57 protein-coding genes and 1 pseudogene (2 of these 58 running past the window's edge) are annotated in these 55,915 nt (G+C 73.5%); 45 read left to right on the forward strand and 13 right to left on the reverse strand.

Features of this window, described 5'->3' with window-relative positions; all coding sequences use genetic code 11:
- The 16 genes from murC to ACFYPR_RS11195 all read left to right on the forward strand — a co-directional run.
- Positions 1–782, forward strand: the 3' end of a protein-coding gene (gene murC, locus ACFYPR_RS11120; protein WP_387259628.1) for a UDP-N-acetylmuramate--L-alanine ligase. It extends 784 nt beyond the left edge of the window; the window shows 782 of its 1,566 coding nt (coding positions 785–1,566); the start codon falls outside the window, past its left edge; the stop codon is at positions 780–782.
- Positions 779–1,597, forward strand: coding sequence for a cell division protein FtsQ/DivIB (locus ACFYPR_RS11125; protein ID WP_387180010.1), 819 nt, complete (start codon positions 779–781; stop codon positions 1,595–1,597). Before murC ends, ACFYPR_RS11125 begins: the two co-directional genes overlap by 4 nt.
- A gap of 245 nt (positions 1,598–1,842) precedes the next feature.
- Positions 1,843–2,958 carry a cell division protein FtsZ gene (gene ftsZ / locus ACFYPR_RS11130; protein WP_234588050.1) on the forward strand — a complete coding sequence of 372 codons (1,116 nt, stop codon included), beginning with the start codon at positions 1,843–1,845 and terminating at the stop codon, positions 2,956–2,958.
- Between the two features lie 9 nt (positions 2,959–2,967).
- Positions 2,968–3,711 carry a YggS family pyridoxal phosphate-dependent enzyme gene (locus ACFYPR_RS11135; protein WP_354856137.1) on the forward strand — a complete coding sequence of 248 codons (744 nt, stop codon included), beginning with the start codon at positions 2,968–2,970 and terminating at the stop codon, positions 3,709–3,711.
- A gap of 189 nt (positions 3,712–3,900) precedes the next feature.
- Positions 3,901–4,596, forward strand: coding sequence for a cell division protein SepF (locus ACFYPR_RS11140; protein WP_354856138.1), 696 nt, complete (start codon positions 3,901–3,903; stop codon positions 4,594–4,596).
- A 30-nt stretch (positions 4,597–4,626) separates the two neighbouring features.
- Complete coding sequence (locus ACFYPR_RS11145) at positions 4,627–4,932, forward strand: YggT family protein (RefSeq protein WP_088949372.1); 306 nt, start codon at positions 4,627–4,629, stop codon at positions 4,930–4,932.
- 44 nt (positions 4,933–4,976) lie between these two features.
- Positions 4,977–5,783 (forward strand): DivIVA domain-containing protein, encoded by an 807-nt coding sequence (locus ACFYPR_RS11150; protein ID WP_007463015.1) that lies wholly within the window; start codon positions 4,977–4,979, stop codon positions 5,781–5,783.
- Positions 5,784–5,863: 80 nt separating this feature from the next.
- On the forward strand, positions 5,864–6,682 hold the full coding sequence (locus ACFYPR_RS11155; protein WP_387259631.1) for a hypothetical protein: 819 nt from the start codon (positions 5,864–5,866) through the stop codon (positions 6,680–6,682).
- Between the two features lie 5 nt (positions 6,683–6,687).
- Positions 6,688–6,999 carry a DUF167 domain-containing protein gene (locus ACFYPR_RS11160; RefSeq protein WP_354856140.1) on the forward strand — a complete coding sequence of 104 codons (312 nt, stop codon included), beginning with the start codon at positions 6,688–6,690 and terminating at the stop codon, positions 6,997–6,999.
- 22 nt (positions 7,000–7,021) lie between these two features.
- Entirely contained in the window at positions 7,022–8,521 is a 1,500-nt protein-coding gene (locus ACFYPR_RS11165; RefSeq protein ID WP_387259634.1) for a potassium/proton antiporter, read from the forward strand.
- Positions 8,522–8,743: 222 nt separating this feature from the next.
- A complete protein-coding gene (locus ACFYPR_RS11170) occupies positions 8,744–9,163 on the forward strand; it encodes a TraR/DksA C4-type zinc finger protein (protein ID WP_007463005.1) in 420 nt (139 codons plus the stop codon).
- Positions 9,164–9,228: 65 nt separating this feature from the next.
- Positions 9,229–9,843 (forward strand): signal peptidase II, encoded by a 615-nt coding sequence (gene lspA, locus ACFYPR_RS11175; RefSeq protein WP_354856142.1) that lies wholly within the window; start codon positions 9,229–9,231, stop codon positions 9,841–9,843.
- Positions 9,840–10,784, forward strand: a complete 945-nt coding sequence (locus ACFYPR_RS11180) for an RluA family pseudouridine synthase (protein ID WP_354856143.1) — start codon at positions 9,840–9,842, stop codon at positions 10,782–10,784. Before lspA ends, ACFYPR_RS11180 begins: the two co-directional genes overlap by 4 nt.
- Before the next feature lie 42 nt (positions 10,785–10,826).
- The gene (locus ACFYPR_RS11185) at positions 10,827–11,855 is read left to right on the forward strand and encodes a hypothetical protein (protein WP_387259637.1); all 1,029 of its coding nucleotides are present in this window, start codon (positions 10,827–10,829) and stop codon (positions 11,853–11,855) included.
- Between the two features lie 95 nt (positions 11,856–11,950).
- Entirely contained in the window at positions 11,951–13,657 is a 1,707-nt protein-coding gene (locus tag ACFYPR_RS11190) for an AAA family ATPase (protein ID WP_387180000.1), read from the forward strand.
- A gap of 56 nt (positions 13,658–13,713) precedes the next feature.
- Complete coding sequence (locus ACFYPR_RS11195) at positions 13,714–14,553, forward strand: DUF2567 domain-containing protein (protein WP_355067220.1); 840 nt, start codon at positions 13,714–13,716, stop codon at positions 14,551–14,553.
- Here ACFYPR_RS11195 and ACFYPR_RS11200 read toward each other — a convergent pair.
- On the reverse strand, positions 14,468–15,172 hold the full coding sequence (locus ACFYPR_RS11200) for an LON peptidase substrate-binding domain-containing protein (RefSeq protein ID WP_354856147.1): 705 nt from the start codon (positions 15,170–15,172) through the stop codon (positions 14,468–14,470). The two genes, ACFYPR_RS11195 and ACFYPR_RS11200, sit on opposite strands and share 86 nt — an antisense overlap.
- A gap of 106 nt (positions 15,173–15,278) precedes the next feature.
- Between ACFYPR_RS11200 and hisD the strand changes: the two genes are divergently transcribed.
- From hisD to hisF, 12 genes are all read left to right on the forward strand, one after another.
- Complete coding sequence (hisD, locus tag ACFYPR_RS11205) at positions 15,279–16,601, forward strand: histidinol dehydrogenase (protein ID WP_387179997.1); 1,323 nt, start codon at positions 15,279–15,281, stop codon at positions 16,599–16,601.
- Complete coding sequence (locus ACFYPR_RS11210) at positions 16,598–17,686, forward strand: histidinol-phosphate transaminase (protein WP_354856149.1); 1,089 nt, start codon at positions 16,598–16,600, stop codon at positions 17,684–17,686. Before hisD ends, ACFYPR_RS11210 begins: the two co-directional genes overlap by 4 nt.
- 37 nt (positions 17,687–17,723) lie before the next feature.
- Positions 17,724–18,335 (forward strand): imidazoleglycerol-phosphate dehydratase HisB, encoded by a 612-nt coding sequence (gene hisB, locus ACFYPR_RS11215; RefSeq protein WP_355067217.1) that lies wholly within the window; start codon positions 17,724–17,726, stop codon positions 18,333–18,335.
- Between the two features lie 58 nt (positions 18,336–18,393).
- A complete protein-coding gene (locus tag ACFYPR_RS11220; RefSeq protein WP_354856150.1) occupies positions 18,394–18,567 on the forward strand; it encodes a hypothetical protein in 174 nt (57 codons plus the stop codon).
- Positions 18,564–19,199, forward strand: coding sequence for an imidazole glycerol phosphate synthase subunit HisH (gene hisH, locus ACFYPR_RS11225; RefSeq protein WP_354856151.1), 636 nt, complete (start codon positions 18,564–18,566; stop codon positions 19,197–19,199). Before ACFYPR_RS11220 ends, hisH begins: the two co-directional genes overlap by 4 nt.
- 39 nt (positions 19,200–19,238) lie before the next feature.
- The gene (locus tag ACFYPR_RS11230) at positions 19,239–19,562 is read left to right on the forward strand and encodes a hypothetical protein (protein WP_354856152.1); all 324 of its coding nucleotides are present in this window, start codon (positions 19,239–19,241) and stop codon (positions 19,560–19,562) included.
- A gap of 14 nt (positions 19,563–19,576) precedes the next feature.
- The gene (priA, locus tag ACFYPR_RS11235) at positions 19,577–20,302 is read left to right on the forward strand and encodes a bifunctional 1-(5-phosphoribosyl)-5-((5-phosphoribosylamino)methylideneamino)imidazole-4-carboxamide isomerase/phosphoribosylanthranilate isomerase PriA (RefSeq protein WP_234588027.1); all 726 of its coding nucleotides are present in this window, start codon (positions 19,577–19,579) and stop codon (positions 20,300–20,302) included.
- Complete coding sequence (locus ACFYPR_RS11240) at positions 20,299–20,688, forward strand: RidA family protein (RefSeq protein WP_387259640.1); 390 nt, start codon at positions 20,299–20,301, stop codon at positions 20,686–20,688. The genes priA and ACFYPR_RS11240 overlap by 4 nt, the downstream gene beginning before the upstream one ends.
- A gap of 78 nt (positions 20,689–20,766) precedes the next feature.
- Complete coding sequence (locus ACFYPR_RS11245) at positions 20,767–21,213, forward strand: MarR family transcriptional regulator (protein ID WP_355067215.1); 447 nt, start codon at positions 20,767–20,769, stop codon at positions 21,211–21,213.
- A gap of 5 nt (positions 21,214–21,218) precedes the next feature.
- Positions 21,219–21,650 carry an organic hydroperoxide resistance protein gene (locus ACFYPR_RS11250; protein ID WP_355067214.1) on the forward strand — a complete coding sequence of 144 codons (432 nt, stop codon included), beginning with the start codon at positions 21,219–21,221 and terminating at the stop codon, positions 21,648–21,650.
- Positions 21,651–21,696: 46 nt separating this feature from the next.
- Positions 21,697–22,695: an NADP-dependent oxidoreductase gene (locus ACFYPR_RS11255; RefSeq protein ID WP_387259643.1), complete on the forward strand. Its 999-nt coding sequence runs from the start codon at positions 21,697–21,699 to the stop codon at positions 22,693–22,695.
- Positions 22,696–22,771: 76 nt separating this feature from the next.
- The gene (gene hisF / locus ACFYPR_RS11260) at positions 22,772–23,539 is read left to right on the forward strand and encodes an imidazole glycerol phosphate synthase subunit HisF (RefSeq protein ID WP_354856158.1); all 768 of its coding nucleotides are present in this window, start codon (positions 22,772–22,774) and stop codon (positions 23,537–23,539) included.
- 184 nt (positions 23,540–23,723) lie between these two features.
- Here hisF and ACFYPR_RS11265 read toward each other — a convergent pair whose 3' ends face one another.
- Positions 23,724–23,972: a hypothetical protein gene (locus ACFYPR_RS11265; protein ID WP_355067213.1), complete on the reverse strand. Its 249-nt coding sequence runs from the start codon at positions 23,970–23,972 to the stop codon at positions 23,724–23,726.
- Between the two features lie 175 nt (positions 23,973–24,147).
- Between ACFYPR_RS11265 and ACFYPR_RS11270 the strand changes: the two genes are divergently transcribed.
- Both ACFYPR_RS11270 and ACFYPR_RS11275 read left to right on the forward strand, forming a co-directional pair.
- The gene (locus ACFYPR_RS11270) at positions 24,148–25,365 is read left to right on the forward strand and encodes a multiprotein-bridging factor 1 family protein (RefSeq protein ID WP_387259647.1); all 1,218 of its coding nucleotides are present in this window, start codon (positions 24,148–24,150) and stop codon (positions 25,363–25,365) included.
- 11 nt (positions 25,366–25,376) lie between these two features.
- Positions 25,377–25,919: a GNAT family N-acetyltransferase gene (locus ACFYPR_RS11275; RefSeq protein WP_354856161.1), complete on the forward strand. Its 543-nt coding sequence runs from the start codon at positions 25,377–25,379 to the stop codon at positions 25,917–25,919.
- 101 nt (positions 25,920–26,020) lie between these two features.
- Here the strand turns inward: ACFYPR_RS11275 and ACFYPR_RS11280 are convergent, their stop codons facing one another.
- Together ACFYPR_RS11280 and ACFYPR_RS11285 are read right to left on the reverse strand one after the other, a co-directional pair.
- Complete coding sequence (locus ACFYPR_RS11280; protein ID WP_354856162.1) at positions 26,021–26,482, reverse strand: hypothetical protein; 462 nt, start codon at positions 26,480–26,482, stop codon at positions 26,021–26,023.
- A 101-nt stretch (positions 26,483–26,583) separates the two neighbouring features.
- Positions 26,584–27,267 (reverse strand): hypothetical protein, encoded by a 684-nt coding sequence (locus ACFYPR_RS11285; protein ID WP_354856163.1) that lies wholly within the window; start codon positions 27,265–27,267, stop codon positions 26,584–26,586.
- A gap of 59 nt (positions 27,268–27,326) precedes the next feature.
- Between ACFYPR_RS11285 and ACFYPR_RS11290 the strand changes: the two genes are divergently transcribed.
- Positions 27,327–28,784, forward strand: a complete 1,458-nt coding sequence (locus ACFYPR_RS11290; RefSeq protein ID WP_354856164.1) for a PLP-dependent aminotransferase family protein — start codon at positions 27,327–27,329, stop codon at positions 28,782–28,784.
- Between the two features lie 73 nt (positions 28,785–28,857).
- On the opposite strand, the gene ACFYPR_RS11295 is transcribed toward ACFYPR_RS11290, so the two are convergent.
- The 3 genes from ACFYPR_RS11295 to ACFYPR_RS11305 all read right to left on the reverse strand — a co-directional run bounded on the left by ACFYPR_RS11295 (position 28,858) and on the right by ACFYPR_RS11305 (position 32,533).
- Positions 28,858–30,684, reverse strand: a complete 1,827-nt coding sequence (locus tag ACFYPR_RS11295; protein WP_354856165.1) for a long-chain fatty acid--CoA ligase — start codon at positions 30,682–30,684, stop codon at positions 28,858–28,860.
- 139 nt (positions 30,685–30,823) lie between these two features.
- Positions 30,824–31,774, reverse strand: coding sequence for a terpene synthase (locus ACFYPR_RS11300; RefSeq protein WP_387259650.1), 951 nt, complete (start codon positions 31,772–31,774; stop codon positions 30,824–30,826).
- A 129-nt stretch (positions 31,775–31,903) separates the two neighbouring features.
- Positions 31,904–32,533, reverse strand: coding sequence for a TIGR03085 family metal-binding protein (locus ACFYPR_RS11305; RefSeq protein ID WP_387259652.1), 630 nt, complete (start codon positions 32,531–32,533; stop codon positions 31,904–31,906).
- 170 nt (positions 32,534–32,703) lie between these two features.
- Here ACFYPR_RS11305 and ACFYPR_RS11310 point away from each other — a divergent pair, with 170 nt between their 5' ends.
- The 3 genes from ACFYPR_RS11310 (at position 32,704) to ACFYPR_RS11320 (ending at position 37,264) form a co-directional block, all read left to right on the forward strand.
- On the forward strand, positions 32,704–34,587 hold the full coding sequence (locus ACFYPR_RS11310) for an ABC transporter ATP-binding protein (protein WP_355067209.1): 1,884 nt from the start codon (positions 32,704–32,706) through the stop codon (positions 34,585–34,587).
- A gap of 67 nt (positions 34,588–34,654) precedes the next feature.
- Positions 34,655–36,430 (forward strand): ABC transporter ATP-binding protein, encoded by a 1,776-nt coding sequence (locus tag ACFYPR_RS11315; protein WP_387259654.1) that lies wholly within the window; start codon positions 34,655–34,657, stop codon positions 36,428–36,430.
- Positions 36,431–36,514: 84 nt separating this feature from the next.
- Entirely contained in the window at positions 36,515–37,264 is a 750-nt protein-coding gene (locus ACFYPR_RS11320) for a DUF2470 domain-containing protein (RefSeq protein ID WP_387259657.1), read from the forward strand.
- A gap of 8 nt (positions 37,265–37,272) precedes the next feature.
- Here ACFYPR_RS11320 and ACFYPR_RS11325 read toward each other — a convergent pair whose 3' ends face one another.
- From ACFYPR_RS11325 to ACFYPR_RS11335, 3 genes are all read right to left on the reverse strand, one after another.
- Positions 37,273–37,869, reverse strand: coding sequence for a TetR family transcriptional regulator (locus tag ACFYPR_RS11325; RefSeq protein WP_354856170.1), 597 nt, complete (start codon positions 37,867–37,869; stop codon positions 37,273–37,275).
- Between the two features lie 83 nt (positions 37,870–37,952).
- A complete protein-coding gene (locus tag ACFYPR_RS11330) occupies positions 37,953–38,708 on the reverse strand; it encodes an ABC transporter permease (RefSeq protein WP_354856171.1) in 756 nt (251 codons plus the stop codon).
- The gene (locus ACFYPR_RS11335; protein ID WP_354856172.1) at positions 38,705–39,445 is read right to left on the reverse strand and encodes an ABC transporter ATP-binding protein; all 741 of its coding nucleotides are present in this window, start codon (positions 39,443–39,445) and stop codon (positions 38,705–38,707) included. Before ACFYPR_RS11335 ends, ACFYPR_RS11330 begins: the two co-directional genes overlap by 4 nt.
- A 555-nt stretch (positions 39,446–40,000) precedes the next feature.
- Here ACFYPR_RS11335 and ACFYPR_RS11340 point away from each other — a divergent pair.
- From ACFYPR_RS11340 to ACFYPR_RS11355, 4 genes and pseudogenes are all read left to right on the forward strand, one after another.
- Positions 40,001–40,324, forward strand: a pseudogene (locus ACFYPR_RS11340) (phosphoribosyl-AMP cyclohydrolase); the annotation flags it as partial.
- Between the two features lie 180 nt (positions 40,325–40,504).
- Positions 40,505–40,933, forward strand: coding sequence for a phosphoribosyl-AMP cyclohydrolase (gene hisI / locus ACFYPR_RS11345; RefSeq protein WP_355067229.1), 429 nt, complete (start codon positions 40,505–40,507; stop codon positions 40,931–40,933).
- A complete protein-coding gene (locus ACFYPR_RS11350; protein WP_355067207.1) occupies positions 40,930–42,483 on the forward strand; it encodes an anthranilate synthase component I in 1,554 nt (517 codons plus the stop codon). Before hisI ends, ACFYPR_RS11350 begins: the two co-directional genes overlap by 4 nt.
- Positions 42,484–42,538: 55 nt before the next feature.
- Complete coding sequence (locus ACFYPR_RS11355) at positions 42,539–43,105, forward strand: Trp biosynthesis-associated membrane protein (protein ID WP_387259660.1); 567 nt, start codon at positions 42,539–42,541, stop codon at positions 43,103–43,105.
- Here ACFYPR_RS11355 and ACFYPR_RS11360 read toward each other — a convergent pair whose 3' ends face one another.
- On the reverse strand, positions 43,106–43,375 hold the full coding sequence (locus ACFYPR_RS11360) for a hypothetical protein (protein WP_354856175.1): 270 nt from the start codon (positions 43,373–43,375) through the stop codon (positions 43,106–43,108).
- Between the two features lie 487 nt (positions 43,376–43,862).
- Here ACFYPR_RS11360 and trpC point away from each other — a divergent pair, with 487 nt between their 5' ends.
- The 3 genes from trpC to trpA are packed head-to-tail and all read left to right on the forward strand — an operon-like array spanning position 43,863 to position 46,747.
- Positions 43,863–44,666 carry an indole-3-glycerol phosphate synthase TrpC gene (gene trpC / locus ACFYPR_RS11365; RefSeq protein WP_039906616.1) on the forward strand — a complete coding sequence of 268 codons (804 nt, stop codon included), beginning with the start codon at positions 43,863–43,865 and terminating at the stop codon, positions 44,664–44,666.
- 37 nt (positions 44,667–44,703) lie between these two features.
- Positions 44,704–45,942, forward strand: a complete 1,239-nt coding sequence (gene trpB, locus ACFYPR_RS11370; RefSeq protein ID WP_354856176.1) for a tryptophan synthase subunit beta — start codon at positions 44,704–44,706, stop codon at positions 45,940–45,942.
- A gap of 1 nt (position 45,943) precedes the next feature.
- On the forward strand, positions 45,944–46,747 hold the full coding sequence (gene trpA, locus ACFYPR_RS11375; RefSeq protein WP_354856177.1) for a tryptophan synthase subunit alpha: 804 nt from the start codon (positions 45,944–45,946) through the stop codon (positions 46,745–46,747).
- A 293-nt stretch (positions 46,748–47,040) separates the two neighbouring features.
- Here trpA and ACFYPR_RS11380 read toward each other — a convergent pair whose 3' ends face one another.
- Positions 47,041–47,649, reverse strand: coding sequence for an NUDIX hydrolase (locus ACFYPR_RS11380; protein WP_387259663.1), 609 nt, complete (start codon positions 47,647–47,649; stop codon positions 47,041–47,043).
- Between the two features lie 101 nt (positions 47,650–47,750).
- On the opposite strand from ACFYPR_RS11380, the gene lgt reads away from it, so the two are divergent.
- A complete protein-coding gene (lgt, locus tag ACFYPR_RS11385) occupies positions 47,751–48,941 on the forward strand; it encodes a prolipoprotein diacylglyceryl transferase (protein WP_355067202.1) in 1,191 nt (396 codons plus the stop codon).
- A 15-nt stretch (positions 48,942–48,956) separates the two neighbouring features.
- Entirely contained in the window at positions 48,957–50,144 is a 1,188-nt protein-coding gene (locus ACFYPR_RS11390; RefSeq protein ID WP_234587996.1) for an FAD-dependent monooxygenase, read from the forward strand.
- Positions 50,145–50,210: 66 nt separating this feature from the next.
- On the opposite strand, the gene ACFYPR_RS11395 is transcribed toward ACFYPR_RS11390, so the two are convergent.
- Positions 50,211–51,047, reverse strand: a complete 837-nt coding sequence (locus tag ACFYPR_RS11395) for a GNAT family N-acetyltransferase (RefSeq protein WP_355135382.1) — start codon at positions 51,045–51,047, stop codon at positions 50,211–50,213.
- 174 nt (positions 51,048–51,221) lie between these two features.
- On the opposite strand from ACFYPR_RS11395, the gene gltB reads away from it, so the two are divergent.
- Positions 51,222–55,913 (forward strand): glutamate synthase large subunit, encoded by a 4,692-nt coding sequence (gltB, locus tag ACFYPR_RS11400; RefSeq protein ID WP_387259995.1) that lies wholly within the window; start codon positions 51,222–51,224, stop codon positions 55,911–55,913.
- Positions 55,906–55,915: the 5' portion of a glutamate synthase subunit beta gene (locus ACFYPR_RS11405; protein WP_387259666.1), read on the forward strand. Its footprint extends 1,526 nt past the window's final position; the window shows 10 of its 1,536 coding nt (coding positions 1–10); the start codon lies at positions 55,906–55,908; the stop codon falls past the right edge of the window. Before gltB ends, ACFYPR_RS11405 begins: the two co-directional genes overlap by 8 nt.

The raw sequence follows: 55,915 nt of genomic DNA on the forward strand, positions 1-55,915 counted from the left end.
TCGTCTCCTCCGCGCGGGGGGTGCGCTACCTGGCCGCGATCGACGGCCGGTCGCTGGGCGAGTTCCGGCTGCCGGTGCCGGGGCGGCACATGGGGCTCAACAGCGCCTCGGCGGTGCTGACCGCGTACCTGCTCAAGCTGCCGCTGGAGGCGGCGGAGGCGGCGCTGGCGGTCTTCCCCGGCGTGCGACGGCGCTTCGAGCGCAAGGGCGTCGCGGACGGCGTGCTGGTCTACGACGAGTACGCCTACCACCCCACGTCGATGACGCTGGCGATGCAGACGCTGCGCGAGGTGGCCGGCGACGGACGGTTGATCGTCGTCTTCGAGCCGTACCGGCTGTACCGCACCCGCGACAACCAGGCGGAGATCGCCGAGGCGCTGGCCATCGCCGACGAGGTGGTGCTGCTGGAGGTCTTCGGGCCGGGCGAGCTGCGCCAGCCCGGTGAGGGCTCGGCGGCGCTGATCGAGGCGGTGGCGCTGCCGGCCGAGCGGAAGGTGTTCGTCGACTCCTGGGATGCCGCGCCGGTCGAGGTGGTCCGCCGGGCCCGCCCGGGGGACGTGGTGGTGACCATGGGCGCTCCGCCGATCTCGCTGATGGGTGACGAGCTGCTGGCCGCCCTGGGCGCGCGTACCGCCGAGTCCGCGCCGGGGGCGACGGTCGACCCGGTGGCCACGACCCCGGCGATCGGCCAGCCGGTGCCCGGCGGGTCCACGGCCGGTGGCGACGGGGCGGCGCTCGGGGGCGCCGCCGCACCGGACGGCGCGGCCCCCACGGCCGGATGAGCCCCGGCCCCGCCCGAGGGCGGACCAGCGGCGCCGACGGCGGCGCCCCACGACGCGGTCCGGTCCGGCGTTGGCAGTTGGTCCGGGCCGGCAGCGACGCGGTGCCGGCGTCGACCCGCCGCTTCATGGCCCGGGCCCGGCAGCGCCGGATGCGGGCGGCGTTGCCGTGGGCGGTGGCCGCCGGGGTGCTGGCCCTGCTCGGGATGGTCGCCTGGACGGTCCTCGGTACCGGGCTGTTCGGGGTCCGCACGGTGACGGTCGAGGGCGCCAAGCTGGTCACGGACGTGCAGGTGCGCGACGCGGTGGGGGTGGCCGACGGGGTGCCACTGGCCCGGGTGGATCTGGCGGCCGCCGCGCGTCGGGTCGGCGCGTTGGCGCCGGTGGAGCGGGCCACGGTGTCGCGGGACTGGCCGGGCACGCTTGTGGTCCGGGTGACCGAGCGGACGGCGGTGGCGGTGGTGCCGCAGGCGGACACGTTCGCGCTTGTCGACCGCAGCGGCGTGGCGTTCCAGACGGTGGCCCGCCGCCCCGCCGGGCTGCCGCTGGTGCAGGTGGCCCGGCCCGCCGCCGACGACCCGGACACCCGGGCCGCGCTGGAGGTGCTCGGGGCGCTGACCCCGCAACTGCGGGCCGAGCTGGTGGAGCTGAGGGTGGAGGGGCTGGCCCGGATCAGCCTGCGGCTGCGCGGAGACCGCACGGTGGTCTGGGGCGACGCCACGCGGGGTACGGACAAGGCCCGGGTGGCCACCGCGCTGCTCGACGAGGACAGCAAGCGCATCGACGTGAGCGCGCCTGACGTGGTGACCTTCCGCTGACCGGTGAGCGTGCTCCGGACGTGACGAGTCGCGCTCCGGCGGCGACACGCCGGTCAGGTCCTTGGCTCATCGCGTGGTGGCGCTTACGTTGCCCCGAAGAGGTTCAGTGGTTGACATAACTGTAAGCCTCTAGTAGAGGGTGAGGGTTCACCCCTGACTCTCGCTGGTGACAGCTGTCGTCGGCCGCTGGTCTGGCCACGCCGTACCCGGTCGGCCGAAGCCAATCTCGAAGGAAAGGACCGGAGATGACACCTCCGCACAACTACCTGGCGGTCATCAAGGTCGTCGGCATCGGGGGCGGCGGCGTCAACGCCGTCAACCGGATGATCGAGGTTGGGCTCAAGGGCGTCGAGTTCATCGCGATCAACACCGATGCCCAGGCGCTGCTGATGAGTGACGCCGACGTCAAGCTCGACGTCGGCCGGGAGCTGACCCGTGGCCTGGGGGCCGGGGCCAACCCGGACGTCGGCAAGAACGCCGCGGAGGACCACCGCGACGAGATCGAAGAGGTGCTCAAGGGCGCCGACATGGTCTTCGTGACCTGCGGCGAGGGTGGCGGCACCGGCACCGGCGGCGCGCCCGTGGTGGCCAACATCGCCCGCAAGCTCGGCGCGCTGACCATCGGCGTGGTGACCCGCCCGTTCTCCTTCGAGGGCAAGCGCCGCCAGGTGCAGGCCGAGACGGGGATAGACGAACTCCGCAACCAGTGCGACACGCTCATCGTCATCCCGAACGACCGGCTGCTGGCGCTCGGTGACCGCAACATCAGCATGATGGACGCCTTCCGCACGGCCGACCAGGTGCTGCTCTCCGGTGTGCAGGGCATCACGGACCTGATCACCACCCCGGGTCTGATCAACCTGGACTTCGCCGACGTCAAGAGCGTGATGAGCGGCGCCGGCAGCGCGTTGATGGGCATCGGCAGCGCCCGCGGGGAGAACCGCGCGGTCGAGGCTGCCGAGGCGGCCATCTCCAGCCCGCTGCTGGAGCAGAGCATGGACGGCGCGCGCGGCGTGCTGCTCTCCATCGCCGGCGGCTCCGACCTGGGCCTGTTCGAGATCAACGACGCGGCCCAGCTGGTCACCGACGCGGCCCACCCGGACGCCAACATCATCTTCGGCGCGGTGATCGACGACGCGCTCGGCGACGAGGTGCGGGTGACTGTCATCGCGGCGGGCTTCGACGGTGGCACGCCGGCGTACAAGGCGGCCGAGCCGACCCGCAAGACCAACACCAACCAGCCGGCGCCGCAGAGCACCCCGGTGCCGCCGCCGGCCACCCTGCCGGCTCCGGCCCAGTCGCCGCGCCGGGTGCTCTTCGACGACGTGGACGTGCCCGACTTTCTCAAGAACGGTTCCTGAGCGCCGCCGATGACCGACAGTTCAGCCACGGTACGACCGGACCGCCGCGCCGAACTCGCGGCCGGCCTGGCCCAGGTGCGAGCCCGGATCGCCGACGCCTGCGCGGACGCGGGCCGGGACCACGCCGACGTCACGATGATCGCCGTGACCAAGACGTACCCGGCCGGGGACGTGCTGGCGTTGGCCGGGCTCGGGGTGACCGACATGGGGGAGAACCGCGACCAGGAGGCGGCCGGCAAGGCCGCCGAGGTGGCTGCGGCCGGCGTACGCCCCCGCTGGCACTTCATCGGGCAGTTGCAGCGCAACAAGGCCCGCTCGGTCGTCCGCTACGCCGACGTCGTGCACTCGGTGGACAGCGTGCGGCTGGCCCGCGCGCTGGGTAACGCGGCGGCGGAGCGGGAACGGCCGCTGGACGCCCTGGTGCAGGTGAGCATCGACGGCGACCCGGCGCGCGGCGGCGCGTTGCCCGACTCGGCCGATGAGGGCGCGGGGCTGGAGGCGGTCGCCGCGGCGGTGGCCGACGCGCCCGCGCTGCGGTTGGCCGGTCTGATGGCGGTGGCGCCGCTGGGGTGGTCGCCGGAGCGGGCCTTCGCCCGACTGGCCGAGGTGGCCGAGGCGTTTCGGACGCTCCATCCGGGAGCGACAGCGTTGTCGGCGGGAATGAGCGGCGACCTGGAAATCGCGATCCGATACGGCGCGACACATGTCCGCGTCGGTAGCGCGTTGCTCGGAATGCGTCCCACGCTGCGGTAGCCTGACCGCGAGACAGGCAAATTACATCAGTGTTGTTTCAGGGCGGCGGATCCTTGTGGGGGTCGTGACGCGCGACGCGAATCGCGCGCCAGGGGGATTGCCGTTCCGGTCCGATGGGCATGGTTGTCCACTCGCGACGGGCGACATGGCACGGGGGCGAGTGCCGCACGGCGGACGGAAGGGCGCGGGATGGGTGCACTGCGCAAGGCGGGGGTCTGGCTCGGTCTCGTCGAGGAAGACGACGAGCGGGCCTACGACGACGGTGGCTACGACAAGGGTGGCTACCGCGACTCGCGGTACCGGCAGAGCCGGTACGCCGAGGAGTTCGCCGACGAGGACGACGACGACACCGAGGAGCCACCGGCTCCCCGGCCGCGCTCCAGCGAGCGGGGCCGGCTCTCCGAGCGGTCCACCGGGCGTGGCGGCGAGTCCGACCGCGGTGACGGTGAGCGTCCGGAGCGGGCCGAGCGGTCCAGCGTACGGTCGATCACGCGGTCCTCGGCCGGCGACACGTCGGGCGCGCTGACGTACCACACGCGCGACAATCTGGCCCTCGCGCCGCAGGCCGCGACGCGGGAGCGCGTGGCCGTGCCCGAGGAGGAGCAGCGGTACCAGATCACCACGCTGCACCCGACCACCTACCGCGAGGCGCGCACCATCGGTGAGCACTTCCGCGACGGCGTACCAGTGATCATCAACCTCACCGAGATGGACGAGGCCGACGCCCGCCGTCTGGTTGACTTCGCAGCCGGTCTGGCGTTCGGGCTGCGCGGTACGATCGAGCGCGTGACCAATCGGGTGTTCCTGCTCTCACCGGCCAATGTCCAGGTCACCGCGGAGGACAAAGCCAAGATCGCTGAGGGCGGTTTTTTCAGCCTGAGTTGACCCCGCCCGACCCGAGGGACGTCGCTGACCGTGTTGTCGATCTTACTGCAAGTGTTGTACCTGGTCCTTTATGTCTTCCTGCTTCTTCTTCTGTCCCGGTTCGTGTTGAGCGCCGTTCTGCAGTACGGCCGGCGGTGGCAGCCGGGACGCGGCGCATCGGCAGGACTGGAATCCGTGTGGAGCGTCACTGATCCCCCTCTCAACGCGTTGAGGCGTGTGATCCCTCCGCTGCGAATTGGTACCGTGAGCATCGACCTGGCCTCCCTTGTGCTCCTGGTTATCCTGTTCGTGCTGATGGAGTTCGTGTTAGGGCCGTCGATCAGGGCATCTGCCTGATGACCGACGCGCTTTCGCGGCCGCAACTGACCCGAGGAGTTTCGATGCCGCTGACCCCGGCCGACGTCCACAACGTCGCCTTCAAAAAGCCGCCGATCGGCAAGCGGGGGTATGACGAGGAGGAGGTCGACGCTTTCCTGGACGAGGTGGAGCGCGAGCTCGCCCGTCTCATCGAGGAGAACAACGAGCTGCGCGCCCAGGTGGAGCGCGGCGGCCGTGGCGGTGCCCCCGCCGGCCCCGGCGGCGACGCCCGACTGGCGGCGGAGCTCAACGACGTCAAGGCCCAGCTGGACCGGGTGCAGCGCGACAAGTCCGCTGCCGAGCAGGCCGCCCGCGCCATGCAGGCCGAGCTGGAGCAGGTCCGCGCGACCGGCGGCCCGGCCGGCGGCGTCACCGGTGACGGTGAGCAGCAGGCCCTCCGCGTGCTGATGATGGCCCAGCGCACCGCCGACGACCACGTGTCCGACGCGCGCCGCGAGGCCGACCAGCTGCTGTCCGAGGCCCGCAGCAAGGCCGAGGAGGTGACCCGCGAGGCGCGCGCGAAGGCCGACGCCCTGGAGCGGGACGCCCGCCAGCGGCACCAGGAGGCCATGGGCGGCCTGGACGCCAAGCGCACGGCCCTGCAGAAGCACATCGAGGAGCTCAAGCAGTTCGAGCGCGAGTACCGCACCCGGCTCAAGGCGTACCTGGAGAGCCAGCTGCGGGACCTCGACGGTCGCGGCCAGGGCCTCGAAGCCGAGATGACCCGCTCCGAGGCAGGCCGGGTCGCCGGCGGCAACGGGCTGGCGGCGGCAGGTCTCGCCGGTTCGTACGGCGGCGGGCGCTCCGGCGCCCTCGAAGCCGGACGCTGAGCACCGGCCGGCGATCGCTGTCCGCAGATGGTGACGGTCGCCGGCCCTGCCTGGACGGTACGACGCGGCGGGGGTGAGCCGTGATAGTCGCGAGTCTTCTGCTCATCCTCGTCGCTGTGGTGCTGCTGGTGTTCGGTCTGGCCGGTGGCTCCAGCATTCTGTTGACCATTTCCATCGCGGCCAGTCTGCTGGCCGCCGTCGCGTTGGTGGTGGGCGCCCGCCAGGCAGCCGCCAACCGCGCGACGGCGGATCCCGGTCGGGCCGGTCCGCGGGACCGCGCGACATTCCGCAGGGCCAGCCAGGCCCAGCCGGGTTTCGCGTACGGTCCACCGCTGGCCGAGCCGGATGTGCCGGTCCAGCACGTACCTTCGACGGTCGGCAACGGCGGCACCGGGTGGCGGCAACCACCCGAGCCGCCGTCCGACCCCGACGCGGCCCCGTCCTTCGACGCGGCCCCGTCCTTCGACGCGGCCCCGTCCTTCGACGCGGCCCCGTCCTTCGACGCGGCCCCGTCCTTCGACGCGGCCCCGCCGTTCGAGCCCGAGGCGCCGCTCGTGACCCCGGCCGACGGGTCACGCTCCTCGTCCGTCAGCCCGGCATCGCCCTTCGTGGCCCGGGGCGACGAGGCGTACCCCGCCAACACGATGTCGGTCGACGCGCTGGCCGACGAGCCGGCCGAGCAGCCGATCACCCCTGCCGAGGCGGCCCGGGTCTCCCGGCTGCCCGACCCCGTCGTGGTGGTCGACGGGCGGCCCCGCTACCACCTGGCCGGGTGCCGACGCCTGGCCGGCCGGGTGCCCGAGACTCTTCCGGTCGCCGAGGCCGTCGAGCTGGGATTCACGCCGTGTGCGGCGTGTGCGCCGGCCACCGCCCTGCTCACCGACGCCCGGCCGATCTGAGAGCCGTGTCGGTGCCCCCGCAGGACGCGCTCACCGTCGCGGTACGGGTGAAGCCTGGCGCCTCCCGGAACACCGTCGGCGGCCGCTTCGACGGCACGTACGGGCCCGCCCTGGTGATCGCGGTCCACGCTCCGGCTGTGGACGGCCGGGCGACCGAGGCGGCCCGCCGCGCCCTCGCCGACGCGTTGGGGGTCCGGGCGGCCGCGGTGTCGCTGCGCACCGGCGCGACCAGCCGGGACAAGCTGTTCGTCGTCGACCGGCCCGGCCCCGAGCTGACCGACGTGCTGCACCGACTGCGCGACGGATCCGCAGGGTGAGGACCGCCCGGGCTCGGCAACCGTGACGCCCGGGCTGGACATCGCGCTGCTGCTCGGCGCGGCCGTGCTGCTGGTGGCGGTCGGCGCCGTCCGGCTCTCCAGCCGCCTCGGGGTGCCCAGCCTGCTGTTCTACCTGGCGCTCGGCGTGGCCATCGGCGAGGCCGGGCTGGGTATCCGCTTCGACGACGTCGAGTTGACCCGGACCCTCGGCTTCTGCGCGCTCATCGTGATCATCGCCGAGGGTGGCCTGACCGCCCGGTGGAGCGCGCTGCGCCCGGTCCTCGGGTTGGCCTCCGCGCTCTCCACGGTCGGCGTGATCGTCAGCATCGTGGTGGTCGGCATCGCCGTACACCTGTTGTTGGGTCTGGACTGGCGGCTGGCGTTGCTCTACGGCGCGGTGCTCTCCTCCACCGACGCGGCGGCCGTGTTCGCCACCCTGCGACGGCTGCGGCTGCCACCGCGGCTGGTGGCCACACTGGAGGCCGAGTCGGGCATGAACGACGCCCCGGTGGTGCTGCTGGTGGTGCTGCTGTCGCACGCGGGCCTGTCGCATCCGTGGTGGTACGAAGTCGGCCTGGTCTGCTACGAGCTGGGCGTCGGCGCGGCGGTGGGCGTGGGCGCGGGCCTCGCCGGCACGTGGGCGCTGCGCCGGGCGGCGCTGCCGTCCGCCGGGCTGTACCCGATCGCGGCGGTGGGGATCACCGTCCTGGCGTACGCCGCCGGCGCCGTGCTGCACGCCTCGGGCTTCCTCGCCGTCTACGTGGCTGGAGTGCTGCTGGGCAACGCCCGGCTGTCGCACCGGCAGGCGATCCTCGGCTTCGCCGACGGGCTGGCGTGGGTCGCCCAGATCGGGCTGTTCGTGCTGCTCGGGTTGCTGGTCTCGCCGGGCCGGTTGGACGCGGCGGTGCTGCCGGCGGTGGTCGCCGGTCTGGCGCTGGTGCTGCTGGCCCGGCCGCTGTCGGTGGTCGTCTCGGCGTTGCCGTTCCGGCTTGGCCTGCGGGAGCAGGCGTTCCTGTCCTGGGCCGGGCTGCGCGGGGCGGTGCCGATCGTGCTGGCCACCATTCCGCTCTCGGAGCGGGTGCCGGGCGCGGAGCGCCTCTTCGACGCGGTCTTCGTGCTGGTGGTGATCTTCACGCTGGTGCAGACCAGCACGCTCGGTCCGTTCGCCCGCTGGCTGGGGACCACCGCGCCGGCCGAGGCCACCGAGATCCACGTGGAGACCGCGCCACTGGAGCGGATGCGGGCCGATCTGCTCCAACTTGAGGTGCCTCCGGGCTCACGGCTGGCCGGCGTGCACGTCGACGAGTTGCGATTGCCGCTGGGCGCCTCGGTGACCCTCGTGCTGCGCGACGGGGTGGGCTTCGTGCCCGGCCCGGACACCCGGCTGAAAACCGGCGACAGCCTGCTGATCGTCGCCACCGGTGGGGTGCGCGACGCCGCCGAACGGCGGCTGCGGGCGGTCAGCCGACGCGGTCGGCTGGCCCGATGGTTTGGCGAGTACGGGGATGAGGCGGTCGGTTGATCTGCTAGCGTTCCCTTTGCCCCGGTTAGGCAGGGCTCGGGGCTGTTGAGCGGTGCGACGGTGCGCCACGTTGTCGGACGCCTGTACGTTCCGTATTCTTGCCAACCTCCGGAGTGCGCGGCCATCGTCGCCGTGCGCCCCTTTTCGTACTTGGGGGACGCCTTCGTCGGCGCCCCTGACCAGGTGCCGCGACCGAGCGGCTCCGCGGCCGAGGAGCGACCCATGGCGAAGCCAGCCGACACCAGGACCGCCGGCCGCAAGCCGGTGGCCAAGGCCACCCGCAGCGCGGCGGAGACCGAGAAGATCCGGGCGGCGCTGGCGGCGCGGCGGGACGAGCTGCGCGCCGAGTACGATCAGACGCTGAGCGAGATCACCGAGCTGCAGCGCGATCGGTTGACGGACTCGGCCGGGGACGACCAGGCCGACACCGGGACCAAGACGTTCGAGCGGGAGCAGGAGATCTCTCTCGCCAACAGCATTCTGGAACGGATCACGCAGGTCGAGCGCGCCCTGGAGCGCCTCGACGAGGGTGGTTACGGCTGGTGCGAGCGGTGCGGCAACCCGATCCCGGTCGAGCGCCTCGCCGCCTTCCCGTCGGCCACCCTGTGTGTGACGTGCAAGCAGTTGGAGGAGCGGCGCTGACGCCCGGTCCCCGTCTGCGATGAGGCGGTGAGCGATCACCGCCGAGACACCTCGATGGGGAGCGCATGACCGCAGCACCGCCCGCCGACCCCGGCCGTACCGACCCGGGCGGCGGCAAGCCCCGGCCCCGGGCCGTCGCGATCCTCGCCGGGGTGGCCCTGGTGGCCCTGGTGGCCGACCTGCTGACCAAGCACCTCGCGCTGGCCGCGCTGAGCGACCGGGAGCCGGTCCGGGTGCTGGGTGGGCTGGTCTACCTGAGCCTGACCCGCAACAGCGGCGCCGCGTGGAGCATCGGTGCGAACTACACCTGGGTGTTCCCGCTGATCACCATCGGCGTGGTCGGCTGGATCGTCTGGATGGCGCTGCGGCTGCGTTCCCTGCCGTGGGCGATCTCCCTCGGCCTGGTGCTCGGTGGCGCGCTGGGCAACCTCATGGACCGGATCTTCCGGGCGCCCGCTCCGTTCCACGGTCACGTGGTCGACATGATCAGCGTCTTCGGGCCGTACGGCGAATATTTCCCGGTGTTCAACCTGGCCGACAGCTCGCTGGTCTGCGGTGTGCTGCTGGCCGTGCTGCTGGAGCTGACCGGTCGCCAGCGTGACGGGCGGCGGGCCGGCCGTGACGGCGCCCCCGCCGACGCGGACGCCACCGCCGACGCCGAGCAGAGGGAGCGGGCATGACCTCCGCGTTCGCCGCCGGTGGCGACCACCGTTCGCTGCCCGTGCCCGACGGCCTCGACGGCATGCGCCTGGACCAGGCGGTGTCCCGGCTGTTCGGCCTCTCCCGTACCGCAGCCGCCGCCCTGGTCGACGCGGGCGACGCCCTCGTCGACGGCGCTGCCCGGCCCAACTCCCACAAGGTCAAGGCCGGCTCCTGGCTGGAGGTCACGCTGCCCGCCCCGGTCGCCCCACCGACCGTGGTGCCGCAGGCGGTGCCCGGCCTGCGCGTCGTGTACGCCGACGACGACATCGTGGTGGTGGACAAGCCGGTGGGCGTGGCCGCGCATCCCAGCCCGGGGTGGACCGGCCCGACGGTGATCGGTGCCCTCGCCGCGATCGGGCACCGCATCTCCACCAGCGGCGCCGCCGAGCGGCAGGGCGTGGTGCACCGTCTCGACGTGGGCACCACGGGGATCATGGTGGTGGCCAAGAGCGAGCAGGCGTACACGGCGTTGAAGCGGGCCTTCAAGTACCGCGAGGTGGACAAGGGCTACCACGCGGTGGTGCAGGGGCACCTGGACCCGCTGCGGGGCACCGTGGACGCGCCGATCGACCGGCACCCCACCCACGACTACCGCTGGGCGGTGGTGTCCGGCGGCAAGCCGAGCATCACCCACTACGACACCCTTGAGGCGTTCCCGGCGGCCAGCCTGGTCGATGTGCGATTGGAGACCGGCCGGACGCACCAGATCCGGGTGCACTTCTCCACGCTGCGGCACCCCTGTGTCGGTGATCTCACCTACGGCGCCGATCCCACCCTCTCGGCCCGTCTCGGCCTGGCCCGACAGTGGCTGCACGCCCGCGAACTGAGCTTTTTGCACCCCCGTTCGGGGGACGAGGTCCGGTTCGTCAGCGACTACCCTGACGACCTGGAACGTGCGCTTGAGATCCTGCGTGACTGAGCGGCGACCACCCGACATCGATCCGACGAGGGGATCCCGCCTGTGCGCGCCGGCGACCTGCTGCGGCAGCTGGACCAACAGCTGCTGCCGCCGCTGACCCGGGCGGTGGCCCGTCTCGGTGACCGGTCGGGGCGGTCCGGGGTGCTCACCTGGGCCGCCGTGCTCTCCGCGGCGGCGGTCCTGGGCACCGCAGTGTGGGCCGCCGACGATGCTCCGGTGGGCGACCGGACGGTTGGCGAGGTGACCCGCGTCGGGGTGGCCGACGGCGACTGGGTCCCCGGCTACCTGCGTTCGGCCGCGGCCGATCTGGCCGCGCTGAGCCCGACGGCCCCGGCCACCGGGGACGGGACGTACGCCCTGGTGATGCTCGACGCGTACCTTCCGCCGCAGCGGCTGGCCGCGGTGCTCGGTGACGTGTCGGTGTCGACGGTCTTCGGCCGGGTGCCGCTGCCCGGCCGGCAGACCGAGATCGTCCGGATCCCCGCGTCGCGGGTGCCGGACGACGTGGTCGCTCAGATGGCGCAGGTGGCCGCCCGCAAGGACGGCGAGGCCGCCGACTACCGGGCCAGGGCCGCCGCGGTGCGCGGCGACGGCGCCGCCGAGCGCGAGCTGCGCCAGCGGTACGTCACCGGGGCAGACGTGGCGAGCGCCGAGGCGGCGGCGTACCGCACCGGCTGCGCCTGCGTCTACGCCGCGGTGGTGCGTGCGGCGCCGGAGGTGCTGCGCGGCGTGGCCGCCCGCCCGGACGTGCGGGCCGTCGATCCGGCGCCCGAGGTGTACCGACTCGACCGTACGGTCTTCACGCCGCCGCTGCCCGAGCAGCGCGACGTGGTCCGCCCGCCGGCCGACACCGGGCCGAGCCCGGAGCCGACGCCGCTGGCGAGTGGCGGGCCGACGTCGAGCACGCCGAGACCGCCGGTGCCGATGGGCGAATCGTCGGAACCCGCACCGCTCGTAACGATTCCGTCACCCGCGTCGCCCTCGGCCGAACCCACCGAGGCGGCCCCGCCGGGTGTCGCCACCTCCCCGGACGCGATCGACGAGGGGCTGCTGACGCCCTCCCCGTCGTGATCTGCGCCGGGTGGTGTGCGTGCTCGGGTGTGGTCCGAATAGGGTTTGGTTCGTAGCCTGTCAGACAGAGATCGATGGTGCTGGGAGGGCGGGCCGTGGAGGGCAGTGAGACCGGCTGGGGCCGGCCGGCCGAACCAGCGCCGAGGTGGCGGGCATTGCTGGACCGCGCCCGGCTGGGCGGTCGGGCCGCTGAGCAGCCCGAGCCCGAGCGCCGGGCCGACGAGGCGCCGCCGGACCCACTGCCGCGGCGCGCGGCCCCCAACGGCTACGCGGGGCGGGCGTCGGCCATCGGGCATCCGGCCGATCTGTCGTACGGCCAGGAGCCCGGTTACCGTGCCGAGGCGACCTACCGGGTCGATCCCGCCTACCGGGCCGAGCCGGGGTACCGGGCCGAGCCGGACTACCGTGCCGAGCCCGCGTACCGGGCGGAGCCGGACTATCGGGCGGAGCCCGCGTACCGGGCGGAGCCGGACTACCGTGCCGAGCCTGCGTACCGTGCCGAGCCGGACTATCGGGCGGAGCCCGCGTACCGGGCCGAGCCGGACTACCGCGCCGAGCCGACGTACCGGGCTGACCCCGGTTACCGGGCCGAGCCGACGTACCGTGCCGACCCGGGTCACCGGGCCGAGCCGACGTACCGCGCCGACCCGGGCTACCAGGCCGAGCCCGAGCCGCCGCCGCGCCGGGCCGAGCCCGAGTCGCGCTACGCCCTCCTGGACAACGGCTACCGGCCGGGCAACCCGGCGGGGGAGTCCCGCTACGCGCTGCTGGAAACCGGTTACCAGCCGGAGACCGGCTACCCGAGCGCCGCGCCGCCGGTGACCCCGCCGGTCCCGGCGGTCGCGCCACCACCGGTCGCGCCGCCGCCCGCCCCACCGGTCGCGCCGCCGGTCACTCCGCCGCCCGCCGCGCCGGTCACCCCGCCGCCGGGCTCGGCCATCGCCGAGCGCGGCTACCCCGCCCGAATCGAGTGGCGGCCGCAGGGCGTCGACCAGGAGCTGGAACGCGCCACCGGCGTGCTCCGCCGCGATCTGGGCACACCCCGCGTGTTCGCGTTCGCCAACCCCAAGGGCGGGGTGCACAAGACCACCGCAACGGTGCTCGCCGCCGCCACCATCGGCAGCGTCCGGGGGCGGGGCGTGCTGGCCTGGGACGACAACGAGCTGCGCGGCACCCTGGGGCTACGCGCCGGCAGCGCCCGCCACGCGCGCACCATCCGGCACCTGATCGGTGACCTGGCCCAGATCGAGATCCTGGAGGGCGCGACCCTGCTGGAGCGGCTGGACGACTACCTGCGGCACGCCTCCGACGGCTCGTACGACGTGCTGGCCGGCGAGGAGAGCCCGCGCTTCGCCCAGCGGCTCGACCAGTTCACCGTCAAGCGGGTGCTCGAGCTGCTGCGGCGTACGCATGACGTGGTCTGCGTGGACACGGGCAACAACGTGGAGAGCGCCAACTGGCGCACCGTGATGCAGGCCGCCGACCAACTGGTGGTGACCACCGTGCCCCGTGAGGACGCGGCGTTCAGCGCCGACTGGATGCTCGACCTGCTGCACGAGGAGGGCATGGGCGAGCTGGCCGACAACGCGGTCACCCTCATCTCCTGCCCCACCCCTGGCCGCTCGCCCCTGCAGGACGACCTGGAGCGGCACTTCGCCACGCGTACCCGCGCGGTGGCCGTCGTGCCGTACGACCCGGCGTTGGAGACCGGCTCGTCGATCGAGTACCACCAGCTCCAGCCGGAGACCCGGCAGGCGTGGCTGCGCGCCGCCGCGGCCATGGCGGAGCCGTTCGCCCGGTGAGCGGGTTCGCCGCCACCGGCGCCCCGGCCCGTCTCGGGGCCTGAGAGGATCATCGGGTGAGCCCGGACAACCCCGACCCTGAGCGGCACGTCGACGACGCCGACCGGCCCGCCGCACCCCCACCGTCGGGTGCGGCGCCCACGGGAAGCGAGTCGGCCGTGCCGCCACCAGCCGCGCCGCCGCCCGGGTTCGGCCCCGGGGAGGGTCCCGCCTCGACGGCGTACCGGAGCGAGCTGGAGCTGACCCTCGACGAGCCGCGCCGGCCGCTGCGGACGGTGGCGACGGTGCTCGGCGTCGTGCTCGCCCTGGCCGTGCTGGGCGGGGGGCTCGGGCTGCTCTGGGCCGTGCTCGCGCCGGACACCCCGGTGCTCAAGACCGCCGAGGGCGCGATCTACGCCGAGCCCCAGCCGGAGCAGCCGATCGCCGCGGACGGCTGGTTCAGCCTGCTCGGGCTGGCCTTCGGGGTGCTCGCGGCGCTGGCCCTGTGGTTCCTGCTGCGCCGGCAGCGCGGCCCGGTCGGGCTGCTCGGCGTGGTGCTGGGCACGCTGGCCGCCGCCCCGGTGGCCTGGCAGGTGGGGCGTCGGGTCGGGCTGGCGACCTTCGACCGGCTGCTGGACACCGCCCCGGCCGGGCAGGCGTTCACCAAACCCGCCGACCTGCGCGCCGGCGGAATCGACTGGCTCTTCGGCGTGTTGCCGGTGCCGCACGGCAATTTGCTGCTGCCCGCGTTCGGCGCCGCCGTCACGTACACCCTGCTGGCCGGTTGGTCGCGCTGGCCGGGCCTGCGGCCGGAGCCGGACCCGGCGGCCCTCAGTTGGGTGTCGGCGGGGACGCCAGCTCCGACAGCGGCACCGGAACCGCCCGCACCTGGCGCAGCAGAGCCGCCTCGCGGTTGAGCAGTCGCAGCTCGGCGCGGAGCCGGGCGGCGGTGTCGTCGATCGCGAGCAGCCGTTGCCGGTCGTCGACGGTCAGCGCGGCGGTGGCCGCCACCAGGTGGGAGAGCACCGTCGGATCCTCCGGCAGCTGCTCGGAGATCTCCTCCGGGTCGGGGCGGATCAGCCCCAGGTACTGCCGGAACACGGCGATCACCCGGGCGGCCAGCAGGTCGGCCACCTCGTCCGGCCCGGTGGCCTCGGGCAGCCATTCCACGGCAGCCGTCAGGTAGGGCGCGGACGTGTCGTCGACGTCGGCGATCCGGAAGCGACGGCGGCCGACCGTGACGATGTCGAAGCCGCCGTCGGCCAGCTCGGTGACCTGGCGCAGCTCGGCGGTGCAGCCCACCTCGTGCAGGGTGACGTCGCCGACACCGGTGCTCGCGCGGGTGCCGGGCCCGGCGGGCGCGACCTCCCAGCCGGCCTGGATGGCCACCACCCCGAACTCGCGGGACGCGCCCTCGGGCAGGTCGACAAGGTGCCGGACCAGGGCCCGGTAGCGCTCCTCGAAGATGTGCAGCGGCAGCACCAACCCGGGAAAGAGCACCGTTGCGAGCGGGAACACCGGCAGCCGTGCGGTCACGTGGTCGAGCCTAACCAATCGCGTCCGCGGCGGCGTGGCCCGGCTCACCGTCCCGCCGAGCGGGCGACTGGGGTGAGCTCCGGGCGGGCCGCCTAGACTCGCAAGGGTGCTGAATCGGATCGACCTGCGCGACGGTCTCGTGGACCCGCGCCGCCTGCTGCCCCGTGCCCAGCTCGACGTGTCGGTGGCCGTCGAGCGGATCAAGCCGCTCGTCGAGGCGGTACGAAAGCATGGGTACCCGGCGATCCGGGAGGCCAGTGAGCGGTTCGACGGCATCTCACCGGAGGTGCTGCGGGTGCCGGTGGAGGCGATCGCCGAGGCCGAGGGTGTGCTCGACCCGGCCGTGCGTGCCGCGCTGCTGGAGTCGATCGCCCGGGCCCGCAGGGTGCACGACGACCAGCGGCGCACCGACCACACGACCCGGGTGGTGCCCGGCGGCACGGTCACCGAGCGGTGGCTGCCGGTCGACCGGGTGGGCCTCTACGTCCCCGGCGGCCTGGCGATGTACCCGTCGACAGTGGTGATGAACGTGGTGCCGGCCCAGGCGGCCGGAGTGCGCTCCCTGGTGGTGGTCAGCCCGCCGCAGAAGGACAACGGCGGCCTGCCCGACCCCCGGGTGCTTGCCGCGTGCGCGCTGCTCGGCGTCGACGAGGTCTACGCCGTGGGCGGCGCCCAGGCGGTGGCGATGCTGGCGTACGGGTCCGCCGTCGACCCGGCGGGCGCGCTGCGGTGCGAGCCGGTCGACCTGGTCACCGGCCCGGGCAACATCTGGGTGACCGCCGCCAAGCGGCTGCTGCGGGGTGTCGTCGGCATCGACGCCGAGGCCGGCCCGACCGAGATCGCGATCCTGGCCGACGACAGCGCCGACCCGGCGCACGTCGCCGCCGACCTGATCAGTCAGGCCGAGCACGACCCGCTCGCGGCGAGCGTGCTGGTCACCCCGTCGGTGGCGCTCGTCGAGGCGGTCGAGCGGGAGCTGGCCCGGCAGGTGCCCGCCACCAAGCACGCCGAGCGGGTGACCACGGCGCTGACCGGCGAGCAGAGCGGCGTGGTCCTGGTCGACGACCTTGAGGCGGGGCTGCGGGTGGTCGACGCGTACGCGGCCGAGCACCTGGAGATCCAGACGGTCGACGCCCGGGAGTGGGCGCTGCGGGTGCGCAACGCCGGAGCGATCTTCGTGGGCGCCTGGTCGCCGGTGTCGCTCGGCGACTACTGCGCCGGCTCCAACCACGTGCTGCCCACCGGCGGCTGCGCCCGGCACTCGTCCGGGCTGTCGGTGCAGTCGTTCCTGCGCGGCGTGCACCTGATCGAGTACACCGAGGCCGCGCTGCGCGAGGTGGCCCCACACGTGGTCACCCTGGCGAACGTGGAGGACCTGCCGGCGCACGGCCAGGCCGTGCAGGCGCGCTTCCCGGGAGGGGTGGCGTGACCTCGCTCGATGATCTGCCGATCCGCGACGACCTGCGCGGGCTGTCGCCGTACGGGGCGCCGCAGCTCGACGTGGCGGTGCGGCTCAACACCAACGAGAACTCCTACCCGGTGCCGGAGCCGGTCGTCGACGCGATCGGCAAGGCGCTCGCGGCCGAGTTGCGCGACCTGAACCGCTATCCGGACCGGGACGCGGTGGCGCTGCGCGCCGACCTGGCCGAATATCTCGGGCACGGCCTGACCGTCGAGCACGTCTGGGCGGCCAACGGCTCGAACGAGATCCAGCAGCAGTTGTTGCAGGCGTTCGGTGGGCCGGGGCGCACCGCGATGGGTTTCGTGCCGGCGTACTCGATGCACCCGCTGCTGGCCCTCGGCACCGGCACCCGGTGGGTGCCCGCCGAGCGCGGCGTCGACTTCGGGCTGACGGCCGACGAGGCGGTGGCCCAGGTCCGCGAGCACCGGCCCGACGTGGTCTTCCTCTGCTCGCCGAACAACCCCACCGGCACCGCGCTGGACCCGGCGGTGGTCGCCGCGGTGCTCGACGTCGCGCCCGGCATGGTGGTCGTCGACGAGGCGTACGCCGAGTTCGCCCGGCCGGGCACGGTCAGCGCCCTCGCGGTGCTGCCCGGCCACCCGCGGCTCGTGGTCACCCGCACGATGAGCAAGGCGTTCGGCTTCGCCGGTGGCCGGCTGGGCTACCTGGCCGCCGACCCGGCGGTGGTGCGGGCGGTGCAGCTGGTCCGTCTGCCGTACCACCTGTCCGCGCTGACCCAGGCCGCCGCCCGCGCGGCGCTGGCCCACCGCGACGCCCTGCTGGGTACGGTGAGCGCGATCATGGCCCAGCGGGACCGGATCGTCGCGACGCTGCGCGAACGCGGCCTGCGGGTGGCCGACAGCGACGCCAACTTCGTGCTGTTCGAGTCCGGCGGCGACCAGGCCGCCGCCTGGCAGGCCCTGCTGGCGCAGGGTGTGCTGGTCCGCGACGTCGGCCTGCCCGGCTGGCTGCGGGTGACCGCCGGCACCCCCGCCGAGACCGACGCCTTCCTAGCTGCAATGGAGACTGTGCGATGGGAGCGCGAGGAGTGAGCTTGCGAGCCCCGCAGTCGCGACCGAAAGGTATGCAATGAGCCGGACCGCCCGGGTGGAGCGGATCACCAAGGAGACCAAGGTCCTCGTCGAGATCGACCTCGACGGCACCGGCGCCGCCGAGATCAGCACCGGCGTGGGCTTCTACGACCACATGCTGAACCAGATCGCCCGCCACGGCGGCTACGACCTGACCGTGCGCACCGTGGGCGACCTGGAGATCGACGCCCACCACACGATGGAGGACACCGCGCTCGCGCTGGGCGCCGCGTTCGACCAGGCGCTGGGCGACAAGGCCGGCATCCGGCGGTACGGCTCGGCGACCGTCCCGATGGACGAGGTGCTGGTCCGGGCCGCGGTGGACCTGTCCGGCCGGCCGTACGTGGTGCACGACGAGCCAGTGCTGGCCCCGTACATCGGGCCGGTGTATCCGACCAGCATGACCCGGCACATCTGGGAGTCGTTCGGCCAGGCGGCCCGGATGACCCTGCACGTCGACGTGCTGCGGGCAGCCCGTCCGGGTGGGCACCCGGACGCGCACCACGTGGTGGAGGCCCAGTTCAAGGCGGTCTCCCGGGCGCTGCGCGAGGCCACCGCTATCGACCCGCGGGCGGCCGGCGCGATCCCGAGCACGAAGGGGGCGCTCTGATGAGCGCGAGGAGTGCAGCGCAGCGGAGCCCCGCAGTCGCGAATGGAAAGTGGTTCTGATGGGTGCCGCGTTGCCGACGTTGCTGCTGATCCTGGCCGGGGTGCTGGTGGGCGGCGCGTGGTCGCTGCACCGGCAGGGTGCGCCGAGGGGCGCCGTGGTGATCACCGCGCTGCTCGCGCTGCTCGCCACGGCCGCCGGGGTGCTCCGGCTGATCCCGGAGTCGGGGTCGTGACCGCCGACGTGGTGGTGCTCGACTACGGCTCGGGCAACCTGCGCTCGGCGGAGCGGGCGCTGGCCGCGGCGGGCGCGTCCGTCCGGGTGACCGACGACCTCGCCGCGGCGGCCGCCGCGGACGGTCTGGTGGTGCCGGGTGTGGGCGCCTACGCGGCGTGCATGGCGGGTATCGAGGCGCTCGGCGCCGGGCCGGTGATCGCGGAGCGGGTGGCCGCGGGCCGGCCGGTGCTCGGCATCTGCGTGGGCATGCAGGTGCTCTTCGAGCACGGCGAGGAGCACGGGGTGGTGACCAAGGGCCTCGGGCTGCTGCCCGGCGGGGTGACCCGGTTGGCCGCGCACCGCCTGCCGCACATGGGCTGGAACACGGTTCGCGCGCCCCGCGGGTCGGTGCTGTTCGCCGGGTTGCCGACGCAGAGCCGGTTCTACTTCGTGCACTCGTACGCGATGGGTGACCCGGCGGCGTTGGCGGCCGCGGGGGCCGTGGTGACCACGGCCCACCACGACACCGACTTCGTGGCCGCGGTGGAGCGTGGGCCGCTGTCGGCGGCGCAGTTCCACCCGGAGAAGTCCGCCGACACCGGTGCCGCGTTGCTGCGCAACTGGCTCGCCACCCTGCCCGCCGGTGACTGAGCGCCGGCACCGCCCGGCGTCCGGCGGGCGGGCGTCGCGGTGAGCCGGGAGCGGGCTCGTCGGCGGGCCGAACGTGAGGCTGACCTGGCGCGGGAGCGGGCGGCCCGGCAGCGCCGGGTGGCGCGTCGGCAGCGCCGCCGCGCGGTCGTCCGACGGTTGACGCCGCAGTTGCGCCGGGGCCGCACGGGCCGGCTGGCTCGGCACACGCGGGGTGAGCGGGCGGCGATCGTGCTGCTCACCGGGGCGGCGATGATTCTGATCTGGACGTTCGTCGACGATCTGGCGTTGCGTGTCGCGCTGATCGTGCTGTTGCTGCTCGTACTCCCGGCGATCGTGGTGATCGCTCTGGACCGTCGTACCTGATCGAGGAGAAGACGTTGAGTCTCACCCTGTTACCCGCCGTGGATGTCGCCGACGGCCGGGCTGTCCGGCTCGTGCAGGGCGCCGCCGGCAGCGAGAGCGTCTACGGCGACCCGTTGGACGCGGCGCTGGCGTGGCAGCGCGACGGCGCAGAGTGGATCCACCTGGTCGACCTGGACGCGGCGTTCGGCCGGGGCACCAACGCGCACCTGCTCGCCGAGGTGGTGCGGCAGTTGGACGTGCAGGTGGAGTTGTCCGGCGGCATCCGTGACGACGAGTCGCTGCGCGCGGCGCTGGGCACCGGGGCGAGCCGGGTGAACATCGGCACCGCCGCGCTGGAGGACCCGGTGTGGTGCGACCGGGTCGTCGGGGAGTACGGCGACCGGGTCGCCATCGGGCTGGACGTACGCGGTCAGACCCTGTCCGCGCGGGGTTGGACCCGTGACGGCGGTGACCTGTACGAGGTGCTGGAGCGCCTGGACAAGGCGGGCGCCACGCGGTACGTGGTCACCGACATCACCAAGGACGGCACCATGCGCGGCCCGAACCTGGATCTGCTGCGCGAGGTGTGCGCGCGTACCGACCGGCCGGTGATCGCCTCGGGTGGCGTGTCCACCCTGGACGACCTGCGGGCGCTGGCCACGCTGGAGCCGCTGGGCGTGGAGGGCGTGATCGCCGGCAAGGCGCTGTACGCGGGCGCGTTCACGGTGGCCGAGGCGCTGCGCACGTTGGCCGAGGCGTGACGGTCACCCGGCTGGGCTCGGGAGGGCCGTGGGAGCAGAGCTACGGCTACTCCCGGGTGGTCCGGGCCGGTGACCTGGCCTGGACGGCTGGCTGTACGGCCACGGTCGACGGTCGGGTGGCGCACGTCGGGGACGCCGCCGCGCAGACGGCGCAGGCGTTGCGGATCGGGTTGGCGGCGCTCGCCGAGGTGGGCGTGCAGCCGGGTGACGTCGTCCGGACCCGGATGTACGTGACCGACCGGCTGCACGCCGACGAGGTGGGCCGGGCGCACAATGCGGTCTTCGGGGCGGTCCGCCCGGTGGCGACGCTGGTGGTGGTGGCGGGTCTGCTCGACCCGGAGCATCTGGTCGAGGTGGAGTTGGAGGCGTACGTCGGCGAGCGCTGAGCTGCCGGTGGCCCTCGTCACGGCCGCGCTCCGGCCTGATCGGTTGTGCACAACTTAATTGCGGGCTACGGTTCACGGGTGACCGATGATCTGGTGCTGCGCCGGCAGGTGTGCTTCGCGCTCTACGCCGCGTCGCGCGCCCTCACCGACGTGTACCGGCCGATCCTCGACGAGTTCGGGCTGACCTATCCGCAGTACCTGGTGCTGCTGGTGCTCTGGGAACGCCCCGACGACGCGCCGACGGTGTCCGAGCTGGGCGCCGAGCTGCGGCTGGACTCCGGCACGCTCTCCCCGCTGCTCAAGCGGCTGGAGGGGGCGGGCCTGGTGGTGCGGCGGCGGTCGGCGCGCGACGAGCGGCGGGTCGAGGTGGGCCTCACCGAGCAGGGCCGGGCGCTGCGGGAGCAGCTCTGCGACGTCCCGCTGCGGATCGCGCAGGCCACCGGGCTGGGCATCGCCGAGCTTGTCGCGCTGCGCGACACCCTCACCCGGGTCACCGACACCATCCACCGACAGAAGGAGCAGTGACTCTCATGCAGGTTCTCTACACCGCGTCCGCGACCGCCACCGGCGATGGCCGGGACGGCCACGTCGAGACCTCCGACGGCACCCTCGCGTTCGACCTGGCGGTGCCGAAGGAGATGGGTGGCGCGGGTGGCGCCGCCAACCCCGAGCAGCTCTTCGCCGCCGGCTACGCGGCCTGCTTCCACAGCGCCCTGCGCGTGGTGGCCCGCCGCGCCAAGGCCGACGTGACCGGCTCCGTGGTCGGCGCCGAGGTCGGCATCGGCCCGAACGGCAGCGGTGGCTTCGGGCTCACCGTGCGGCTCGTCGTCGACCTGCCCGCCGTCGCCCGCGACGCCGCCGAGCAGCTCGTCGAGCAGGCCCACCAGGTCTGCCCGTACTCCAACGCGACCCGTGGCAACATCGAGGTCGCGTTGACTGTCCGCGAGACCCTGGCCGCCTGATGTCGCGGACCCGGACCCCACCCGCGGACGAGAGGACGACCACCCGATGACCAGCAACCGTGAGATCCACCTGGCCAGCCGCCCTGAGGGCTGGCCCACCGAGGACACCTTCCGGCTCGTCGAGACCGACGTCCCGAGGCCCGGACCGGGCCAGATCGTGGTCCGCAACCAGTTCATGTCCGTCGACCCGTACATGCGGGGACGGATGAACGACGTCAAGTCGTACGTGCCGCCGTTCGCCCTCGACGCCCCGCTCGACGGGGCCGCGATCGGCGAGGTGGTGGCCAGCGAGTCGGCCGACATCGCGGTCGGCGACACCGTGCTGCACGGGTTGGGCTGGCGGGAGTACGCGCTGCTCGACGCCACCGCCGGGCGCAGGGTCGACCCGAGCGTCGCCCCGGCCAGCGCGTACCTGAGCGTGCTCGGCATGACCGGCCTGACCGCGTACGCCGGTCTGCTGGAGGTCGCCGCGATGAAGCCCGGCGAGACGGTCTTCGTCTCGGCCGCGGCCGGCTCGGTCGGCAGCCTGGTGGGCCAGATCGCCAAGCTCAAGGGCGCCGGCCGGGTCATCGGCAGCGCCGGCTCGGCCGCCAAGGTCGAGCGGCTGCGGGCGCTGGGCTTCGACGCCGCGTTCGGCTACCACGACGGGCCGGTCCGCGACTCGCTGCGGGCGGCCGCCCCGGACGGCGTCGACGTCTACTTCGACAACGTCGGCGGAGACCACCTGGAGGCGGCGATCTCGGCCATGAACCTGCACGGCCGGGCCGCCATCTGCGGCATGATCGCCCAGTACAACGACACCGAGCCGCCCGCCGCGCCCCGCAACCTGTCGCTGGTCATCGGCAAGCGGCTGACGCTGCGCGGCTTCCTGGTCCGCGACCACAACCACCTGCGGGACGCGTTCGTCCGCGACGTCGCGGGCTGGCTGCGCGAGGGCAAACTCTCCTACGACGAGACGGTCGTCGACGGCATCGAGAACGCCCCGGCGGCGTTCCTCGGCCTGCTGCGCGGCGAGAACCTGGGCAAGATGCTCGTCCGGGTGTGAGCACCCGCACGTGGCGCACGGCGGTCGGCCCGGTCGGGTCGGCCGTCGTGCCATGCCCGGAGGATAGGCTGGCGGCATGACGGTGGCGGTGCGCGTGATCCCCTGTCTCGACGTGGACGCCGGGCGCGTGGTCAAGGGGGTCAACTTCCTCGACCTGCGGGACGCCGGCGACCCGGTGGAGCTGGCCGCCGCGTACGACCGGGCCGGCGCCGACGAGCTGACCTTCCTCGACGTCACCGCGTCCTCCAACGACCGGGGCACCATGCTCGACGTGGTGCGCCGCACCGCCGAGTCGGTCTTCATCCCGCTGACGGTCGGGGGTGGGGTCCGGCAGGTCGGCGACGTCGACACGCTGCTGCGCGCGGGCGCGGACAAGGTCGGTGTGAACACCGCCGCCATCGCGCGGCCGGAGCTGATCGCCGAGATCGCCGACCGGTTCGGCCGGCAGGTGCTCGTGCTCTCCCTCGACGTACGCCGTGCCCCGGCCGGGGTGACGCCCAGCGGGTTCGAGGTCACCACCCACGGTGGCCGGCGCGGCACCGGCCTCGACGCGGTGCGCTGGGCGCGGCAGGTGGCCGAGCTGGGCGCGGGGGAGATCCTGCTCAACTCGATGGACGCCGACGGCACCAAGGCGGGCTTCGACCTGGAGCTGATCGGCGCGGTGCGGGCCGTGGTGGACGTGCCGGTCGTGGCCAGCGGTGGGGCCGGCGAGGTGGCGCACTTCCCGCCGGCGATCGGGGCCGGCGCCGACGCGGTCCTCGCCGCCAGCGTCTTCCACTTCGGCGAGCTGACGGTGGGCGAGGTCAAGGACGCCCTGCGCCGCAGCGGTCACCCCGTGCGCTAGCCACGCCGGGCCGTCGTCCGCGCCGCGCCCAGGTGGTACGCGTCGTGCGCGATCAGATTCGCGAACGCTCCCGCCCATACCCAGCACCGGGCGCGGGTGCCGCAGATCGGGCATCGCCCGTGTCGCTGCTCATGCTCGGCCAGAACCCGCCACCATCTGGCCAGTTGCTCCGGGCTTGGCGCACTCACCGGGCTCCATCCAGGTTCGCGCGGATCGCAGCGACCGACACCTGCGCCTCGAAGCACCACCCGCCGGCGCAGTCCGGTACGGGGCCAGCACACGTGTGCCCCCGCATCCGCACCAGTCCGCCGACCGGCTGCTGGTCCACGACCACCGCCCACACCAGTTCGTCGCGGTTGGTCGGGTTCGGGCTGATCTCCCACGCCAGCAGGTGCAGCAGGGTGCCCGCAGGCACCTGAAGGCTGTCGGTCATGCTCGGCTCCGAGGGCAAAGGGTGGACATCACCGGGAACGGCAGCCACAGTTCCCGTCGATCCCGCCGGAAGCTGCTGTGCCAGATGGGCTGACACGTCGAGCGTGGCCGATAAGCTGGGCCTACGGCAGGCGTGAGCGGTGTGCACACGCTCCTGCACACGCTGGGGGTCGGGAATGGACACCTTCGGGCAGCTACTCAGACGGCATCGCGAGAGCGCCGGGCTGTCCCTGCGGCAGCTCGGTTCGCTCATCCACTTCCAGTACAGCCACATCGCCCAGGTGGAGCGTGGTGGACGCCGTGCCACCGATGCGCTGGCCACGGCCTGCGATCGGGCCTTGGGCGCTGACGGCGCGCTCGTCGAGGCGTACCGGACCGACCGTGCCGGCGCCACCGACATGCACAGACGCACCGTGCTGCGCGCCATGACCGCCTTGGCTGCCGCCCCCGCCGTCGCGCCCCTGGCCGGGTTGGAAGCCCTCCGCCACGGCCTCGGCGACGCGGTGACGCCCGACCACGACGAGTGGGAGCAGATCGTGGCCGACTACGGCCACAGCTACTACCGGCAGGCCCGTCCCGCGCTGATGGCCCAACTGGGTGCCGACCTGACCGTGCTGCAACACCAACTCGCCGCCGACACTGGTACGCGCCGGCCTGGTCTTCTGCGAGCTGCCTCCCGCCTGTCCGTCATCGTCGCGTTGAGCCTTGTCGCGTCGGGGCAGACCGTGCTAGGTCGCCGCTGGTGGCGGACCGCCCATCGGGTTGCCGACGAATCCGGGGACACCGACACCCGGGTGTTGGTGCGGGCGTGGAATGTGGTGAACGGCTGCTACGACGGACGCCAACCGTCGGCGGTCGTCGCCCTGTCGGACGAGGCACTGCCTCTACTGGGGCGGCGGGCTACGTCGGCGGCGTGCGGGTTGCTCGCCGGCCGGTCCCAAGCCCTGTCGTTGGCCGGGCGGCATGCGGAGGCGGTGGCGACGGTGCGGCAACTCGCCGACCTTGCCCAGCAGCTACCAGCCGCGATCGTGGACGACGTGGAGTCGTTGTGGGGGTGGCCGGAGCATCGGCTTCACCACACCGAATCGTGGGTGTACACGCACGGTGGCCGTCTGGTCGACGCGGAGGCCGCGCAGGAGCGGGCCCTCGACCTGTACCCGGCGTCGCAGGCGCGGTTACGTGCGCAGGTGCAACTGCATCAGGCTGCCCGGCTGATCCGGGGCGGGCATGTTCCCGACGGGTTGCGGTACGCCGCCGACACCCTCGACGCGCTGCCGGTCGAGCTGCACAACCACCTGCTGCGGTCGGTGGCCGCCCAGGTCACGGCTGCCGTACCCACAGTGGAGCGGTCGCGGCCCGCGTTCGCCGATCTCGCCGACCGGGTTCGGGCCTAGGCTCATCCGCTATGCCGGTGACGTACACCGTGCACACCGCCGAGTCGGCCGCGGCCGTGTTTCCGGCGCTGGCCCGCCTGTACGCGGTCGTCTACGCCGAGCCGCCCTACGCCGAGGGGCCGGAGCAGGTTGCCGCGTTCGCCGACGGGTTGCCCGACGAGTCGCGACGCCCAGGATTCACCCTCGTGGTCGCCGAGGAGGTGGGTGTGCTGGTGGGTGCGGCGTACGGGTGGACGATGCCCGCCGGCCGTTGGTGGATGCGCGCCGACACCAAGCCTTTCGCCGACCTCCGGACCGCCGACAAGTTCGCGGTGATGGAGTGGGTCGTGCATCCCGACCGGCGCGGTGCGGGCATCGGTGCGGAGCTCATCCGCCGGCTCCTCGACGGGCGGCCCGAACGGTGGGCGACCCTGGCGTCCAACCCGGCCGCACCCGCCCGTGCCATCTACCAGCGCGCGGGTTGGCAGCAGGTCGGCGGATCGGCGATGCCCGACGGCACACCCATGCACCTGCTCGTCCTGCCGTTGCCCGCTGCGCCGGTCCGGCGTCGCTGACCCCCGGCCCGGGTCCATCGGCGCGACGTTTCGCCCGCTTGGCAATCTTGGACAGTTTCCGTTAGCAGGTAACGGAAACTGTCCAAGATCTGCAATGGGTGTCAGTGGCCGCCGGAGTGGCCCTCGGGTGACCGGCGGGGGGTGGGGATCGACCGGACGGCGTACTCCTGCACGGCCGCCGCGTGCTCGGCCTCGTCCAGGATCCAGTCGGCGCGGCCCGGCGCGTGCCGGCGGCTCAGCACGCCCTGCACGGTGTCCACCATCGTCGCTACCCCGGCGCGCGGCCGGGTGCGCCAGAGCTGCTCACCCTCCGTGGTGATGCGGAACCAGCCGTCGGCGACGGTGACCAGACCCGCGCCGACCAGCCGCTGCACCGCGGCCTCCACCTCGTGCCGCTGCGGAATCGCCTGGTTGAGGTGATCGGCGGTGGACAGCACGTCGGTCAGGCGTACGCCCTCCGGCCGACGACTCGTCGCGGACCGTCGGTGCCGCCCGGCCCCGCTCGCGATCACCAACGACACGAAGATCCAGGCGTCGCTCCAGCGCCAACCGTTCTCCCCCATGCAGAGATGATGACGGCGAGCGCCGCGGAAGGGAACACCCACCCTCCAACGAGCCCGTTTCGACCATCGTGCGTGCCGGCCCGTGGACGGTCGGTGAGCGCTCAGGCGGCCGGGGCGGGAGCGGCGCCCGGCGGGTCGCCCGCGGTGGCGCCCGGCGGGTCGCCGGCGGTCGCGTCCAGCGCGGGCACCGCGACGAGCGGGATGAAGAACTGCGCCAGTGGGCCGATGGCCAGCGCGTACGCGATGGTGCCCACGCCGACCGTGCCGCCGAGCAGCCAGCCCAGCGCGAGCACGGTGACCTCGATGACCGTGCGCACCAGGCGGATCGAGCGCCCGGGTCGGCGGGCGACGAAGCCGGTCATCAGCCCGTCGCGTGGACCCGGACCCAACTGGGCGCCGAGGTAGAGCGCGGTGGCCGCGCCGTTGGCGACGATCCCGGTGATCAGCAGAGCGATGCGGGCGCCGAGGGGGCCGCCGGTGGGCAGCAGGGCCAGGGTGGCGTCCACCACCAGGCCAATCACCACCACGTTGCTGACCGTGCCGAGGCCGGGCCGCTGGCGCAGCGGGATCCACAGCAGCAGCACCAGGGCGCCGACGCCGATGGTGACCGTGCCGAAGGAGAGCCCGGTCCGCTCGGACAACCCCTGGTGGAAGACGTCCCACGGGTCGAGGCCCAGGTCGGAGCGGATCATCAGGGCCATGCTGACCCCGTAGAGGACGAGCCCTGCGTAGAGCTGGGTGAGCCGTCGCACCGGCCGCTGCCGCAGATTGCCAATCAGTGCCATGCATGCCACCCTAGGTGCCAATCCTCCCGGAGGAAGAGGCCAATATCCGAGGAGTGGCCATGACAGCTCAGGTGCGAGGCGTCCAATTGGCCCGGTTGCTCGGGCAGTGGCACGCCCTGCCGGGCCGTCGTCGGAGTCCCGACTACGCCGCCCTGGCCGGCGCGGTGCGCGGCCTGCTCGCCGACGCCCGGCTTCCGCTGGGCGTGCGCCTCCCGGCGGAACGCGAGCTGGCCGAGGCGCTGCGGATCAGCCGCACCACGGTCACCGCCGCGTACCGGGAGCTGCGCGAGACCGGGCATCTGGCCAGCCGCCGGGGCGCCGGCAGCTGGACGATGCTTCCCGGCAACCACCGGGTCGCCAGCACCGGGCTGTGGACCCCGCTGGACGACCGGGAGATGATCGACCTCGGCGTCGCCGCGTTGGCGGCCCCGCCGCAGCTGCTCGCCGCCGCGCGGGCCGCCGCCGAGGATCTGCCCCGCTACCTGGGCGGGGCCGGCTACCACCCGACCGGGATCGGCGAGCTGCGCGCCGCGGTGGCCGCCGGCTACACCGCGCGGGGGTTGCCCACCTCGGCCGACCAGATCATGGTCACCAGTGGCACCCAGCACGCCCTGGACCTGGTGCTGCGCCTCGCCCTGGCGCCCGGCGGGAGCGTGCTCGTCGAATCCCCGACCTACCCCAACGCGCTCGCCGCGCTGGCCAGCCGGCGGGCCCGGATCACGACACACGGGCTGTCCTCCGACGCCGGTGGCTGGGAGCCCGACCTGCTGCTGGGCAGCCTGCGGCAGACCCGGCCCAAGCTGGCGTACCTGATTCCGGAGTTCCAGAACCCGACCGGGCACCTGATGCCGTCCGCGTTGCGCGAGCAGGTGGTCGCCGCCGCCCACGCCGTCGGCACCGACCTGATCGTCGACGAGTCCTTCGTGGACCTGCCGCTGGACGACACCGAGCTGCCCCCGCCCACGGCCACATTCGACCGGCACTCCCGGGTGGTGAGCATCGGAGGAATGAGCAAGCCGTACTGGGGTGGCCTGCGCATCGGCTGGGTACGCGCCTCCGCGCCGCAGGTGCAGCGGCTGGCCGCCGTCCGGGTCGGTGTGGACATGTCCAGCCCGGTGCTCGACCAGTTGGTCGCGGTGCACCTGCTCAACGACGCGGCGGCCATCGTCGCCGCCCGCCGGGCCCAGCTCACCGCCCAGCGCGACGCGTTGCTGGCCGCGCTGGCGCACCGACTTCCGGACTGGCGGGTGACCGTGCCGCGCGGCGGCGTGACCCTCTGGGCCGAACTGGACGGCCCGGTCTCCAGCGCGCTCGCCCGCGCCGCCGAGGAGGTCGGTGTCCGGCTCGCGCCCGGCCCCCGGTTCGGTCTGGACGGCACCCTGGAACGCTTCCTGCGGCTGCCGTTCACCCTGCCGGCCGCCGACCTGGTGGAGGCCGTGGAGCGGATCGCCACGGTCCGCTACGACCTGGACCGGACCGGCCGGCAGCGATGGCGGGAGCCGTCCGTCATCGCCTGAGCCCGGCCGGCCCCCGGTCGACGCGCCGGTGGCCCCACACCCGAGCGGGTGCGAGGCCACCGGCGGACCGTTTCTACAGCTCGGCGAGCGTGCCCGCGTACATCTTGTCGATCTCGGCGGCGAAGTTGCTCTCCACGCCACGGCGCTTGATCTTCAACGACGGGGTGATCTCGCCGTCCTCGATCGTCAGGTCGCGCGGCAGGATCGCCACCTTCTTGATCGTCTCCCAGCGGTTGAGCTTGGCGTTGAGCTGGGCGACGTACTCCTCGACCATCGCCTGCGCCTCCGGCGAGGCGACGATCTCGGCATAGTCGCGGCCCTCCAGCGGGCCGCCGGCCACCCAGCCCCGGATCGCGTCCGGGTCCAGCGTGACGAGCATCGTGCAGAAGTTGCGGGCCTGACCGACCACGACCGCCTGCGAGGTGTACGGGCAGATCGCCTTGAACATCCCCTCGATGTGCGACGGCGCGATGTACTTGCCGCCCGAGGTCTTGACCAGGTCCTTCTTGCGGTCGGTGATCCGCAGGTAGCCCTGCTCGTCCAGGCTGCCGATGTCACCGGTGCGGAAGAAGCCGTCCTCGGTGAACGCGGCGGCGGTCTCCTCCGGCAGGTTGTGGTAGCCGCGCATCACGGGCCGGCCACGGACCAGGATCTCGCCATCGGTGTCGATCCGGCACTCCAGGTCGCCCATCGCCTGCCCGACAGTGCCGATCCGCAGCCCGGAGGGCGGGTTCACGAAGTTGCCGGCGCTGGTCTCGGTGAGGCCGTAGCCCTCGGAGATCGGCAGGTTGGCGGCGGCGAAGAAAGTGGCGATCTCGGGGCTCAGCGGAGCGGCGCCGGAGACCAGCACCCGCATCCGGCCGCCCAGGCGGGCCTGGAGCTTGCTGAACACCAGCTTCTCGGCCAGCCCGTAGCGCAGCTTCAACCCGGCCGGCACCGGCTTGCCGGCCTGCTCCAGAGCGACCTTCTCCTTGCCGACCTGGACACCCCAGGCGAAGATCTTCGCCTTCGCGCCGCCGGCGCCCTGCGCGGTGGTCACCGCCCGGTTGTAGACCTTCTCGAAGACCCGGGGAGCGCCGCACATCAGGGTCGGCCGGATCACCGCGAGCAGGTCGACCAGCTTGTCCACCCGCCCGTCGACGTAGGTGGGCAGACCGACGTGGATCGCGCCGCAGAGCAACGTCTTGCCGAACGAGTGGGCCAGCGGCAGCCACAGGTACTGCAGGTCGTCGTCGCGCAGCAGCCCGACCTCGGCCTGCGCCACGGCCTCCCAGCACCAGCCGCCGTGCAGCAGCTCGACACCCTTGGGCTGGCCCGTGGTGCCGGAGGTGTAGATCAGCGTGGCCAGGTGATCCGGGCCGATGCCGGCCACCAGCATGTCGATCAGATCGGGCTCGGCGGCCAGCGCGCGGGTGCCCTGCTCCTCCAGGTCGGCCAGGGTGAGCTGGGGAACCGCGGCGTTCGGGTCCGGGGTGCCGTCGAAGAGCACCACGTGGGTCAGCGCCGGCAGGGCCGCTCCGGCGATCTTGGCGGCCTGCGTCGGGTTCTCCGCGAAGAGCACCCGCGAGGCGGAGTCAGCGATGATGAATGTCGCGTCCGCCGGCTCGGTGGTCGGGTAGACGGTGGTGGTCGCCCCGCCGGCGCACATGATGCCGAGGTCGGCGACCACCCAGTCGAGCCGGGTGTTGGCGAGGATGGCGACGGGATTCTCCTGGCCGACGCCGAGCGCGTGCAGGCCGGCGGCGACGGCCTTGGCGCGTTGGCCGACCTGCTCCCAGGTCAGCCAGTCGGGGCCCGAGTCGTCGGGGGTCGGGGACGCGAACGCGTGGCGGTCGGGGGTGGCCGCCACACGCTTGAGGAACATGTCCGGGATGGAACGGTACGGTACATCGAGAGCCATCGCTGTAGCCGCCTTCGGGGGTGGTGGCGTGACGGTCGTCACGTCATAGTGGTTACCGAAGAGTATTGCCTGGCACCGGGCATCGGCTAGTGCTGGTGATCGGCTGGCTGCCCTGGCCCGCCGGCCGACACACCCCGGATCAGGCGTAGCGGGCAGCCACGATTGACCAGTCGTAGGTCGCCTGGACCCAGTTGCGCCGCGCGGCCAGCGGCGAGCGCAACGCCTCGACACCGCTGGCCAGCAGCCTCTCCTCCGCCGCCAGGTACGCCGCCAACCCCCGGTTGAAACGGTCGGCGGCCGCCCATAACGCGTCCGCCTCGGCCAGGCCGCCCTCCTGGGCGATGACCGTCACCAGGTTGTGCGCGTCCGGGTCGGCCCGGCTCTCCTTGCCGTACGAGAAGAGGTCGTTGCACCAGCAGACCAGGTCCACCGCCAGCAGGTCCAGGGCGGCCAGCGCCGGTTCGGCACGCCGGGTCGGGCCGGGTGGCTGTTCCGACGCCAGGTCGGTCAGGGTGAGACAGGGGTGCACGCCGCCGATGTGCCGACGCAACTGGACGTACTCCGTCAACCCCGGCACCCGCCGGCGTTCCCGGTTGGCGGCCTCCCAGAGCAGCGCCAGCAGATACTGGCGCACCTGGCTGACGAACCGCAGCAGCATCGGCGCCCGCCCCTCGGCCCGGGTCCGGCGGCACAGATCATGCAGCGCGGCACCCAGCGGGCCGGCGTTTGGCGGCAGTGGCGCGAGCGGGTCGCCGCACCGGTCCAGCACGTCGAGCAGCGCGGCGATGACCGGCGCCAGCCGGCCCGGGTCGGCCCCGAGGCCGTCCTCGTCGCAGGCGTCGTCCATGACGAAGAGCCAGGAGATCAGGTCGGTGAGGAGCCGCAGCCCCTGCGCCGGCCCTTCCGGGCAGGCCCGGCCGGCCAGGCCGGCGGCGTCCGCCAGTTGTAGTCGATGAACCTGATGACCGGAATTGACCAAACCGAGAGCGCGCGCCCACTCGACGCTCTCGCTGGCCACCCGATCCGTGGACTTGTGGCGCCCCGCCGCGAAGGAGGGTTCCCGTAGCGCCGAGATCGCGAAGCTCCGCATCGTGTGCCCCCACATCGTGCCGCCCCGGCGCGGAACGGCGCGGTGAAGCGTACGGGAGGAGGTATTGGCGCGCATCGCTAGGACTGCGGCAGTTGTCCGGCGCCTAGGTGACCGATTAGGCGCAGAAAGTCACATGCCCAGGCTGGCGTTGCGGAGCTGCCGCGCGGACGTCGCCGAACCGTCCAGTTGAACCCGGGCCACCCGCTGCCGACCGGAGAGGAACAGGGTCAACTCGGCCGGCGCGCCCACCAACCGCAGCCGCTCGCCACCACGGCCGACGGAGATTTCGCCGTGACCGGGCGCCTGCACGTAGAGGTCCGCCGGGAAGCGGCGCAGCGTCAGCCGGGCGAGCGGGGCGACCCGCTTCCACAGGGTGGCCTGCAAACCGCGGGACAGCTCGCGCGGCTGCCACCCCGGGACGGCCCGCCGCACGTCCTCGTGGTGGATGAAGAACTCCACCGTGTTGACCAGCTCGTCGGTCAGCGGGTTGCTGATCGGGCTCCACACCGGCGGCCGGCGCACCTGCGCCACCAGCTCGGGGTAGGGCCCGGCGGCGAGCCGTCGGCGGACCCGTTCGGCGTGCCCCCGCAGCGGCGCCAGCAGGATCCCGCCGGCCGCGTCCGGACGGCGCTCGCGCAACACCAGGTGCGCGGCGAGGTCACGGGTCGCCCAGCCCTCGTTGATCGTCGGCGCGTCGGGCCCGAGGGCCAGGAAAAGATCGGCCAGCGCCTCGCGCTCGGCTCGGGCGTACCGCGACATGGCCCGATCGTAGGCCCGCGGACGCGCCACCGCGCGCCGGCGGACGCCCGGCCGCACCCAGAGCCCGTACGTCCGGTACGTGACGGTCGACATATCCCGTCCGGGTCGGCGGTGCCGGCTCGCAGCGGTAAGGATGAGGGAGATAATTGTGGCTTACGGCGGGGGAGAGCGTGGCGAGCAGGACAAGTCGGGACGTGCTCGGCAGGGGGCTGGGGGTTCTGCGGCAGGCGATCCGGGAGCAGCCGCGGATCTTCGCGGTTGCCGTGATCGGCAGTGTGCTGTTCGGCTCGATGGTCATCGTCAGCGCGTACGTGGTGGGCGCGGTGGTCGGTGATGTGGTGGTGCCGGCCATCGCGCGGGGCGAGGTGGGCGTCGGCACCCTGGCGCTGGCGGCGGTCGCCCTGTTCGGGATCAGCGTGCTGCGGGTGGTGGGCATCTTCGGCCGCCGGCTCGGCGCGGGCTACATGCAGTACCGGCTCCAGGCCGCCTACCGCCGCCGGGTCACCCGCCGCTACCTGGACCTGCCGCTGTCGTGGCACCACCGCAACGCCACCGGCACGCTGCTCTCCAACGCCAACTCCGACGTGGAGGCGGCCTGGTATCCGATCGCTCCGCTGCCCTTCGCGGTGGGCACGCTGGTGATGCTGGTCGGCGCGATCGTCTCGCTGTTCGCCACCGACTGGGCCCTCGCCCTGGTCGGCCTCGCGGTCTTTCCCGCGCTGTTCGCGCTCAACGTGGTCTACTCGCGCCGGATGGCGCCCCGGCAGGCCCGGGCGCAGCGGTTGCGCGCCGAGGTCAGTGGCATCGCGCACGAGAGCTTCGACGGCGCGTTGGTGGTCAAGACGATGGGCCGCGAGGCGCAGGAGACGGCCCGGTTCGCCGGTCGCGCCGGCGAACTGCGCGACGCGTTGATCGCGGTCGGCCGGCTGCGGGGCGTCTTCGACCCGCTGCTGGAGACGCTGCCCAGCCTCGGCACCCTCGCGGTGCTGGTGGTCGGGGCGTTCCGCCTGCGCGAGGGCGCGATCAGCGTCACCGAGCTGGTCAGCGTCGCGTTCCTCTTCACCGTGCTGGCCTTCCCGGTGCGGGCCATCGGCTGGGTGCTGGCCGAGCTGCCGCGCAGCGTCGCCGGCTGGGACCGGGTGCGCCGGGTGCTCGACGCCACCGGCGAGATGCCGTACGGGCAGCACGTGCTCGACCCGGCCACCCCGGGGCCGGCCACGCTCACGTTCACCGACGTGCACTTCTCCTACCCGCCGGCCGAGGCGCACCAGCCCGGCGCGCAGGTGCTCGGCGAGGTCGGCTTCACCGTGCCGGCCGGCCGCACGGTCGCGCTGGTCGGGCCGACCGGCGCCGGCAAGTCCACCATCGCCTCGCTGGCCGTACGCCTGGTCGACCCGGACTCCGGCGTCGTCGAGCTGGACGGCGTGAATGTGCGCGACCTGACCGCCGCGTCGCTGGCCGGCACGGTCGCGCTGGTCGCGCAGGTGCCGTTCGTCTTCGACGACACCGTGCGGGCCAACGTCGCCCTGGACCGGGCGGGCATCGACGACGAGGACGTCTGGGCGGCGCTGCGCCTGGCCGAGGCGGACGGGTTCGTCGCCGCGCTGCCGGAGGGCCTGGACACGATGGTCGGCGAGCGGGGCACCTCGCTCTCCGGCGGCCAGCGGCAGCGGCTCACGCTGGCCCGCGCGCTGGCCGGGCGGCCACGCCTGCTGGTGCTCGACGACGCGACGAGCGCCGTGGATCCCCGTGTGGAGGCGGCCATCCTCGCCGGTCTGCGGGCGTCGGCGGGCGAGCCGGGAGTGCCGGCCGCGTCGATCCTGGTGGTGGCGTACCGCCGGGCGACCATCGCCCTCGCCGACGAGGTCGTCTACGTGGAGCAGGGCCGGGTGGTCGCCCGGGGCACGCACACCGAGCTGCTGGCCACCGTCGGAGGGTACGTGGACCTGGTCACCGCGTACGAGCAGGCGGAGGTCGACCGCGCGCAGGAGCGCGCGTACGACGACGAGGTGGCGCAGCTGCCGTCGGGCCTGGAGATCGAGGTGGACCGGTGAGCGCGAGGAGTGCAGCGCAGCGGAGCCCCGCAGTCGCGAACGAAAGGCAAGACCGGTGAGTACGACGGTGACGAATGACGAGCGGGACGCGCGGACGGAGACGACCTGGCAGACCCTGCGGCGGGGGTTGGCGCTCTCCCCGGAGCTGCGGACCGGCCTGGCCGCCACGCTGGGCCTGGCCCTGGTCTACATGGTGGGCCGGGTGGCCGTTCCGGTCGCGGTGCAGCAGGGCATCGACCGCGGCATCGTCGGCGGTCTGAACCTCGACGTGGTCTGGTCGGTGGTGGCGGTCACCGCGGCGATCCTCGTGGTCACCACGGCCTGCGGCTATCTGATGATGCGCCGGCTGTTCACGGTCAGCGAGACGGCGTTGGCGAATGTGCGGACGCGGGCGTTCCGGCACGTGCACGACCTGTCGATGTTGCACCAGCAGTCGGAGCGGCGTGGGTCGCTGGTCTCGCGGGTGACCAGCGACGTCGACCAGATCACCCAGTTCCTCCAGTGGGGTGGGGTGATCCTGCTGGTCAACCTGGGTCAGCTGGTGGTGACGACGGCCGTCATGCTGGCGTACTCCTGGCAGCTGACCCTGGTGGTGCTGGTGGCGTTCCTGCCGGCGGTGCTCGTCATCCGCCAGTTGCAGCGTCGCCTCGGCGCGGCGTACGCGACGGTGCGTCAGCGCACCGGCACGCTGCTGGGCGCGGTCGGCGAGAGCGTCGTGGGCGCGCCGGTGATCCGGGCGTACGGCATCGCGGGGCGCACGGCCCGGCGGTTGGACGACGCCATCGACAATCAGCGCCTGGCGCAGCAGCGGGCGATCCGGATCAGCATCGTGGGCAGTTCGGTCGGCGAGCTCGCGGCCGGGTTGGCGCTGGCGGGCGTGGTGGTGCTCGGGGTGACGTTGGGGGTGGACGGCACGCTGTCGATCGGCCAGCTGACCGCCTTCCTCTTCCTGGTGACGCTGTTCATCCAGCCGGTGCAGATCGCCACCGAGGTGCTCAACGAGGCGCAGAACGCGATCGCGGGCTGGCGGCGGGTGCTGGACGTACTCGACGTGGCCCCGGATGTGGCGGACCCGGGGGAGCAGGGACGGGACCTGCCGGCTGGTCCGTTGGACATCCGGTTCGCCGGGGTGCGGTTCGCCTATCCGGGTGGCCCGCCGGTGCTGCACGACATCGATCTGGAGATCCCGGCGAAGAGCCGGGTGGCGGTGGTCGGCGAGACGGGCAGCGGCAAGACGACCTTCGCGAAGCTGCTCACCCGCCTGATGGACCCGTCGGCGGGAGCGGTGCTGCTGTCCGGGGTGCCGCTGGCGCAGGTGCGGTTCGACTCGCTGCGCTCCCGGGTGGTGATGGTGCCGCAGGACGGGTTCCTCTTCGACGCGACGGTGGGGGACAACGTCCGGTTCGCCCGGCCGGAGCTGACCGACGAGCAGCTCGGCGCCTCGTTCACGGAGTTGGGCCTGGCGGACTGGTTGGACGGTCTGCCCGCCGGCCTGGACACGCCCGTCGGGGAGCGTGGCGAGGCGTTGAGCGTCGGGGAGCGGCAGCTTGTCGCGCTGGCCCGGGCGTACGTGGCCGATCCGGACCTGCTGGTGCTGGACGAGGCGACCAGCGCGGTGGACCCGGCTACCGAGGTGCGGCTGCAACGCACCCTGGACGCCGTCACGCGGGGTCGCACGACGCTCGCCATCGCGCACCGGCTCTCCACCGCGCAGGCTGCCGACGAGGTGATCGTGGTGGACCGGGGTCGCATCGTGCAGCGCGGCCCGCACGATGAGCTGGTGCACGATGCCGACTCGGTCTACGGCCTGCTGTACGCCTCCTGGTTGGAGCAGACCCGGTAACGAAGTGCCAGGCTGCTGGACGCCGTGGAACGGGTGCTCTACGCTCCGGGTTAGGTAAGCCTAACCTCTTAAGGAGGTCGCGCCATGCGGCCCAGCCCCGCCGAGATCGTTCGTACCCTCGTCGCCGGTCGGCTGCCCGGTCTCGTCCACCTGGCCCGCCGGCCGGGCCCGCACCACGCCCGGCACGTGACCGATCCCGACGGCCGGGTGCTGCTGCTGGTGCCGGTGGCCAGCCACCTGGGCGCCGCGCTGCGGCCGGTGGCCGGTGGCGCCGACGTCGCAGTGGTTCTGGACGTCCTCGACCTGCCGCCCGCGGCCGGCGCTCCCGGGCTGGGGCGGGCCTGGGTCTCCGGCTGGGCCGCCGAACTGCACGACGAGGAGGCACGCCGAGCGGCGCTCGACTTCGCCGCGGTCGAGCCGACCGGCGACCTGCTCGACGTGGGCGTCCGGTTCCGGCTGTTCCGCTTCGAGGTGGCCGAGGTGCGCTGGGAGCGGGCCGGCGTCGTGCACCGGATCGACCCGGGGGAGTACGCCGAGGCCGAGCCGGACCCGGTGCACCCGTTCGAGGCGCTGCTGCTGGCCGACCTCGCCGAGCGCGACGCCGACCAGGTGACCGACTACCTGCGCCGGCAGCTCGGGTTGACCGAGCAGACCCCGGACGGGCCGCCGCGCGTGGTGCGCATCGACCGTTACGGCCTGGTGGTCGCCCTCGGGCGCCCCGGCGCGCGGCGGCGCGTCCGGCTGGCGTTCCCGTGCCCGCTGGCCGAGCCCGACGAGCTGAGCCGCCTCCTGCCGACGCTGCGTCGCCCGGCCGACGCCCGCCCGCCCCGCTGAATGGCGGTCTAGGTCGGCAACTGCCCGGTGAGGTAGCGCTGAATGGTCGGGCCGATCATGGCGACCAGCGTCTCCCGGTCCGCCGAGGCGACCGGCTCCAGCCGTACCACGTGCCGCATCATGGCCAGCCCGATCAGCTGGGTGGCGACCAGCGAACCGCGCAACGGCAGCTGGGCCGGATCGACGTCGAGCTGGTCGAGGACCCGACGCAGCACCTGCGTGGTGATGAACTCGCGCAGCAGGCGGGCCGTCCACTCGTTGCTCACAGCGGAACGCATCAGCGCCACACCCGCACTGCCGGCCGGGGAGTCCCAGATGCCGAGGAACGCCCGCACCAGTCGCTCGCCGATGCCGTTCCGGTCGCCGGCGAGCACCGTCGGTAGCACCTCGCCGGGATCGACCGGGAACTGCATCGCGGCCAGGAAGAGCTGGTCCTTGCTGCCGAAGTAGTGGTGCACCAGCGCCGGGTCCACCCCGGCGGTGGCGGCGATGCCGCGGATCGAGGCGGCGTCGAAGCCGCGCTCGGCGAACGCCGCCCGCGCCGCGTCGAGGATCGCCTCCCGGGTGTCCGGGTTGCCGGGTCGCCGGCCGGTCCGCCGCGTCATCGCCGCCCTTCGTTCGTCCGCTGACGCCGCCGGTCGCCCGACGGCTGGCGGCAACCCGCGGGGCGCGGGTCGCCGCCGGTCGGTCAGCCGGTGCGCCGGCGCAGGGTCGCCGCCGCGAGCACCAGCGCCAGCACCACCGCGCCGAGCACCACGCCCACGTCCCGCCACATCGTGCCGGTCGGCTCGGCGTTGGCGCCGACTTCCTGCAACGCCTCGATGGCGTACGACAGGGGGAAGGCGTCACTGAGCGCCTGGAGCCAGCCGGCCATCTGGTCGCGGGCCACGAACAGTCCACAGAGCAGCAGCTGGGGGACCACCACGACCGGCAGAAACTGTACTGCCTGGAACTCGGTGCGGGCGAAGGCGCTGCACAGCAGGCCGAGGGCGACGCCGAGCACCGCGTCGAGCACCGCGATCCCGATCACCAGACCGCTGCTTCCGACGGTCCGGAGATCGAAGATCCAGTACGCCACACCGGCGGCGACCGCGGCCTGTACGGCGGCGGCCAGCCCGAACGCGATGCCGTACCCGAAGAGCAGGTCGAGCTTGCCCAGCGGGGTGGTGAGCAGCCGTTCCAGGGTGCCGGAGGTGCGTTCCCGCAGCATCGCGATGCTGGTGACGAGGAACATGATCACGAAGGGGAAAATGCCCAGCATCACCAGGGCGATCCGGTCGAACGTCGACGGCTGCCCCGGCGGGGTCGGCTGGTCGACGTACATGAAGTAGACCAGGGTGAGCAGGACGGCCGGCACCAGCACGAGCAGCGCGATGGTGCGCCGGTCGTGCCGGAGCTGACGCAGGATGCGGCCGGTGGTGGCCGCCAGGATCCGCGGGTTCACGATGCCTCCCGTCCGGCCGGCGCGTCCGTGGCGCCGGCCTTGATCAGTCGCAGGAACGCCTCGTCGAGGTCGTCCACGCCGGCGGCGGCGCGGATCGCGGCCGGGCTGTCGTCGGCGATCAGCCGCCCCTGGCGGATCAGCAGCAGCCGGTCGCAGCGGGCCGCCTCGTCCATGACGTGACTGGACACCAGCAGGGTGGTGCCGGCGGCGGCCATGGCGTGGAACCGGGCCCACAGGTCGGCCCGCAGCACCGGGTCCTGACCGACGGTCGGCTCGTCGAGGATGACCAGCTCCGGGTCGCCGACCAGGGCGCAGGCCAGCGAGGCGCGGCTGCGCTGACCACCGGAGAGGGTGGCGACCAGTTGACCGGCCGCCTCGGCCAGACCGACCGCGCTGACCGCCTCGTCGGCCTCGGCACGACCACGGCCGTACAGGGCCGCGAAGTACCGGGCGTTCTCCCGGACGGTCAGGTCGGCGTAGACGCTCGGCGCCTGGGTGAGGTAGCCCACCCGGTTGCGCAGCTCCGGGGCGCCCGCCGGCTGGCCCAGCACGGTGACCGTCCCCGCGCTGACCAGCTGCACGCCGACCACCGCCCTCATGAACGTGGTCTTGCCGCTGCCGCTGGGGCCCAGCAGGCCGGTGACGGCGCCGCGCGGAACGGCGCAGCTGATGCCGTCCAGCACCCGCCGTCCGCCCCGGTCGACCACCAGGTCGCGGACGGTTATCGCGTCGTCCATCACGCACCTCCGAGAAACTCATCGTCTGTTGAACTCAACGCTAGATGAGATATCTCCGTCCGCGCAACAGCCCGCTTCCCCGACACCGCCCGCCGTCGCGCCCAGCATCACAACGGGCAGTAGGCTTCGGACCGGACAGCAGGTCCGGCAACGGGCATTGCGTACTGATCGGGCGTACGGCACGATGACGCCGTGGGTCACGCTCCGTTACCGCACAGCGGATTTCTTGAGGACTGGGCCGCGCGGTTGCGGGACGCCGCTGAGCGGCCGGTCGTCGGCATCCTGCTGCGCGGCAGTCACGCCCGACGGGCCGCCACCGCGCACAGCGACGTCGACCTCGACGTGCTGGTCGGCGGCTCCCCGTACGCTGCCCGCCGCGCGTACCTGGCCGAGACCGCCGGCCGGGTCACCCACGTCTCGGTGGCCGCCCGCGACGTCCGCTCCTGGGTGCACCGGCTCGGCGAACCGGCCGACTGGGCGTTCGGGCTGCCGGTCACCGCGCCGGCCCGGCTGCTCTGGGCCGACCCGCACTGGCGGCCCCGGATCGACCTGCCGGTGCTCTGCCAGCCCGCCGGGCCACCCCGGCTGGAGGAGCTGATCGCCATGCTCGGCAAGGCCGCCGCCGCCCGGGCCGCCGCCGACCGCCTCGGGGTCCGGCTCGCCGTGGCGGACCTCGCCCGGCTCTGCCCGTCGGTGCTGCGCCCGGCGAACCCGTCGGTACGGGTGTCGTCCCGGCGGGCGGCGTTCGCGGCGGCCCTGGAGCTGCCGGTCGCCCCCGCCGGCTACCGCGACGACATGCTGCTCTGCCTCGGGCTGCGTCCGGGCGGCACCGGGCAGCTCTGGGCCGCCGCCGTACGGCTGGTCGCCGGGATCCTGCCGTTGATCCGCCCGTACGCCGGGGAGATCGCCGACACGGCCGGCGCCGACCTGGCCGACGCCCTGGTCGACGGCCGGCTGGACCGCTACGTGGCCCAGCTCGCCCGGCCCGTGGGCCACCCGCCGAACCCTCGGCGGGAGTCGTCGCCGGTGCCCGCGCCGCGTGCAGGACAATGGGTAACTGTGCCCGTACCTGACGCGCCGGTGACCGGCGTCCCCAGCGATCCGAGCGGCCCGGCGGCGTCGACGCCGGCCCGTCCGACCCGGCTCGACCCGGCCATCGCGGCCCGGCTGCGCCGCACCGCCGACGGTCTGGTCGCCGCCGTGGTGCGCGCCCACGACTCCGGCGAGGTGCTGATGGTCGCCTGGATGGACGACGAGGCGCTGCACCGCACCCTCACCACCGGCCGGGCCACCTACTGGTCGCGCAGCCGCCGGGAGTACTGGGTCAAGGGCGCCACCTCCGGCCACCACCAGTACGTGCGCTCCGTCGCGCTGGACTGCGACGGCGACGCGCTGCTGGTCAGCGTCGACCAGGTCGGCGCGGCCTGCCACACCGGGCACCGGACCTGCTTCTTCACCGAGCTGCCGGTGACGGGGGCCGGCACATGACCGACGGCGCGGTGAGCCCCGACCTGGCCACCTTCACCGACGTGGCTGCCCGCTGGCGCGTGGTGCCGGTCACCCGACGCCTGCTGGCCGACGCCGAGACCCCGGTGGGTGTCTACCGCAAGCTCGCCGGCGGGCCCGGCACGTTCCTGCTCGAGTCGGCCGAGCAGGGCGTCGGCTCGGCGGGCATGGCCTGGTCGCGGTACTCGTTCATCGGCGTGCGCAGCAGCGCGACCCTCATCGAGCGGGACGGGGTGGCGACCTGGCTCGGCCAGCCGCCCGCCGGGCTGCCCACCGACGGCGACCCGGTGCGCGTGCTGCGGGACACCGTCGTGGCGCTCGCCGGCCCGCTCGGGGACCCGTCCGACGGTCTGCCCCCGCTGACCGGGGGCATGGTCGGCTACCTCGGCTACGACCTCGTCCGCCGCTTCGAGCGGCTGCCCGAGCTGACCGAGAACGACCTGGGCGTGCCCGAGCTGGGCATGATGCTCGCCACCGACCTGGTGGTCCTCGACCACTACGACGGCTCGGCGATCCTGGTCGCCAACGCGGTGCTGCCGCCGCTGGACACCCCGGGCCGCGACGCGCAGGTCACCGCCGCGTACCACCACGCGGTGGGCCGCCTCGACGCGATGACCACGGCGCTGTCCCGACCCATCCCACCGATGATCTCCACGGTCGAGCGTCCACCGGCCGACGAGGTTCTCTGTCGTACGCCCGAGGGTGGCTACCTGAAGGCGGTGGAGGCCGCCAAGGAGGCGATCCGGGCGGGCGAGTGCTTCCAGATCGTGCTGTCCCAGCGCTTCGAGCGGGCGACGCACGCCGATCCGCTGGACGTCTACCGGGTGCTGCGCACCAGCAACCCCAGCCCGTACATGTACCTGCTGCGCTTCGACGGGTTCGACATCGTCGGCTCGTCGCCGGAGGCGCACCTGAAGGTCACCGCCGGTGCGGACGGGCGGCGCCGGGCGCTGCTGCATCCGATCGCGGGCACCCGGCCACGCGGTGCCACCGCGACGGCGGACGCCGGGCTCGCCGCCGAGCTGCTCGCCGACCCCAAGGAGCGCGCCGAGCACGTGATGCTCGTCGACCTGGGCCGCAACGACCTGGGCCGGGTCTGCGAGCCGGGCAGCGTCCAGGTGCCCGAGTTCGCGACCATCGAGCGGTACAGCCACGTGATGCACATCGTCTCCACCGTGACCGGCACGCTGCGTGACGACTGTTCCGCGTTCGACGCGCTCGCCGCGACCTTCCCGGCCGGGACGCTCTCCGGGGCGCCCAAGGTGCGGGCCATGGAGATCATCGAGGAGTTGGAGCCGGTCCGCCGCGGTCTCTACGGCGGCACGGTCGGCTACTTCGGCTTCGGTGGTGACCTGGACATGGCGATCGCCATCCGGACCGCGCTGATCCGTGCCGGCCGCGCCTACGTGCAGGCCGGCGCGGGGGTGGTCGCCGACTCGGATCCGGCCGCCGAGGAGCAGGAGACCCGCGACAAGGCCGCCGCCGTGCTGGCCGCGATCGCCGCGGCGGAAACGCTGAGGGCGGCTCGGTGAGCGCGAGGAGTGCAGCGCAGCGGAGCCCCGCAGTCGCGAACGAGAGGTCGGCTCGGTGAGCGCGGGGGGTCGGCGTCAGTTGACGTACGCCATGCTGCTCTGCCTGGCGGGCGCGGGCCTGGCGCTGTGGGCGGCGACCCGGGGCTGGTCGGTCGAGCTGACCGCGCGGCCGGCGCCGCTGCCGCCGGTTCGCGAGGCCCGCAGCGGGGCCGCCCTGCTGCCGTGGCTGCCGGCGCTGGCGCTGGTCACGCTGGCCGGCGGTGGCGCGGTGCTGGCCACCCGGGGTTGGGTGCGGCGGCTGCTGGGCGTGCTGCTGGGCGTTCTGGGCCTGGCGGTGGCGGCCGGTGGTGGTTACGGGTTGGTCGCCGATCTCGACGGCGTGGTGAGCCGGCAGTGGCCTGCGCTCTGCCTGCTCGGCGGTCTGCTCGCCGCCGTGGGCGGCGGGTGGACGGCGCTGCGGGGCGACGTGTGGCCGGCGATGGGCGCCCGGTACGAGCGGCCGACGTGGACCGTCACGGAGAGTGCGCCCACGACGGTCGCCCCACCGGGCCGGATGGCCGGGCGGCGGACCACCGAGGCGTGGGACGCGTTGGACCGGGGCGAGGACCCGACGGCCGGCTGATCAGCCGACCGGCTGACGCTCCCGCTGCGGGCGGGCGGAGACGGCGCGGGCGGCGGTCAGTTCGGCCACCAGGCGGTCCAGTTCGGCGCGTCGGTCGGCGCGGGCCCGGTCGGCGCAGACCGCCTCCCAGGCGTTGCCGCGTGCCGTGCGCATCCGGCCCTCGCCGACGACGGCCCGCTCCAGGGTGTGCACCACGCCGACGGCGAGTGACGCCACGGTCCGGGAGATGGTGGTCAGTCCGATGCTCGGGTTCGACTCGGCAATGCTCATTGGTCACCCCGCACGAGGAGTTGGCGACGGTCGGGCAGGCGCGTCATCGAGTCTGCCCGAGGACGATGCTGGCCGGCTGACGTTTCGCCGGGGTGACCGCCCGGTCAACTGTCCCGCCATGCCCGCGATCTGGCACCGGCCGTTCGGCCTTGAGCTTGCTCACAGCATCGACCGGTGTCGTTGTCGTCGGGCGGCGAGCCGGAAGCGGTGGCATGATCGATGGGTCGGCCCGGTTCGACCGGGGCCGCCGGGCCCCCGTCGTATGACGGCGGTCGATACCGGAGGTGGCGCTGCGTGACATCCCGTTCACGGCAAGTCGGCCATTATGCCGCAGCCCTTTTCGTGAGCAGCGCCATACCCCCGGCTCCCGGCGTCGGTCGGCTGCCCCTAGCATCGGCCCATGACACCCGGAGAGGGGAGTCCGTTGGTGACTGCTGAGCATGCGCACGCGGAGGGGGACGAGGCCGGTCAGGCAGCGTCCGTAAGCGTGCTCGACGAGATTCTGGCTGGCGTGCGCGAGGACGTCGCCCGACGCCAGGAACAGGTTCCGTTGGAACGGATCCGTGAGCTGGCCGCGGCGGCGCCGCCGCCGCTGGACGCCTACGCTGCGTTGCGTAAGCCCGGCGTGGCGGTCATCGCCGAGGTCAAGCGCTCCTCGCCGTCGAAGGGCCGGCTGGCCGAGATCGCCGATCCGGCCGATCTCGCCGTCGACTACGCGGCGGGCGGGGCGCGGGCGATCAGCGTGCTGACCGAGGGGCGCTGGTTCGGCGGGTCGCTGGACGACCTGGCCGCCGTCCGGGCCGCGGTCACCGTGCCCGTGCTGCGCAAGGACTTCGTGGTCTCCAGCTACCAGGTGCACGAGGCGCGCGCGCACGGCGCCGACCTGGTCCTGCTGATCGTGGCCGCCCTGGAGCAGAACGTGCTGATGGGCCTGCTGGAGCGGATCGAGTCGCTGGGCATGACCGCGCTGGTCGAGGTCCACGACGAGGAGGAGGCCGACCGCGCCCTGGAGGCCGGTGCCCAGGTGATCGGGGTCAACGCCCGTGACCTGCGTACCCTTCAGGTGGATCGGTCGGTGTTCGAGCGGATCGCGCCGGGCCTGCCCAGCAGCGTCGTCAAGATCGCCGAGTCCGGCGTCCGCGGACCGCACGACCTGATCCGGTACGCCTCCGCGGGCGCGGACGCGGTTCTCGTCGGCGAGGGCCTGGTCACCCAGAAGAGCCCACGCGAGGCGGTGGCCGAACTGGTCAACGCCGGCAACCACCCGGCGACGCCCCGGCCGGTGCGCTGACCCGCGCCGGTGTCACGCCCCACCGAGAGGATTTCCGATGAGCGCCGATGCGCTGGCCCCGGTGGCCGGCTCGCAGCCCGACTCCGCCGGCCACTTCGGCCGCTTCGGCGGTCGGTTCGTGCCCGAGGCCCTGGTGGCCGCGCTCGACGAGCTCGACGGGGCGTGGCGTACGGCGATCGCGGACGAGTCCTTCCGGGCCGAGTTCGGGGCGCTGCTGCGCGACTACGCGGGCACGCCGTCGCTGCTCTACGAGGCCCGGCGGTTCTCCGCGAAGGTCGGCGCGCGGGTGCTGCTCAAGCGTGAGGACCTCAACCACACCGGCGCCCACAAGGTCCGCAACGTGCTCGGCCAGGCACTGCTCACCAAGCGGATGGGCAAGACCCGGGTGATCGCCGAGACCGGGGCGGGCCAGCACGGCGTCGCCACCGCGACCGCCGCCGCCCTGTTCGACCTCGAGTGCGTGGTCTACATGGGCGAGGTCGACACCGAGCGGCAGGCGCTCAACGTGGCCCGGATGCGGATGCTCGGCGCCACCGTCGTCCCGGTCACCACCGGTTCGCGCACCCTCAAGGACGCGATGAACGAGGCGATGCGCGACTGGGTGGCGAACGTCGACGAGACCCACTACCTGATCGGCACCGCCGCCGGGCCGCACCCGTTCCCGGCGATGGTCCGTGACTTCGTCCGGGGCATCGGTGACGAGGCCCGCCAGCAGTGCCTCGACCTGACCGGCGCGCTGCCGGACGCCGTCACCGCCTGCGTCGGCGGCGGCTCCAACGCGCTGGGCATCTTCCACGCCTTCGTGCCCGACGAGGACGTGCGGCTCTACGGCTTCGAGGCCGGCGGCGACGGGGTGACCACCAGTCGGCACGCCGCGAGCATCACCGGCGGGTCGGCGGGCGTGCTGCACGGCGCCCGCACGTACGTGCTGCAGGACGCCGACGGGCAGACGCTGGAGTCGCACTCGATCTCCGCGGGCCTGGACTACCCGGGCGTCGGGCCCGAGCACGCCTGGCTGCACGACACCGGCCGGGCCAGCTACCTGCCGGTCACCGACGCCGAGGCGATGGCCGCGTTCGAGCTGCTCTGCCGCACCGAGGGGATCATCCCGGCGATCGAGAGCGCGCACGCCCTCGCCGGCACCGTCACGCTGGCTCCGAAGCTGGCCGCCGAGCTGGGCCGGGAGCCCACCATCGTGGTCAACCTCTCCGGCCGGGGCGACAAGGACGTGCACACCGCCGGGGACTACTTCGGCATCCTCGACAAGGAGCACTGAGATGAGCCGCATCGGGGTGGCCTTCGACAAGGCCCGGGCCGACGGGCGGGCCGTGCTGGTCGGCTGTATGCCGGCCGGGTTCCCGACCGTCGAGGGCAGCATCGCGGCCATGACGGCGATGGTCGAGGCCGGCGTCGACGTCATCGAGGTGGAGATTCCGTACTCGGATCCGGTGATGGACGGCCCGGTCATCCAGAAGGCCAGCGACATCGCGCTGGCCGGCGGCGTCCGGACGTCCGACACGCTGCGCATCATCGAGGCGGTCGCGGCGACCGGCGCGCCAGTCGTCACGATGACCTACTGGAACCCCATCGAGCGGTACGGCGTGGACGTGTTCGCCCGCGACCTCGCCGCCGCCGGCGGCACCGGCCTGATCACGCCGGACCTCATCCCCGACGAGGCTGCCGAGTGGCTGGCCGCCTCGGACGCGCACGGCCTGGACCGCACCTTCCTGGTGTCGCCGTCGTCCACCGACGCCCGGGTGGCGATGACCGTGGACAACTGCCGGGGCTTCGTCTACGCCACCGCCGTGATGGGGGTGACCGGCGCTCGGGCGCGGACCTCCGACGCCGCCCCCACGTTGGTCTCGCGGGTTCGCGCGGTCACCGACCTGCCGGTCGGTGTCGGCCTGGGCGTGGGCACCGGAGCGCAGGCCAGCACCGTCGCCGGGTACGCCGACGGGGTGATCGTCGGCAGCGCGCTCGTCCGTTGTGTGCTCGACGCCTCCTCGGAGGCCGAGGGGCTGGCCGCGCTGCGCACCCTCAGCGCCGAACTCGCCGAGGGCGTCCGCAACCCCGCGCGCTGACCTCGGCCCCCGGGCCCGGACGCCGGCCCTTCGGGCCGCTGGGCGCTGCACCGCTGGTCCCGTTCGGCTGGCCGGTGGTTTCGTTCGGCCGGCCGGTGCGACGGACGGCATGAGCGCCGGGCCTGCCTTTCGCTGAAGAGACGTATACCTGTGAGTCATGTTTATGACTCACAGGTATACGGCTCTGCGGCGCGTGCGCTCCCCAGGGCGCGGGCATCAACGACCCGTGACCCCCGCTGGCCCGGGCCGCGGTGAGTGCGGCGTCCGGCAGTGCGGTTGCCGGCAGTGCGGAGTCAGGGCAGTAGGGACGGGTCCGCTGCCGGCTCGCCGCGTTGCTCCGGCGGCTGACCGGCCCCCGACCGCTCATCGCGATCCGCGATCGGCCGGGCCTGCGTGGCAGGTTGGCCCTCCCCGGTGGGGCGGCCCGGCGGCGTGGGGGTGACGGCGTCGAGCGCCCAGGAGACGCGGCGCAGGACGCCGGAGCGGCCGGCGAGCCCGTCGGTGACGGCCGCCCGGGTGAGCGGGGTGACGGCCTCGGGCAGCACCCCGGGGGCGTGCCAGGACAGCCGGCAGCCCGGCGGCGGGTCGGCACTCGGCCGGCCCTCGGCGACACGCGCGCGGAACACGTGCACCAGGATGTCCGGCAGCGGGCCGGCCCGCCCGGCTCGCGTGTGCGTCGTCGGGCCGTCGAGGTGGTAGACGCCCACCAGGTCGACCAGGTCGATCTCCCAGCCGGTCTCGGCGCGGATGTCGCGCAGCGCCGCCCGCACCGGGCTCTCCGCCGGGCGCAGCCGGCCGCCGGGCAACGCGTACCGGCGCTGGCCCCGGCCCTGGCGGCAGAGCAGCACCCGGCCGGCGGCGTCGGTGACGACCGCGGCGACCGCCCAGGTGAGCGCGCTCATGGACAAAGAGCGTACGGCGGCGCAAACCAGAAGTCATCGGGATCCGCGCACGGCGGCCCGGGGTGCCGCTGCGGGGGTGCGCAGCGGTAGCGTGTGCACCCGTGACCATCGCCTCGCTGTCCCCCCAGGCGGCCCTGCCCAGTCCCAGCACCGCGGTATGGCAGCTCGGGCCGGTCCCGATCCGGGCGTACGCGCTGTGCATCATCGCCGGCATCGTGCTGGCCTGCTGGGTGACCGAACGCCGTCTGCGTCAGCGCGGCGTCGCGCCCGGCGCGGTGCTCGACATCGCCGTGTGGGCGGTGCCGACCGGCATCATCGGCGCCCGGATCTACCACGTGATCACCTCTCCGGAGAAGTACTTCGGCGCCGGTGGCGAGCCGATGAAGGCGTTCGCCATCTGGGAGGGCGGTCTCGGCATCTGGGGCGCCGTCGCCGGTGGGGCCATCGGCGTGTGGATCGCCGCCCGCCAGCTGGGCATCCCGTTCAGCGTGGTGGCCGACGCGCTCGCGCCCGGGCTGCCGCTGGCCCAGGCCGTCGGGCGGCTCGGCAACTGGTTCAACAACGAGCTGTTCGGTGGCCGCACGACGCTGCCGTGGGGCCTGGAGATCCACCGGATGGACCCGGACAACCCGGGGCACGCGCTGCGGGACGACGCCGGGCAGCCGATCCTCGAACCCGGCCTCTACCACCCGACGTTCCTCTACGAGGCGCTGTGGAACCTGGGCGTGGTCGCGCTGGTCCTCATCCTGGACCGGCGGTTGCGGCTCGGGCGGGGCCGGGCGTTCGCGCTGTACGTGATGGGCTACACCGCCGGCCGGTTCTGGATCGAGCTGATGCGCACCGACGAGGCGAACCAGATCTTCGGCGTACGGCTCAACGTCTGGACGGCCGCCCTGGTCTTCCTCGGCGCGTTGATCTACTTTGTGCGGGTCCGCGGCCCCCGGGAGTACCTGATCCCGATCGGCCCGGCCGCCACGCCCACGCCGCCCACCACGTCCGACCTGTCCCAGGTCGACGTCTCCGAAGGCCAGACCGGCGCGCGCGCCGCTGCCCCGGAGGGTTACCGGGTGGTCAGCGAGGAGCAGTACGACACCTGGCGGAACACCGGCGTGGCGCCGCCGGAGGCGGCCGACGACGTACGCCCCGAGGGCGCCGAGCCGCTCGACGACGAGGCGACCGACGACGAGGCAGCCAGCGCCCGCGCCGACGGGCCGGCGGATGACCCGCGCGAGGCGCGCGACGAGGACCGGGCCGACGCCGCCGGCGTACGCCCCGCCGACCGGGACAGCTGAGCGGGGGCGGCACCGATGCGAAGCGCGGTGGTGGTCGGCGCCGGGGTCGGAGGCCTCGCGGTCGCCGGCGCGCTGGCCCGGTCCGGTTGGCAGGTCACCCTGCTGGACCGCGCCGAGCGGGTCCGCCCCGAGCCGACCGCCGTGGTGCTCTGGCCCAACGGCGTCCGCGCGTTGCAGGCCCTCGGCCTCGGCGCCGGTCTGGCCGCCATCGCCACCCCGCTGCCCGACGGTGGGGTCCGCCGCCCGGACGGGCACTGGCTGGTGCAACCCCGGCCGACGCCGGCCGACCGGATGCCGGTGGTGGTGCACCGGGAGGACCTGCACGACGCGTTGATCGCCGGCCTCGGTGACCGGGTCGAGCTGCGGACCGGGGTGACCGTGCGCCACGTTCGCGTCGAGCCGGGCGAGCGCCCGGGTGTGAGCGACGGACGGCACACCATCGAGGCCGACCTGGTGGTCGCCGCGGACGGCACGGACAGCGTCATCCGTCGCCAACTGGCCCCCGAGTCCGGCGTGGTCAGCTCCGGCTGCGCGGCCTGGCGGGCTGTCATCCCCTGGTACCGGGCGCCCCGGCTGCCCGCCGACCAGCCGATCGCCGGCGAGGTTCTCGGCGCGGGCTACCGGTTCGTGGCCGCCTCGCTGGGCGAGCGTGGCTCCTCGGGCGGTTCCAGCCGGGGTGGCATCTACTGGGTGGCCACCGCCGCCGGCGCTCCCCGCCCCGAGCCGCCCGAGACTCAGCTCGCCCTCCTGCGCCGCTGGTATGCCGGCTGGCCGGCGCCGATCGCCGCGCTGCTCGACGCCACCGACCCGAGCGACCTGGTGCAGCAGGAGGTCCGTGAGCTGCGCCCGTTGCCCCGCGCCTACGGCTTCGGAGTCGGGCCGGGCGGGGTGGTGCTGCTCGGCGACGCGGCGCACGCCATGCCGCCGCACCTCGGCCAGGGCGCCTGCCTCGCCTTCGAGGACGCCGCGACGCTCGCCTCGCTGCTGCGCGAGGCCCGCCTGCCCGACGCCGTGCAGACGTACGACCGGGTGCGCCGTCCCCGGGCGGCGACAGTGGTCCGCCAGACCCGGCGCATGTCGGCGGTGCTCCAGACCCGGGGCCGGTTGGCGCTGCGCGCCCGCGACGCCGCGCTCGGCACCATCAACTCGCGGCTGCTCTCCAGCGCCGCCGCCTCCGCGGCGCAGTGGCGTCCGCCGGCCTGACCGTCCGCGTTGCTCTGCAAACCGCGTAGCTCTGGGAAACCGCGTGGCTCTGGGAAACCGCGCGGTTCAGGGGATCAGGGCGGCGGGTTCGGCGATGCAGGCGGTGCCGATGCGGCGGAAGCCGACCCGCAGGTAGACCCGTGCGATCTCCTCGCTGCCCGCGGAGAGGAAGACGAGGTCGGTGCCGGCGGCGAGCAGTTCGCGGGCGAGGGTGGCGGTCAGCGCGGCGCCCATGCCGCGACGGCGCGCGGCCGGCAGGGTGGCTACCCCGGCGATCTCCGCGACGTCGTCCACCCGCATCGCCATGCCGCTGGCCAGCGCGCCCTCGGTCGGCGTCCCGGCCAGCGCGGAGATCCGCCGGCCGTCGGCGATCCGGGCCCGCTCCTCATCCAGCGCGGCGAGCTCCAACTCGGTGACCGCCGCGTCGCGCTCGGCCGGCCCGGCCGGGCCGGTCGCGGTGCCGGCGGCACCGAACGCCACGGCCGCCACCGCCCGCCGGGCGGCCACGTCGGCGGCGAAGTCGGGCGAGTCCGCCGCCAGAACCCGCACCGGTACGTCGGACAGCGTCGCCGGGTCGGGCAGCGCGGTCTCGTCGAGGACCATCAGCGGGGCCTCCAGCACGTTCAGCCCCGCCGAGCGGGCCACCGCCAGCAGCTCCGGGGTCGTCTCGTGCACCCACTCGAAGGCCTCCGGAAGGCCCAGCTCCCGCTGGCGCTCCCGCACCGAGCTCACGTCGGCCAGGGACGGCGCCTCGGTGGCGCCGATCCGGGGCCGGGCGTAGAACGGCCAACCGGCACCCTCGCGGACGAACAGCACCAACCCGCCGTGCTCCTCGGCGCCGGCGACGTCGCGGGGCACGGCGTCGTAGAAACGTTCCAACCGGTCGAAGATGTCCTTGTGCACCGAATCCACCGCGCGAGACTACACGTCCCAGACTCTGGACGGTGTGATCAATCTTGAGTGGCCTTGTGCCCCCAGCCCTAACGTAGACTCAACAGACCCACGGGCCGACGTCGTCCCCACCATGATCCAACCTGAGTGACGACAGGAGGCCCGGTGGCTCAGCCGTACGCGGACATGACACAGCCGCACCCGCACAGCCCGCAGGCGTCCCCGACGCCCGGCCCCCATCCGCCCGCCCAGGGCCTCTACGACCCGGCGCAGGAGCACGACGCCTGCGGGGTGGCCTTCGTGGCGGACATGCACGGCCGACGGTCCCACGCGGTCGTCGCCAACGGGCTCGGTGCGCTCTGCCGCCTGGACCACCGGGGTGCCCGGGGCGCGGAGCCCAACACCGGCGACGGCGCGGGCATCATGATCCAGGTCCCGGACGCGTTCCTGCGCGCGGTCGCCGACGTCACGCTGCCACCGGCCGGCGAGTACGCCACGGGCCTGGTGTTCCTGCCCGACGACGACGCTGCCGAGGCCCGTGCCCGCCGGGTGGTCGAGAAGTACGCGCTGGTCGAGGGCGCGGACCTGCTCGGCTGGCGGGACGTGCCGATCGAGCCGCAGGGGCTCGGCGACACCGCCCTGGCGGCCATGCCCCGGGTGCGGCAGGTCTTCGTGGCCGCCCACCGCCTCACCGATTCGCCCGCCGGGCCGGCCGGTTCCGCCCTGAGCGGCATCGACCTGGACCGGGTGGCCTTCTGCCTGCGCAAGCAGGCCGAGCGGGAAACCGCCGAGCGGGGCGTGCCGGCGTACTTCCCGTCGCTGTCCAGCCGCACCATGGTCTACAAGGGCATGCTGACGCCCGACCAGCTGCCGGCGTTCTACCCCGACCTGCGTGACGAGCGGGTGGAGAGCGCGATCGCGCTGGTGCACTCCCGCTTCTCCACCAACACCTTCCCGTCCTGGCCGCTGGCGCACCCGTACCGGTTCATCGCCCACAACGGCGAGATCAACACGATCCGGGGCAACCGCAACTGGATGCAGGCCCGCGAGGCGCTCCTGCGCTCGCCGAACGTGCCGGGCAACATCCGGCGGGTCTTCCCGGTCTGCACCCCCGCCGCCTCCGACTCGGCGAACTTCGACGAGGTTCTGGAGCTGCTGCACCTGGCCGGGCGAAGCCTGCCGCACGCGGTCCTCATGATGATCCCCGAGGCCTGGGAGAACGACCCCGGGATGGATCCGGCCAAGCGTGCCTTCTACCGCTTTCACGCCAGCCTCATGGAGCCGTGGGACGGTCCGGCGTCGGTGGCCTTCACCGACGGCGAGATCGTCGGCGCGGTGCTGGACCGCAACGGGCTGCGCCCGGGGCGCTGGTGGCAGACCGACGACGGCCTCGTGGTGCTCGGCTCCGAGGCGGGCGTGCTCGACCTCGACCCCGCTCACGTGGTCGCGAAGGGGCGACTCCAGCCGGGCCGGATGTTCCTGGTCGACACCGTGGCCGGGCGGATCGTGCACGACGACGAGATCAAGTCCGAGTTGGCCGCCGCGCAGCCGTACGGCGAGTGGCTGCACGCCGGGCTGATCGAGCTGGACGACCTGCCGCCCCGTGAGCACACCGTCTACACCCACGACTCGGTGCGCCGCCGCCAGCAGACCTTCGGCTACACCGAGGAGGAGCTGAAGGTCCTGCTCGCGCCGATGGCCCGTACCGGCGCGGAGCCGCTGGGCTCGATGGGCACGGACACCCCGATCTCGCCGCTGTCCACCCGGCCGCGGCTGCTCTACGACTACTTCCACCAGCTCTTCGCCCAGGTCACCAACCCGCCGCTGGACGCCATCCGCGAGGAACTGGTGACCAGCCTGGCGTCGACGATCGGGCCGGAGGGCAACCTGCTCGACCCGGGCGCGGCGAGCTGCCGGCAGATCGTGCTGCCGCACCCGATCATCGACAACGACGAGCTGGCGAAGATCCTCTCCATCGACGAGGACGGCGACCTGCCCGGCTTCAAGGCGGTGCGGGTCTCCGGGCTGTACCGCATCCGCGAGGGCGCCGCCGGGATCAAGGCGCGACTGATCGAGATCTGCCGGCACGTCTCCGAGGCCATCGAGGACGGCGTCCGCATCCTGGTGCTCTCCGACCGGGACTCCAACGCCGATCTCGCGCCGATCCCGTCGCTGCTGCTCACCGCCGCGGTGCACCAGCACCTGGTGCGGGAGCAGACCCGCACCCAGGCGGCGCTGATCGTGGAGTCCGGCGACTGCCGAGAGGTGCACCACGCGGCGGTGCTGATCGGGTACGGCGCGGCGGCGGTCAACCCGTACCTGGCGTTCGAGTCCGTGGAGGACATGATCACCACGGGCACGCTGGCCGGCGTGCAGCCCGCGGCCGCGGTGCGCAACTACGCCAAGGCGCTCGGCAAGGGCGTCCTGAAGATCATGTCGAAGATGGGTATCTCGACGGTCTCGTCGTACTGCGGTGCGCAGGTCTTCGAGGCGGTCGGGCTGGACACCCGGCTGGTCGACCGCTACTTCCGGGGCACCCCGAGCCGGATCGGCGGCGTCGGGCTGGCCGGTGTGCACGCCGAGGTGGCCGCCCGGCACGCGCTGGCCTGGCCGCCGGCCGGCACCGTCGGCTCCGACCGGCTGGAGGTCGGCGGCGAGTACCAGTGGCGCCGCGAGGGTGAGCTGCACCTGTTCAACCCGGAGACGGTCTTCCTGCTCCAGCACGCCACCCGCAGCCGGCAGTACGACGTCTTCCGCCAGTACACGGCCAAGGTCGACGCGCTCGCCGCGCAGGCCGGCTCGCTGCGCGGGCTGTTCACCCTGCGCACCGGGGTCCGCCCGGCGGTGCCGATCGAGGAGGTCGAGCCGGCCACCGAGATCGTCAAGCGGTTCGCCACCGGCGCCATGTCGTACGGCTCGATCTCGGCCGAGGCGCACGAGACGCTCGCCATCGCGATGAACCGCCTCGGCGGCAAGTCCAACACCGGCGAGGGCGGCGAGGACGTCGATCGGCTGCACGACCCGCTGCGGCGCTCCTCGGTCAAGCAGATCGCCAGCGGCCGGTTCGGTGTCACCAGCGAATACCTCGTCAACGCCGACGACCTGCAGATCAAGATGGCCCAGGGCGCGAAGCCCGGCGAGGGCGGCCAGCTGCCCGGCAACAAGGTCTGGCCGTGGATCGCCCGGACCCGGCACGCCACTCCCGGCGTCGGCCTGATCTCGCCGCCGCCGCACCACGACATCTACTCCATCGAGGACCTGGCCCAGCTCGTGCACGACCTGAAGTGCGTCAACCCGGCCGCCCGGGTGCACGTCAAGCTGGTCAGCGAGGTGGGTGTGGGCACTGTCGCCGCCGGTGTGGCCAAGCTCAAGGCCGACGTCATCCTGATCTCCGGCCACGACGGCGGCACGGGCGCGTCCCCGATGAACTCGCTCAAGCACGCCGGCACCCCGTGGGAGCTGGGGCTGGCCGAGGCGCAGCAGACGCTGCTGCTCAACAAGCTGCGCGACCGGGTCACCGTGCAGGTCGACGGCCAGCTCAAGACCGGCCGGGACGTGCTGATCGCGGCGCTGCTCGGCGCGGAGGAGTTCGGCTTCGCGACCGCGCCGCTGATCGTCTCGGGCTGCGTGATGATGCGGGTCTGTCACCTGGACACCTGCCCGGTCGGCATCGCCACCCAGAACCCGGTGCTGCGCGAGCGGTACACGGGCACGCCGGAGTTCGTGGAGAACTTCTTCCTGTTCCTCGCCGAGGAGGTTCGGGGGTACCTGGCCGAGCTGGGCTTCCGGTCCATCGAGGAGGCCATCGGGCAGACCGAACTGCTCGACGTGGCCCCGGCGGTGTCGCACTGGAAGGCCCACGGGCTCGACCTGGCACCCGTCCTGCACCTGCCGGAACTGCCCGCCGGCGCTGCCCGCCGCGGGGTGCGCGCCCAGGACCACGGCCTGGAGCACGCTCTGGACAACGAGCTGATCGCGCTCGCCCGGCCGGCGCTGTCCGAGGGCGCGCCGGTCCGCGTCGAGGTCGCGGTGCGCAACGAGCACCGCAGCGTCGGCGCGATGCTCGGCGGCGAGGTGACCCGCCGCTTCGGCGGGGGCGGCCTTCCGGACGACACCGTCGAGTTCGTGCTGCACGGCACCGCCGGGCAGTCGTTCGGCGCGTTCCTGCCGCGCGGGGTGACGCTGCGTCTGCACGGCGACGCCAACGACTACGTGGGCAAGGGCCTCTCCGGGGGCCGGCTCATCGTCCGTCCGGACGCCGCCGCGCCGTTCCTCGACCCCGACGCCGAGCCGGGGCAGCGCGCGGAGGATCAGATCATCGCCGGCAACACCATCCTGTACGGGGCCACGGCGGGCGAGGTCTTCCTGCGCGGCCGGGTGGGGGAGCGGTTCGCGGTCCGCAACTCCGGCGCGGTCGCCGTCGTCGAGGGCGTCGGCGACCACGGCTGCGAGTACATGACCGGCGGCACGGTGGTGGTGCTCGGCGCGACCGGCCGCAACTTCGCCGCCGGCATGTCCGGCGGGACGGCGTTCGTGCACCTGTTGGACACCGCGCGGGTCAACACGGAACTGGTCGACCTGGCGCCGCTGGGCGAGCAGGAGCAGACGCTGCTGCACGAACTGGTGCAGCGACACGTGGCCGAGACCGGGTCGGCGGTCGCCGAGGAGCTGCTCAAGCGCTGGCCGGAGGCGGTGTCCGAGTTCACCGCGGTGGTACCCCGCGACTACCGCCGGGTGCTGGAGATCATGCGGGCCGCCGAAGCAGCCGGCCGCGACGTCGACGACGCGGTCATGACAGAACTGACCGCGCCCGCTGTGCCGGCGATGCCGGTGCCGCCCGCCCCGCGGGTGGCTGCCCAGGAGGTGGCACGTGCCTGACC

Source organism: Micromonospora sp. NPDC005254, assembly GCF_042872525.1.
Lineage (GTDB): Bacteria > Actinomycetota > Actinomycetes > Mycobacteriales > Micromonosporaceae > Micromonospora.

Excerpts from the sequence above, each read along its gene's own strand:
- ACFYPR_RS11125 (WP_387180010.1), top strand. The coding sequence starts at position 779 with ATGAGCCCCGGCCCCGCCCGAGGGCGGACCAGCGGCGCCGACGGCGGC.
- ftsZ (WP_234588050.1), top strand. The coding sequence starts at position 1,843 with ATGACACCTCCGCACAACTACCTGGCGGTCATCAAGGTCGTCGGCATC.
- ACFYPR_RS11135 (WP_354856137.1), top strand. The coding sequence starts at position 2,968 with ATGACCGACAGTTCAGCCACGGTACGACCGGACCGCCGCGCCGAACTC.
- ACFYPR_RS11140 (WP_354856138.1), top strand. The coding sequence starts at position 3,901 with ATGGGTGCACTGCGCAAGGCGGGGGTCTGGCTCGGTCTCGTCGAGGAA.
- ACFYPR_RS11150 (WP_007463015.1), top strand. The coding sequence starts at position 4,977 with ATGCCGCTGACCCCGGCCGACGTCCACAACGTCGCCTTCAAAAAGCCG.
- ACFYPR_RS11170 (WP_007463005.1), top strand. The coding sequence starts at position 8,744 with ATGGCGAAGCCAGCCGACACCAGGACCGCCGGCCGCAAGCCGGTGGCC.
- lspA (WP_354856142.1), top strand. The coding sequence starts at position 9,229 with ATGACCGCAGCACCGCCCGCCGACCCCGGCCGTACCGACCCGGGCGGC.
- ACFYPR_RS11180 (WP_354856143.1), top strand. The coding sequence starts at position 9,840 with ATGACCTCCGCGTTCGCCGCCGGTGGCGACCACCGTTCGCTGCCCGTG.
- hisB (WP_355067217.1), top strand. The coding sequence starts at position 17,724 with ATGAGCCGGACCGCCCGGGTGGAGCGGATCACCAAGGAGACCAAGGTC.
- ACFYPR_RS11220 (WP_354856150.1), top strand. The coding sequence starts at position 18,394 with ATGGGTGCCGCGTTGCCGACGTTGCTGCTGATCCTGGCCGGGGTGCTG.
- ACFYPR_RS11250 (WP_355067214.1), top strand. The coding sequence starts at position 21,219 with ATGCAGGTTCTCTACACCGCGTCCGCGACCGCCACCGGCGATGGCCGG.
- ACFYPR_RS11255 (WP_387259643.1), top strand. The coding sequence starts at position 21,697 with ATGACCAGCAACCGTGAGATCCACCTGGCCAGCCGCCCTGAGGGCTGG.
- hisF (WP_354856158.1), top strand. The coding sequence starts at position 22,772 with ATGACGGTGGCGGTGCGCGTGATCCCCTGTCTCGACGTGGACGCCGGG.
- ACFYPR_RS11265 (WP_355067213.1), bottom strand. The coding sequence starts at position 23,972 with ATGACCGACAGCCTTCAGGTGCCTGCGGGCACCCTGCTGCACCTGCTG.
- ACFYPR_RS11270 (WP_387259647.1), top strand. The coding sequence starts at position 24,148 with ATGGACACCTTCGGGCAGCTACTCAGACGGCATCGCGAGAGCGCCGGG.
- ACFYPR_RS11275 (WP_354856161.1), top strand. The coding sequence starts at position 25,377 with ATGCCGGTGACGTACACCGTGCACACCGCCGAGTCGGCCGCGGCCGTG.
- ACFYPR_RS11280 (WP_354856162.1), bottom strand. The coding sequence starts at position 26,482 with ATGGGGGAGAACGGTTGGCGCTGGAGCGACGCCTGGATCTTCGTGTCG.
- ACFYPR_RS11285 (WP_354856163.1), bottom strand. The coding sequence starts at position 27,267 with ATGGCACTGATTGGCAATCTGCGGCAGCGGCCGGTGCGACGGCTCACC.
- ACFYPR_RS11290 (WP_354856164.1), top strand. The coding sequence starts at position 27,327 with ATGACAGCTCAGGTGCGAGGCGTCCAATTGGCCCGGTTGCTCGGGCAG.
- ACFYPR_RS11295 (WP_354856165.1), bottom strand. The coding sequence starts at position 30,684 with ATGGCTCTCGATGTACCGTACCGTTCCATCCCGGACATGTTCCTCAAG.
- ACFYPR_RS11300 (WP_387259650.1), bottom strand. The coding sequence starts at position 31,774 with ATGCGGAGCTTCGCGATCTCGGCGCTACGGGAACCCTCCTTCGCGGCG.
- ACFYPR_RS11305 (WP_387259652.1), bottom strand. The coding sequence starts at position 32,533 with ATGTCGCGGTACGCCCGAGCCGAGCGCGAGGCGCTGGCCGATCTTTTC.
- ACFYPR_RS11320 (WP_387259657.1), top strand. The coding sequence starts at position 36,515 with ATGCGGCCCAGCCCCGCCGAGATCGTTCGTACCCTCGTCGCCGGTCGG.
- ACFYPR_RS11325 (WP_354856170.1), bottom strand. The coding sequence starts at position 37,869 with ATGACGCGGCGGACCGGCCGGCGACCCGGCAACCCGGACACCCGGGAG.
- ACFYPR_RS11335 (WP_354856172.1), bottom strand. The coding sequence starts at position 39,445 with ATGGACGACGCGATAACCGTCCGCGACCTGGTGGTCGACCGGGGCGGA.
- ACFYPR_RS11350 (WP_355067207.1), top strand. The coding sequence starts at position 40,930 with ATGACCGACGGCGCGGTGAGCCCCGACCTGGCCACCTTCACCGACGTG.
- ACFYPR_RS11360 (WP_354856175.1), bottom strand. The coding sequence starts at position 43,375 with ATGAGCATTGCCGAGTCGAACCCGAGCATCGGACTGACCACCATCTCC.
- trpB (WP_354856176.1), top strand. The coding sequence starts at position 44,704 with ATGAGCGCCGATGCGCTGGCCCCGGTGGCCGGCTCGCAGCCCGACTCC.
- trpA (WP_354856177.1), top strand. The coding sequence starts at position 45,944 with ATGAGCCGCATCGGGGTGGCCTTCGACAAGGCCCGGGCCGACGGGCGG.
- ACFYPR_RS11380 (WP_387259663.1), bottom strand. The coding sequence starts at position 47,649 with ATGAGCGCGCTCACCTGGGCGGTCGCCGCGGTCGTCACCGACGCCGCC.
- ACFYPR_RS11390 (WP_234587996.1), top strand. The coding sequence starts at position 48,957 with ATGCGAAGCGCGGTGGTGGTCGGCGCCGGGGTCGGAGGCCTCGCGGTC.
- gltB (WP_387259995.1), top strand. The coding sequence starts at position 51,222 with ATGACACAGCCGCACCCGCACAGCCCGCAGGCGTCCCCGACGCCCGGC.